Annotated in this window: 46 protein-coding genes, 1 rRNA gene and 1 pseudogene (1 of these 48 only partly in view); 28 read left to right on the top strand and 20 right to left on the bottom strand. The window is 37.6% G+C overall.

Annotated elements, in window-relative coordinates; translation table 11 throughout:
* Nucleotides 1-19 precede the first annotated feature (19 nt).
* From rrf to E0H82_RS11705, 4 genes and pseudogenes are all read left to right on the top strand, one after another.
* Nucleotides 20-134: ribosomal RNA gene (gene rrf / locus E0H82_RS11720) — 5S ribosomal RNA — on the top strand.
* Between the two features lie 133 nt (nt 135-267).
* A complete protein-coding gene (locus E0H82_RS11715; protein WP_228258652.1) occupies nt 268-597 on the top strand; it encodes a cupin domain-containing protein in 330 nt (109 codons plus the stop codon).
* 114 nt (nt 598-711) lie between these two features.
* Nucleotides 712-1,280 (top strand): annotated as a pseudogene (locus E0H82_RS11710) (IS5 family transposase); the annotation flags it as partial.
* A gap of 2,014 nt (nt 1,281-3,294) precedes the next feature.
* A complete protein-coding gene (locus E0H82_RS11705; protein WP_131264963.1) occupies nt 3,295-4,473 on the top strand; it encodes an MFS transporter in 1,179 nt (392 codons plus the stop codon).
* Here the strand turns inward: E0H82_RS11705 and E0H82_RS11700 are convergent.
* Both E0H82_RS11700 and E0H82_RS11695 read right to left on the bottom strand, forming a co-directional pair.
* Nucleotides 4,463-5,953: an amidase gene (locus E0H82_RS11700; protein ID WP_131264962.1), complete on the bottom strand. Its 1,491-nt coding sequence runs from the start codon at nt 5,951-5,953 to the stop codon at nt 4,463-4,465. The two genes, E0H82_RS11705 and E0H82_RS11700, sit on opposite strands and share 11 nt — an antisense overlap.
* 35 nt (nt 5,954-5,988) lie before the next feature.
* Nucleotides 5,989-7,416 (bottom strand): GGDEF domain-containing protein, encoded by a 1,428-nt coding sequence (locus E0H82_RS11695; protein WP_131264970.1) that lies wholly within the window; start codon nt 7,414-7,416, stop codon nt 5,989-5,991.
* Between the two features lie 234 nt (nt 7,417-7,650).
* Here E0H82_RS11695 and E0H82_RS11690 point away from each other — a divergent pair, with 234 nt between their 5' ends.
* Entirely contained in the window at nt 7,651-8,151 is a 501-nt protein-coding gene (locus tag E0H82_RS11690) for a hypothetical protein (RefSeq protein ID WP_171458288.1), read from the top strand.
* An 84-nt stretch (nt 8,152-8,235) separates the two neighbouring features.
* On the opposite strand, the gene accC is transcribed toward E0H82_RS11690, so the two are convergent.
* The 5 genes from accC to E0H82_RS11665 all read right to left on the bottom strand — a co-directional run bounded on the left by accC (nt 8,236) and on the right by E0H82_RS11665 (nt 12,690).
* Complete coding sequence (gene accC / locus E0H82_RS11685) at nt 8,236-9,606, bottom strand: acetyl-CoA carboxylase biotin carboxylase subunit (RefSeq protein ID WP_131264960.1); 1,371 nt, start codon at nt 9,604-9,606, stop codon at nt 8,236-8,238.
* Nucleotides 9,607-9,623: 17 nt separating this feature from the next.
* Nucleotides 9,624-10,046, bottom strand: coding sequence for an acetyl-CoA carboxylase biotin carboxyl carrier protein (gene accB, locus E0H82_RS11680; RefSeq protein WP_131264959.1), 423 nt, complete (start codon nt 10,044-10,046; stop codon nt 9,624-9,626).
* A gap of 22 nt (nt 10,047-10,068) precedes the next feature.
* Nucleotides 10,069-10,518 (bottom strand): type II 3-dehydroquinate dehydratase, encoded by a 450-nt coding sequence (aroQ, locus tag E0H82_RS11675; RefSeq protein ID WP_131264958.1) that lies wholly within the window; start codon nt 10,516-10,518, stop codon nt 10,069-10,071.
* 237 nt (nt 10,519-10,755) lie between these two features.
* Nucleotides 10,756-12,084 (bottom strand): Y-family DNA polymerase, encoded by a 1,329-nt coding sequence (locus tag E0H82_RS11670; protein WP_131264957.1) that lies wholly within the window; start codon nt 12,082-12,084, stop codon nt 10,756-10,758.
* Nucleotides 12,085-12,093: 9 nt separating this feature from the next.
* Nucleotides 12,094-12,690 (bottom strand): LexA family protein, encoded by a 597-nt coding sequence (locus E0H82_RS11665; protein ID WP_131264956.1) that lies wholly within the window; start codon nt 12,688-12,690, stop codon nt 12,094-12,096.
* Between the two features lie 141 nt (nt 12,691-12,831).
* On the opposite strand from E0H82_RS11665, the gene E0H82_RS11660 reads away from it, so the two are divergent.
* Nucleotides 12,832-13,176 (top strand): hypothetical protein, encoded by a 345-nt coding sequence (locus E0H82_RS11660; protein WP_131264955.1) that lies wholly within the window; start codon nt 12,832-12,834, stop codon nt 13,174-13,176.
* Between the two features lie 254 nt (nt 13,177-13,430).
* Complete coding sequence (locus tag E0H82_RS11655) at nt 13,431-13,925, top strand: winged helix-turn-helix transcriptional regulator (RefSeq protein ID WP_131264969.1); 495 nt, start codon at nt 13,431-13,433, stop codon at nt 13,923-13,925.
* A gap of 10 nt (nt 13,926-13,935) precedes the next feature.
* On the opposite strand, the gene E0H82_RS11650 is transcribed toward E0H82_RS11655, so the two are convergent.
* Genes E0H82_RS11650 through tusD form a run of 4 tightly spaced genes read right to left on the bottom strand, consistent with a single transcriptional unit; the run spans nt 13,936 to nt 15,331 of the window.
* A complete protein-coding gene (locus E0H82_RS11650; RefSeq protein WP_116763318.1) occupies nt 13,936-14,247 on the bottom strand; it encodes a TusE/DsrC/DsvC family sulfur relay protein in 312 nt (103 codons plus the stop codon).
* A gap of 19 nt (nt 14,248-14,266) precedes the next feature.
* A complete protein-coding gene (locus tag E0H82_RS11645; RefSeq protein ID WP_131264954.1) occupies nt 14,267-14,551 on the bottom strand; it encodes a DsrH/TusB family sulfur metabolism protein in 285 nt (94 codons plus the stop codon).
* A 16-nt stretch (nt 14,552-14,567) separates the two neighbouring features.
* A complete protein-coding gene (locus E0H82_RS11640) occupies nt 14,568-14,918 on the bottom strand; it encodes a hypothetical protein (protein WP_131264953.1) in 351 nt (116 codons plus the stop codon).
* Between the two features lie 44 nt (nt 14,919-14,962).
* Nucleotides 14,963-15,331 carry a sulfurtransferase complex subunit TusD gene (tusD, locus tag E0H82_RS11635; protein ID WP_131264952.1) on the bottom strand — a complete coding sequence of 123 codons (369 nt, stop codon included), beginning with the start codon at nt 15,329-15,331 and terminating at the stop codon, nt 14,963-14,965.
* Between the two features lie 71 nt (nt 15,332-15,402).
* On the opposite strand from tusD, the gene E0H82_RS11630 reads away from it, so the two are divergent.
* From E0H82_RS11630 to E0H82_RS11615, 4 genes are all read left to right on the top strand, one after another.
* Complete coding sequence (locus E0H82_RS11630; protein ID WP_131264951.1) at nt 15,403-16,407, top strand: NAD-dependent epimerase/dehydratase family protein; 1,005 nt, start codon at nt 15,403-15,405, stop codon at nt 16,405-16,407.
* Between the two features lie 130 nt (nt 16,408-16,537).
* A complete protein-coding gene (gene fumC, locus E0H82_RS11625) occupies nt 16,538-17,932 on the top strand; it encodes a class II fumarate hydratase (protein ID WP_131264950.1) in 1,395 nt (464 codons plus the stop codon).
* 90 nt (nt 17,933-18,022) lie between these two features.
* Complete coding sequence (locus E0H82_RS11620; protein ID WP_116763288.1) at nt 18,023-18,517, top strand: hypothetical protein; 495 nt, start codon at nt 18,023-18,025, stop codon at nt 18,515-18,517.
* 281 nt (nt 18,518-18,798) lie between these two features.
* On the top strand, nt 18,799-19,401 hold the full coding sequence (locus tag E0H82_RS11615; protein WP_131264949.1) for a nitroreductase family protein: 603 nt from the start codon (nt 18,799-18,801) through the stop codon (nt 19,399-19,401).
* 233 nt (nt 19,402-19,634) lie between these two features.
* Here the strand turns inward: E0H82_RS11615 and E0H82_RS11610 are convergent, their stop codons facing one another.
* Nucleotides 19,635-20,552, bottom strand: coding sequence for a LysR family transcriptional regulator (locus E0H82_RS11610; RefSeq protein ID WP_131264948.1), 918 nt, complete (start codon nt 20,550-20,552; stop codon nt 19,635-19,637).
* 92 nt (nt 20,553-20,644) lie between these two features.
* On the opposite strand from E0H82_RS11610, the gene E0H82_RS11605 reads away from it, so the two are divergent.
* From E0H82_RS11605 to E0H82_RS11575, 7 genes are all read left to right on the top strand, one after another.
* On the top strand, nt 20,645-21,883 hold the full coding sequence (locus tag E0H82_RS11605) for an acyl-CoA dehydrogenase family protein (protein WP_131264947.1): 1,239 nt from the start codon (nt 20,645-20,647) through the stop codon (nt 21,881-21,883).
* Nucleotides 21,884-21,938: 55 nt separating this feature from the next.
* On the top strand, nt 21,939-23,060 hold the full coding sequence (locus tag E0H82_RS11600) for a phosphotransferase family protein (RefSeq protein WP_131264946.1): 1,122 nt from the start codon (nt 21,939-21,941) through the stop codon (nt 23,058-23,060).
* A complete protein-coding gene (locus E0H82_RS11595) occupies nt 23,057-23,755 on the top strand; it encodes a histidine phosphatase family protein (protein WP_131264945.1) in 699 nt (232 codons plus the stop codon). The genes E0H82_RS11600 and E0H82_RS11595 overlap by 4 nt, the downstream gene beginning before the upstream one ends.
* Nucleotides 23,756-23,769: 14 nt before the next feature.
* Nucleotides 23,770-24,513, top strand: coding sequence for an SDR family oxidoreductase (locus E0H82_RS11590; protein WP_131264944.1), 744 nt, complete (start codon nt 23,770-23,772; stop codon nt 24,511-24,513).
* A 568-nt stretch (nt 24,514-25,081) separates the two neighbouring features.
* Nucleotides 25,082-25,846, top strand: coding sequence for a hypothetical protein (locus E0H82_RS11585; protein WP_131264943.1), 765 nt, complete (start codon nt 25,082-25,084; stop codon nt 25,844-25,846).
* Nucleotides 25,847-26,159: 313 nt separating this feature from the next.
* Nucleotides 26,160-26,510 carry a DUF3147 family protein gene (locus tag E0H82_RS11580; protein WP_131264942.1) on the top strand — a complete coding sequence of 117 codons (351 nt, stop codon included), beginning with the start codon at nt 26,160-26,162 and terminating at the stop codon, nt 26,508-26,510.
* Between the two features lie 22 nt (nt 26,511-26,532).
* Nucleotides 26,533-27,117 carry a uracil-DNA glycosylase family protein gene (locus E0H82_RS11575; protein ID WP_131264941.1) on the top strand — a complete coding sequence of 195 codons (585 nt, stop codon included), beginning with the start codon at nt 26,533-26,535 and terminating at the stop codon, nt 27,115-27,117.
* Between the two features lie 26 nt (nt 27,118-27,143).
* Here E0H82_RS11575 and E0H82_RS11570 read toward each other — a convergent pair whose 3' ends face one another.
* Nucleotides 27,144-28,007, bottom strand: coding sequence for a DMT family transporter (locus E0H82_RS11570; RefSeq protein ID WP_131264940.1), 864 nt, complete (start codon nt 28,005-28,007; stop codon nt 27,144-27,146).
* Nucleotides 28,008-28,145: 138 nt separating this feature from the next.
* Between E0H82_RS11570 and E0H82_RS11565 the strand changes: the two genes are divergently transcribed.
* Nucleotides 28,146-29,588 (top strand): PLP-dependent aminotransferase family protein, encoded by a 1,443-nt coding sequence (locus E0H82_RS11565; RefSeq protein ID WP_131264939.1) that lies wholly within the window; start codon nt 28,146-28,148, stop codon nt 29,586-29,588.
* Nucleotides 29,589-29,631: 43 nt separating this feature from the next.
* Here the strand turns inward: E0H82_RS11565 and E0H82_RS11560 are convergent, their stop codons facing one another.
* Nucleotides 29,632-31,140: a phospholipase D family protein gene (locus E0H82_RS11560; protein ID WP_213073964.1), complete on the bottom strand. Its 1,509-nt coding sequence runs from the start codon at nt 31,138-31,140 to the stop codon at nt 29,632-29,634.
* Nucleotides 31,141-31,307: 167 nt separating this feature from the next.
* Between E0H82_RS11560 and E0H82_RS11555 the strand changes: the two genes are divergently transcribed.
* From E0H82_RS11555 to E0H82_RS11540, 4 genes are all read left to right on the top strand, one after another.
* Nucleotides 31,308-32,423 (top strand): S-(hydroxymethyl)glutathione dehydrogenase/class III alcohol dehydrogenase, encoded by a 1,116-nt coding sequence (locus tag E0H82_RS11555; protein ID WP_131264937.1) that lies wholly within the window; start codon nt 31,308-31,310, stop codon nt 32,421-32,423.
* Nucleotides 32,424-32,663: 240 nt separating this feature from the next.
* Complete coding sequence (locus E0H82_RS11550; protein WP_131264936.1) at nt 32,664-33,689, top strand: flavin reductase family protein; 1,026 nt, start codon at nt 32,664-32,666, stop codon at nt 33,687-33,689.
* A 24-nt stretch (nt 33,690-33,713) separates the two neighbouring features.
* Nucleotides 33,714-34,856, top strand: coding sequence for a fatty acid desaturase family protein (locus E0H82_RS11545; protein ID WP_131264935.1), 1,143 nt, complete (start codon nt 33,714-33,716; stop codon nt 34,854-34,856).
* A gap of 442 nt (nt 34,857-35,298) precedes the next feature.
* Nucleotides 35,299-36,342: a 3-deoxy-7-phosphoheptulonate synthase gene (locus tag E0H82_RS11540; RefSeq protein ID WP_131264934.1), complete on the top strand. Its 1,044-nt coding sequence runs from the start codon at nt 35,299-35,301 to the stop codon at nt 36,340-36,342.
* 52 nt (nt 36,343-36,394) lie between these two features.
* Here E0H82_RS11540 and E0H82_RS11535 read toward each other — a convergent pair whose 3' ends face one another.
* The 5 genes from E0H82_RS11535 to E0H82_RS11515 form a co-directional block, all read right to left on the bottom strand.
* Complete coding sequence (locus E0H82_RS11535) at nt 36,395-37,570, bottom strand: MFS transporter (RefSeq protein WP_131264933.1); 1,176 nt, start codon at nt 37,568-37,570, stop codon at nt 36,395-36,397.
* Nucleotides 37,571-37,828: 258 nt separating this feature from the next.
* Complete coding sequence (gene gcvH, locus E0H82_RS11530) at nt 37,829-38,203, bottom strand: glycine cleavage system protein GcvH (RefSeq protein WP_131264932.1); 375 nt, start codon at nt 38,201-38,203, stop codon at nt 37,829-37,831.
* Nucleotides 38,204-38,273: 70 nt separating this feature from the next.
* A complete protein-coding gene (locus E0H82_RS11525; RefSeq protein WP_131264931.1) occupies nt 38,274-39,302 on the bottom strand; it encodes a helix-turn-helix domain-containing protein in 1,029 nt (342 codons plus the stop codon).
* A 142-nt stretch (nt 39,303-39,444) separates the two neighbouring features.
* Nucleotides 39,445-39,897, bottom strand: a complete 453-nt coding sequence (locus tag E0H82_RS11520) for a MaoC family dehydratase (protein ID WP_131264929.1) — start codon at nt 39,895-39,897, stop codon at nt 39,445-39,447.
* Nucleotides 39,897-41,750, bottom strand: a complete 1,854-nt coding sequence (locus E0H82_RS11515; protein ID WP_131264927.1) for an ABC transporter ATP-binding protein — start codon at nt 41,748-41,750, stop codon at nt 39,897-39,899. Before E0H82_RS11515 ends, E0H82_RS11520 begins: the two co-directional genes overlap by 1 nt.
* Before the next feature lie 298 nt (nt 41,751-42,048).
* Here E0H82_RS11515 and E0H82_RS11510 point away from each other — a divergent pair, with 298 nt between their 5' ends.
* The 4 genes from E0H82_RS11510 (at nt 42,049) to E0H82_RS11495 (ending at nt 44,012) form a co-directional block, all read left to right on the top strand.
* A complete protein-coding gene (locus tag E0H82_RS11510) occupies nt 42,049-42,276 on the top strand; it encodes a hypothetical protein (protein WP_131264925.1) in 228 nt (75 codons plus the stop codon).
* Nucleotides 42,277-42,489: 213 nt separating this feature from the next.
* Entirely contained in the window at nt 42,490-42,684 is a 195-nt protein-coding gene (locus E0H82_RS11505) for a hypothetical protein (protein ID WP_116761147.1), read from the top strand.
* 278 nt (nt 42,685-42,962) lie between these two features.
* Nucleotides 42,963-43,574 (top strand): LysE family translocator, encoded by a 612-nt coding sequence (locus E0H82_RS11500; RefSeq protein ID WP_131264923.1) that lies wholly within the window; start codon nt 42,963-42,965, stop codon nt 43,572-43,574.
* 117 nt (nt 43,575-43,691) lie between these two features.
* Entirely contained in the window at nt 43,692-44,012 is a 321-nt protein-coding gene (locus E0H82_RS11495; RefSeq protein ID WP_131264921.1) for a hypothetical protein, read from the top strand.
* Nucleotides 44,013-44,110: 98 nt separating this feature from the next.
* Here the strand turns inward: E0H82_RS11495 and E0H82_RS11490 are convergent, their stop codons facing one another.
* On the bottom strand, nt 44,111-45,397 hold the full coding sequence (locus E0H82_RS11490) for a mechanosensitive ion channel family protein (RefSeq protein ID WP_131264919.1): 1,287 nt from the start codon (nt 45,395-45,397) through the stop codon (nt 44,111-44,113).
* A 314-nt stretch (nt 45,398-45,711) separates the two neighbouring features.
* Between E0H82_RS11490 and E0H82_RS11485 the strand changes: the two genes are divergently transcribed.
* Nucleotides 45,712-46,229, top strand: partial view of a TonB-dependent siderophore receptor gene (locus E0H82_RS11485; protein ID WP_228258653.1) — the start only. 1,612 nt of this gene lie beyond the right edge of the window; 518 of the gene's 2,130 nt are visible here — the first part of the coding sequence; it begins with the start codon at nt 45,712-45,714; its stop codon lies off the right edge, out of view.

Genomic DNA, 46,229 nt, shown 5'->3' with positions numbered 1-46,229 from the left:
AATAGTCATAAACAGTTGTGCTGGCGACAATAGCAAGAGTGAACCACCTGATCCCTTCCCGAACTCAGAAGTGAAACCTCTTAGCGCTGATGGTAGTGTGGGGTTACCCATGTGAGAGTAAGTCATCGCCAGCTCATTATTCTAAACACCCCCTAACCAACGTTAGGGGGTGTTTCTTTATTACACATTATAAAATAAGAGTAAATTTATTTGCCCATTCTATAATAAAACTCTCCAATGATAAGAAATATAAGTTGAGGTGAATTTATGGGCATGAATTCAGTCAATATATTTGATTCACTGCCGAAAGATCTAAGTTTAGAAGTATTTGAGAACATTATTCATGCTTCAACAATAAGGATAGAGCGTATTATTTCTAAAGGGCATTGCTCTCCTGATACAGGGTGGTATGATCAGGATGAGAGTGAATGGATCATGCTTGTTGAAGGGGAAGCAACTTTAGAATTTGAGAGCGGTTCAACATGTAAATTGTCCGCGGGCGATTACATTAATATTCCTGCACATCTCAAACATAAGGTAGTTTGGACTGATCCCAATCAAATTACCATCTGGCTTGCGGTGTTTTATACGTCCTAAGTCATTACATGACAAGCTATTTTATTGGTTATTCTTAAACTCAATCATTATTTAAGTTTCAATTGATTAGGATTTTTTACTTTCACTGTGAAAAAAACGAGAAAGTAACATTCAATGCTGACTGATCAACAAGGGTTAAAGCTGAAATCTACTAGCCACAATTTTGGTATCTATCTTAAGCATAAGCTGAGAAATTTTATCGAAGCAATTCTTTATAGAATTAGAGCTGGCTGTCTTTGGCGAGATTTATCAGAATTTTTTAGGTAAATCTAACACGATCTTTAAATAATTCACTCGTTGGTCTAAAGACAATAAGCTACTAAAAATATTTAATTATTATCTCAATATCTTGATATAGAATAAGTATTTATTGATGGCAATCATATTCAAACTCATCAACATACTATAGGGTTGAGGATCAGGACATTTTAAGAAGTAACGGTGGGAATAGTTCTAAAATTCATTTGGCAGTAGATTCGAATGAGAACCTAATTAAATTTTTAACTCATGATGCGAAAGTTGCACCTATATTAGTTGATAAAGTAGATTGAACAGATACTGATGTTCTTTGTGCTGATAAGGGATATAACTCGAAATTATTGAGAGAATAAATAGAAAAATCAGTAATCAGGGCAAATATTCCAAAGAAATCCAATACACGATAGAACAATAATTATATGCCTTAGTCGTTATATAAAATTAGGCACTTAGTTCAGAATACATTTGCACGACTTAAGTAATTTATATACATTATGATAATATAAAATAAAACTTTAAATATTCAGTTACCCTAAATTTTATATTTTTCCTACCGCTATGGGATTTCAATAGATTCTAGTATTAATATTATTAAGTTTTTGATTAATATTTTTTTAAAAATCTTGAAATTTTAATCGTTAATTTTAGTTTATATTTAATTACACAAGGGTAATTTTGACATTTAGATTTAAAAAATTAAATGCATGGTTTTAATTTCAGCGAGGAATCTATTATGGAAATAGTTGAACATTTTTCATTTATTTAGTTTTTTAATAAAATTAAATTAGTCTAGTTAAGTAGTTTTATATTTTAACTAGTTCTCTAATTGGTAGTCTTTATCTTTGCCAGGATTTAGATTTTTTAAAATTTATAGCAATTTATCTGTACTTAATTTTATTATTTAGATTTACAAAAAAATGATTTATTTGTATTTACGGTATTGGTATTTTTAATATAGTTTAAATTTATGAATTTGTTAAGTTAATTTAAATTTTCTAATGTTGTTTGATCATGAACTAATCGTTCAATTAATCTATAATATTTCTCTAGATTTTATATTTTATGATTATTAATATAGAGGAAGTTTTTAATTGTGGTGCTAGGATGCTAATTCGTGTAAATGATGTGATCGTTAATACAGATTTAATTCAGTATATGGAAATTAAGAGTGAACCATCTTTTTTTGTTGTAATTCATTTTAATGTGGGTAGCGTGAAAAGATTGAAATTCATAAACCTGAATGAGCAAGAGAAATTTATTGAGAAAATCAGTTTAGAGCTTCCTAGTTATTAATAGATTAGAAAAACCACCTAAGGTGGCTTTTCTTGATAAATAATTTCTTAATAAATATAAATTTTTTTACTAAAATAACCAAATATTGTGAATTTTTTTAATAGTATAAAATGCATAAAAAACTCTAAAAATTGATTTTTAATGTAGATGTAATGATGAGCAAATGTCATGGCTATTTGAATTCAAACTAAAATTTTTTGAAAAATATGCTTACGATAAAAATGATTAATGAATAAGCATAAATGGAAATTTGACGATTTTGGATCATATTTTGATAAAAATAAAGTTATTATCTATAGATCTATTAAACAACATTAGCTATCTGTAAAAATTAGCGGATTCAATGGTATAGGCTTTATTAGTAATTGAAAAACGAGGTAAAAACTCGATGGATGGGTTCTTTTTCGAAGCTATATTTAATTATGAATTAGCCAGGAGAGATTGCGAGTAAAGATTATCAGAATGGACATATGGTAGATATTAAAATGGCTGAATAATTAGTCGAAAGATTAGATATCAAAAGAAGATGGATATTACCCGAGATAGTGCAATAAAATAGAGACTTTATTTAGCTTACTGAAGAACGTACAATTTAGTTAAAACCAAAGCTCGAAATGTCTCAGATTATTTTGCATGGATTTAAGCATCTTTATGTGCTTATTAGCTTTGTCATCAAAACAATTTAATGATTCAAGTTGGTGAACTCATAACTTAAGAAGGGTTTAGATTTATTAATCATTATAAGTAATGGTGATGTTAAATGATTAAGTTTAATTGTTTCCAATCCTTTGACAATATGGGTTCATATATTTTAATAAATTAAGGTTAGTGTTTAAGTGAAGACTTATGAACAATTCTTATTTTCGACGTTAAAATAATTTATCCTCTTTTACATTACAGTTTACCAGATTTAATTGTTTATTTAATCTAGAAAAGGAGCAGTCCTTTATTCTTATTCTTCGAGCTATGGGTATCTATCATCTAAAGTGATAAAATATGGCATATTTTTTAAAGTATACAAATTTTGAAATAATTTTCTTAAAAAAGATTTGTAGACTGTTCATCTGCAAAACACGCAAACTGTATACAACCCCATGTAACTATATAATTCATTAACTTATTGAAAATACAAAGGAATGCAACTTAATGCAACCTCTTCCAATGACAACTAAACTAGGTGGTTTCTATCTTTTTTACTATTGCATTGTTGGAACATTTATGCCGTATTGGAGTCTTTATTTAGAAGACCAAGGCTTTAATTTTCAGGAAATTGGTGTTTTATCTTCCATAGCAATTATCACTCGTTTTTTTGCACCATTCATATGGGGCTGGGTGGCTGATAAGTCTGGTAAACGGATGTTGTTAGTCAGAATTGCTACTTGGATGGAAGCTTGTATATGGTTTTTAATTTTTCTTATACCAAATAGTTTTCAGTCGATCGCCTTGCTGATGTTGATTTTCAGTTTCTTCCAAAATGCAATTTTAGCGCAATTTGAAGGTGTGACATTATTCTGGTTGGGTGAAAAAAAAGCAGAATTATATGGGAAAGTTCGAAAATGGGGGTCTATAGGCTTTATCACAGGTGTATTTTGTATAGGGGCATTATTAGAAATAATCCCTATTTCTACGCTTCCCATTTTATTGCTTTGTATCTCATTTTTAGCATTTTTATGGTCATTCACCATTCATGAACCTAAAAGTGCACCAAAATCACAAAAACAACTTGAACCGCTATGGCCAATTATAAAAAAACCAGTAGTCGCATCCTTTTTCCTTATTGAATTTATAATGTTGCTATCACATGCTCCTTTTTATAGTTTTTACAGTAATTATCTTAAGCAGGTTGGTTACTCAACAACTGAAATTGGGTTTTTATGGGCGATTGGTGTAATAGCAGAAATTATTATGTTTGCTTTTGCGAATATCTTTCTTAAGACATTCTCATGGCGTTTCTTGGTGAGCATTTGTTTGATACTGACGGGTATTCGATGGTTAATCGTCGGCTTTTTCCCGAATATGTTTTTGATGCAATTATTCGCTCAAACGATTCATGCTTTTAGTTTTGGTCTTTTTCATATGATTGCGATGCGTATTATCTTTGAAAATTTTATGTCTGGACAGCAGGGACGTGGACAGGCACTTTATAGCACAATGTGGGGATTAGGTGTTGCTTCTGGTAGTTTGTTGGCGGGTAAGTACTGGACTGAAATTTCAGGTGAACATGTTTTCATGATTGCAGGACTTTCTGTATTTACTGGCTTAATTTTTGTTGCGGGATTGCCCAATAAAGTACAGAAAGACCGTTTGGCTAAGGTTAAATCTTAATTTCACTATATTTTTTTGCCCAAGGTTGGGCCTGTTCCAATTGTTGTGCCAATTGTAAAAGTCGGTCTTCTCTGCCGAAGGGTGCAACAAATTGTGAGCCTAAAGGAAGTTGATTGTTGTTCCAATAAAGTGGAACGGACATTGCAGGTAAGCCTGTAATGTTGGCTAGTTGGGTAAATGGCACCCATTTCAGATTTTCTTTAATAATTTTTTCAATAAATTTTCCTTCTGCAAGTCGATGTGCTTGTCCTATTTTGAGCAGACCTTTTAACAATTGTTTTTGCCATAAGGGTGTTTTAATTTCACCATTTTTAGGTGCTGTAGTTGCAGTTGATGGAATGAGATACAAATCATATTGTTCAAAAAAATGATTCATCTGCGCTGCATATTGGCCCCAATTATTAAGATTATGAATATATTGTAATGCTGTTGTCGTTTCGCCAAATGCAGCCAAAGCTAATGAATCCAATTCAAAATCATCATTTTGAATATTAAGCTGAGCCCGTGTTTCTTGAATGGTATAAGCGAACTGGCTAAACCAAGTCGTGATAAAGTCTTTGGCTAATGACATGCCATTGATAGGTGGTTGAGCCTCAACCACGATGTGTCCTAAAGATTCGAGTAACTGTGCAGTATGTAAAATCGCTACTTCTGCTTCACTAGAAACCTTGGTTCCTATAGGAGATTTCACACTATAGGCAATTTTGAGTTTTTTAGGTGGGCGTTGAATAATATCTAGATAGCTTTGCTCTGGTGTTTTAATTGAAAAAAGAGAATGTAGTTCGGAGCCATGTGTAGCATCCAGCATGGCTGCACTATCTCGCACTGATTTGGTCAATACATGTTGCATAGCTGCTCCATGCATGGCTTCACTTAAATGTGGTCCCCACGGTGTTCGACCTCGACTGGGCTTTAGGCCGAACAAACCACAATAAGAAGCAGGGATGCGGATAGAACCGCCACCATCGCCTGCACCGGCAAGAGGCACTATACCAGCTGCAACAGCAGAGGCTGATCCGCCTGAAGAACCACCACTATTATGCTTTAAATTCCATGGATTGTGGCAAGTTCCCCATGCTTCTGGCTCAGTAATGCTTTTTATTCCAAATTCAGGTGTATTGGTTCGACCAAACGTCACAATACCCGCCTTTTCCCAGCGATTGACAATTTCAGAATTGGTTTGGGCAATATAATTTGCGCGTTTAAATGCTTTACTACCAAAGGTGCTTGGATAGCCTTTAAACTCTTGAAATAAATCTTTTACAAGAAATGGAACGCCTGCAAACGCACCTTGAAGAGATTGTTGAGAGCATTTTTGTGCATAGTCATGCATTGGAATTGTAATAGCATTGAGCTTAGGATTTACTTCCGCAGCCCTTAGGAGTGCTGTGAGCAGTAACTCATGAGGGTGAACTTCTTTTTTAGCGACCAGTTCAGCTAATCCTAAACCATCATACTGTTGATATTCCGAAAACTTCATTATTGTTTTACTCCAGATCTACTGCCTTATACTCATTAAGTCGAAATAATAATCTGATTTCTCCCTTGTGCTTTTGCACTATAAAGGGCTTGGTCTGCTCGAACAATCAGTTGTTGTAATGTTCCAGATAAAGGTAAGCTTTGATGTGCGATGCCGATGCTAATGGTCATCTGAATTTGAAACTGATTTTCAATATTTAAAACTGCGGTTTCGATGCTATGGTGAATGCGTTCTGCTAATTCAATTGCTTCTTTTAGTGATGTATTCAGCGTTAGCACAGTAAATTCTTCGCCACCAATACGTGCGAATAAATCATTAAAACCAATTTTGTGTTTTACTAATTTTGCGAAATGTTGCAACACCAAATCACCAACATGATGACCATATCGGTCATTCATTTGCTTAAAATGGTCAATATCTATCATTAAAATAGCTACAGATTTATTTTGAAATTCTTGAATAAATAATTGACTTTGTTCCAGAAAATATCGTCGATTTAATGTGTTTGTTAAACTGTCATGATTTGCGTAGTCGAGGACTTGATGATAAAGCTTTTGACGATTTTGGCTGATTGCACACAGAATAAGTGGTGCAATTCCAAGCATACATAACCCAATACGAATAGATATGGTCGTGCTTAAGAAAGCATTGGATGAAGATGATAAGTAAAAGTAGGTTAAGCTATGGTAGGTCACTATGCAGACCACACTATTAATAAAGGCAACAGTGAATAATCTATAGCTAAGTGCTGCCCAAATTAAGGCTGCTAAAGGATAAAGTAGTGAACCTGGGCCAAAAAATATGTGCGTGAAAGCGACGGAAATGATAATAGCGATGAAAGGTAAAATATCACTGGTTTTTAACGGCTCAGTAAAGAGTTCAAAAATCCATTGCCGACTTTCTTTCTTTGCTGGGAAGGTAAGAATTAAGGGGAGAAAAGTCACAAAGTTAAAAACTTCTCCTGTCCACCACATGCCAAATTCAGTCCAAAAACGTTCTGGAGACATAAAACTGTTTGGTACATGTGTGATACTTTGAACTGCAAAAAAAGCGCTTAGCAGACAGCCTCCCAAAGTACACATGGTAAATAAATATAGAAAACTCAAGCCTTTATTATAGTCATGATAATCCAATTTTGTGAGATGAACCAAAATTAAAGGGACGGAGACACTAATTAAATTTGATATAGTTAAATACAGTGTAATTTCAATTGAATTACCTGTAACCAAATCTGCAAGGAGATAGGCGGTAATTGCACCCAACCAACCTCCAAGGATATTGAGTTTTGGAAATCGTAAAAACAACCCCAATAATATAGGATTAGCAGGCCATAATAAGGCTAAAAAAGTGATTGGACGTGTAAATATCCCGATGAGACAGCAAGCAAAAATTACGGTTGCGATTATTAAAAATGCATATGATTGTTGTTGAATGGAAGGAGTTATAAGTTGTCTGATTTGCATTTGCAAATAATCATCCTTAATTTAAGCGTTATGATTTTCTAGCAATTGAAGAAAATAAAAGTAAACTCAATATTAGCTTTGATTTTAAAAGCTGTCGGAAATCATTCTATAGATTTCGAAGAGGAAAGTGCTAGTACCATGATGATGAAAATGCATTTTTTTATACAAATAGATTGTAGTGAAATGGTTATAAGCGGTGGTTTTGCTTAAAAATATGATAACGTATTTGCAGGGATGCAATGGCTGATTAACTATATGAAAAAAGCATATCTTACAGTGATCTTGATGTTATGTTCAGCAATGAGCATGGCAAATGAAAGTTCTACTGCAACACAAGATGCTCAAGATGAGGCAGATCGTGGTGCCAATACGATTCGTATTATGACACGACCTGAAATTGTAGGTTTGTGGGGAATGGAAATTCCAAATAATAAAAAATGTATTGAATACTATAATTTTAAAAGTAATAACGACGTATTCATTAAAAGTGGTCAAGAATGGTCTACAGGAATCTATGATTATCAGGCTTCGAGAGATGTTGCGGCTCAACTTCCTATTTTAATGTTACAGGTGAAATACGATAATAATGAAACAGACTGTTCTGGGTATAAGCAAGACCAGTCCGGTGAAATTTCTCAGTATTTTGTACAATGGAAAAATCCGACGACCATTAACTTTTGTAATAATGAAAAAGCAGGACAATGTTTTGCAACTTTACGCCGGGTCTTACCGTGAGTTTTTTCTGATAAACGACTTTATACGAATCAATAAAAAAGCCAGTCAATTGACTGGCTTTTTTATTGATTCGGGGTTTGCTAATTAAGACGCTGCTTTTTCAGCTTGACCTTCAAGTTGCTTCAACAAATGCTTTTCTAGATAGTGAATATCCATTGCATGTTTGCAGAAGTTTTTGTCTTGTAGAATTAAATCCTTATGCAAAGGAATATTGGTTTTAATTCCAGTCAGGATCATTTCATCTAAGGCTTGACGCATACGAGCAATACAAGTTTCACGATCTTTACCATGTGCAATCAGCTTGGCGATCATTGAGTCGTAGTAAGGCGGAATGCTATAACCCTGATAGATATGAGAGTCTAAGCGAATGCCTGCACCACCTGGTGTATAGAAATGCTCGATTTTACCTGGAGATGGCATAAATGTAGAAGGATCTTCTGCATTGATACGGCATTCCATGGCATGACCTTTACATTCAACATCTTCTTGAGCAATTTCAAGTCCAAGACCTGCGGCAATACGTAATTGCTGCTCAATAATGTCAATGCCTGTAACCATTTCTGTAACAGGATGCTCTACTTGAACACGGGTATTCATCTCAATAAAGAAGAACTCACCATCTTCAAATAAGAACTCGAATGTACCTGCACCACGGTATTGCATAAGCTTACATGCATTCACACATGCTTCTAAAATGTCAGCGCGTGCTTGTTCTGGTAAGTTTGGTGCTGGCGCTTCTTCAAGCACTTTTTGGTGACGACGTTGTAAAGAGCAGTCACGATCAAATAAGTGGATTGCATGACCATTACCATCACCCAAAACTTGGATTTCGACGTGACGTGGTTTTTGCAGGAAGCGTTCCATATATACCGTATCATCACCGAACCACATTTCTGCGTCACGTTGAGCTGCTTGTACAGACTCAAGTAGGGTATCTACCTGTTCTACAATACGCATACCACGACCACCACCGCCTGAAGCTGCTTTCACAATTAGTGGAAAGCCAATTTCTTTTGCTTCAGCAAGAGCGTTTTGTGGTGTTACTGCATTGGCAGAACCAGGTACAGTTGGTACACCTGCTTTACGCATTGCGGTAATTGCAGAAACTTTATTCCCCATCAGGCGAATATGTTCTGGGCGTGGACCAATAAAGATGAAGCCAGAGTTTTCTACAATTTCAGCAAACTCAGCATTCTCAGATAAGAAGCCATAGCCAGGATGGATGGCATCTGCACCTGTAATTTCTGCTGCAGTAATAATTGCAGGAATATTTAAATAGCTCTCGCTACTCGCTCCTGGACCAATGCAGACAGCTTCATCACAAAAACGTAAATGCATTAGGTCTTTGTCAGCATCGGAATAGATACCAACCGTTTTGATTCCTAATGTTTTGCAAGCACGGGTGATACGTAAAGCGATTTCACCCCGGTTTGCAATTAGAACTTTTTGCAACATTGTGAGACCCCGTGGTGTTATGCGCGATAGCGGAATAAAGGTTGACCGAATTGGATCACTTCACCGTTTTTCACAAGAATTTCTTCAATCACACCGCTTTGAGTTGCCTCAATTGGGTTCATGATTTTCATTGCTTCAATAATACCAAGTGTTTCACCGGCAGTTACAGTTTGACCCACTTTAATAAATGTTGCTTCACCTGGGCTTGGTGCTGCATAAAACACACCAACCATTGGTGAAGTTTCTACTGCACCGCGTGGTGAAGATTTTGCTGCCGAAGGAGCTTCTGCTGATGGTGCTGGCATTGCAGGAATTGCTGCAGCAACGACTGGACTACGACGAGTCAATGCAATCGATTGATCACCTTCTTTGACTTCGATCGCTTGTAAGTCAGATTCAATCATCAAATCGATGAGTTTCTTGATTTTACGAATATCCATGAGACAGTATTCCTGATTATGATTACTTAGATGGTTGAATTTTTTCGAGGGCATAATCGAGTGCAGCGGCATAACCCTTAGCACCTAAACCGCAAATTACGCCAACGGCTTTATCGGAAAGATAGGAGTGATGTCGAAATGCTTCACGGGCATGAACATTTGACAAATGCACTTCAATAAAAGGTATTGCTACGCCAAGAAGGGCATCACGTACTGCAACTGAAGTATGTGTCAGTGCTGCAGGATTAATAATGATGAACTGTACACCTTCTTGTTGCGCTTGATGAATTCGGTCGACAATGGCACCTTCCCAATTACTTTGAAAAGTATTGAGCGTTGTTGATGCATTTTGCGCTTGAGAGATGAGTTGCTGATTGATATCCTCTAGGGTCAAGTAACCATATACTTCAGGTTCTCGTTTTCCTAGTAAGTTTAAATTCGGTCCATGAATGACCAAAATGGTCGAACTCATTCAGCACGCTCCAATTTTAAGTTTGCAATATTGCTTTGCAAGATCTCTGCAAAGTTTGCTTATTATGGCATAGTATCCTACAAGTCTTTTGATTTTTATTTGAATTATTGTAGAAAGCATGTACCAGAACTTGGGACATATATTGCGAACTTTGCTAACAATTGGCAATGTTAAAAAATGACAAAATTTACGATATAGCAGTTATTTTCTTTTAAAGTATAAATTGACCAAAACAGCTCATTTACATGTCTTTTGGCTGAATAGAGAATCATCAATTGTTAACATTTCATTCCAACATGTTGTATAACGGGGCGAACGATGCAGTTGTTTCATCTGCCATGTAGTACTGTTGGAATGATAACCAATTTGTATGCAATCTGAACCATAACGATGTTTCATTTTGTACAAAATTTTCATCAGTTCTTCGCGTTGTTGAATCAAGTTGATGGGTTGCCATAAGTCATCAATATGCTGGCTTTTGGGATGTAGAGCAGAAAGCATGACTGCAACCTTCACATACTTTTTATTTTCTTCAAATAAAACATCAATTTGCTGAAGAGAAGCTCTGTTTAAAACTAAAAGATCATCACTTGCATATTCTAAACCTACGGCATGTGAATGGCTTTTTTTATGTGGTGATTGAGGGACTTTTTCATATAAAGAAACATGGATGCAGGCGCAGAGTTGCTGCTGTTGCATGAGGCGTTTATGTACACGATTGACATGAAAAATCAGCGCTTGTTTTATGATCTCTTTTTGTGACAGTGATTTGGCAAAACTACGCGATGAAAGGATGTTTTTTGCTGGTAATGTTGGATCATCTAATGCAATACAGGACTGACCTTTTAGCTCACGGATTGTACGTGCAATGAGCACGGAAAACTCTTTACTGAGGTAATTTTCATTGGCAAAAGTTAAGTCAAAGCTATTATGAATGGCATAATGCTGTAATTTTTTACTGATTTTTCGTCCAATGCCCCAAATTTCTTCTACAGGCGTTTCGAGTAGCAGCCCTTCAAAGCTGCATAAGTCCAATGTGGGTAAAAAACAGACTTGATTAAAACTCTTCCGCTTCTTTGCAAAATGATTGGCAAGTTTTGCCTGAGTTTTGGAATAACCTATTCCGATGCAACAAGGTAAGCCAAGCCATTGCGCGATTTTGTTCACAAGTTCTCGACAATATTCTTCGATATCGAAAAGTTGTGTGTAACCAGTAAGCCTTATAAAACATTCATCAATCGAGTAGGGTTCTAAGTCCTGATCATTAAAGTGCTCACCTAAAATCTCAAAAAAACGACGTGACATATCGGCATAGAGCGGATAATTGCTAGATAAGACGTACACACCTGCTTTTAATGCTTCGCGTTCAATTTCGTGCCAAGGTACAGCCATGGAAATATTCAGAGCTTTGGCTTCATTGCTGCGTGAAATGACACAACCATCGTTATTACTGAGCACGACTACAGGCTTATCATTCAATTTGGGGTTAAATACACGTTCACAGCTGACATAGCAGTTGTTAATGTCAATCAGTGCATAAAGTTCTTGATGATAAAGCTTGTCCATAATCGTTACTTATTTGAGCTTTTTTAAAATACAGATGACAACACCCCAAATTGCAATATTTTCTTCACCGCGAGGGTAGATGTCAGGATAGTCAGGATTCTCTGCTTTTAGCCAAAATCGAAAACCATGCTCCGTATGTTTATCTTGCATAAAGCGTTTAACCGTAAATTCATTGTTGATGAGTGCTAATACAATATCTCCATGTTCGGCATTTAATTTACGGTCAATGAGAATTTGGTCTCCAGCATCAATCCCTGCATTTTTCATAGACAAAGAATCCACGCGTAAAATAAAAGTACTGGTTGGGTTTTTAACCAAATACTTATTTAAATCGATGTAATCTTCTATGTAGTCTTGCGCGGGCGAGGGAAATCCAGCCGCAACAGATTCGAGTGGGGAAGGAATTGATAATTCAGTTTGTAAATGAATTGGATTCAGTTGAATGGTGTTCTGACGGTCATCTTTAGGTACAGGTTTTAGCCATTCTTTAATGGCCATTACTTTAGACTCGGGCACGCGCATAACGACTGTTTTTTCAGTGTAGTGAGATTTACGTCCTGCATTGGCACGTTTGCCGCCGTGAGAGGTTGTATTTGACTCGCTCATAATCCACCTTGATAAAGTTACATAATCAAGATTAGCAGAAAAATAAACCGCGCGACAGTATATTTTGTGTAGGGATGACTTGAGGCAAATTGCACTTGGTTCTAAACTGCGGAACATCAATCATTACATTTGGTATCCACAATGGATATGGATTTAATCACGGAACAAAAACTGGTATGTGAAGAATATGGCTCAAAGTATATTGCAGTGCATGAAAATGATGTAATTGCCGTTGCAGTCGCGTCTTTAAATCAAGAACCAATTGTAGGCATTCGTAACAAGCCAGAAGCAGGGGAAGATGTCACCTGGTTTATTTATGCGGGTGAGCATGATGATAGTGAAGATTTTTTTCAAACGGTTTGTGTGAAGGATTTGCATAAACTTTTACCTGAAGTGCTGCCATTTTTGGCATTGGAACATGGTTATCGTTTTATGATTGATCGGGAAGAATACGAAGATGTATGGAAAGAAGGTGACGAAATTTAAGCGAATGGCTTAACTTTGACAGGAAATGATATAAAAATGACGGGAAATGATACGTTGAATACGATCAAAATAGCTGTGCTGAAAGGGAAAGTCCTTTTTAGCTAGCAACGACTTCCCTAGTTGTTGTTTGTACCGCTTAATAGCCATGTGAATAACGTGGCTTTTTTATTACTGATCTAGATGCAGACAGCAATGTTGTCAAAAACGTCACAATCCGATACTTTTGAAGAAGAACAGTTGAAATGACGAAATCTATGAAATGGGATGAAATTGGCGAACAGCCTTGTTCGATCGCACGAGCTTTGTCGATTATTGGAGATCGATGGACATTATTGGTTTTGCGTAATGCATTTATGGGCATGCGTCGTTTTGACGACTTTCAGCAGCAATTGGGTGTGACTCGACATGTCTTGGCTGACCGTCTAAAGCGTTTGGTTGACCAGCAAATTTTAGAAAAAAAACCGTATATAGAGCGACAGCAACGTTTTGAGTATTGCTTAACTGAAAAAGGTCTAGAACTTTATCCTGTACTGATGAGCATGGTGACTTGGGCAGATAAGTGGATGGATGATGGTACGGGTAAGCCTATGCAACTCATGCATAAACAATGTGGTCAAATTTTTACAGCCATAACAGTGTGTTCAGAATGTAAAGAACCATTAAATGCACGGCAGGTTAAACCAATTTTTCGTCATCATCCATTTCAATTAGACGCTGTTCAGCCTATCGATCAAACCCAACAGGCTTAAGCTTTCGTTTTTATAAACAATTGGCAGGTTTTGGAACACCTGCAAGGCGACTTAAATGTCGGGCAACAAGACCTGTATTAAATTTTTCTTGCAGAACTGCATTGTTAATATCTGGGCTTACGCTTTTCATTAAAAATTTAATGAGAGGACGAGTTGCAGGCGAATGTCCAAATTGCTGATAAAACTGACGTACAGCATGCAAAATACTCAAATGCCAGTCGGTCAATTCAAGTTCAAGGCTATTTGCCAGCTCTTGAGCGACTTCAGGTGTCCAGATGGTGTAATCGACCAAATGACCATCTTGATCAAGTTCTAGATTCATCATGATATTTTTAAACCTATTATTTAATGCTCATACAGTGCGTATGTGCTAAGCAAATGTCAGCAAATTGAGCATAAGAAATGACTTGGATGTGTGTTGGCAATTGTTGAATCAGTAATGCAGCATCTGTATCTAGAACATAGAGTCGTTTGACGTGCTGTAATGTATCATGCTGTGCGTGTAAGACAGCATCTCCCATCAGTACTACACTGTCACTGCTCTGTAATAAGGATTGGAGCTGAACGAGTTTAGTGCTTACGGAAGAATAATCTGATTGAATTAAATAAAGTGTAGCTGTTAGCATAAAAAATATTCATCCGTTACCAATATAAAACGTGGTCGAAGTCTTGTAAAAACTGGGCATTTAGTTCGACAAATTCAATTTCTTGTTGTGCTTGAACCACAAAAGGGTGGTCTTGATTCACACTTTCTACCAAAACTGGGGTTAGGTCGTAAAATTCAAAGCTATCAACCATATTGGATGCCAGTTTAAAGGCGTGTTTAAGGCTATCAAACTGTTGTTCCGCTTGTAATAGACTGAGCGCAGCATTCACGAGTAAAACCTTGACTTCACAGCCGAATGTCGCTAAAACCATAGTCGCAGCAAGGCTTTCATGCACGTGTAAGCTAGTTAGGTTGGCTTGGGTTAATATCACGAGTACAGTTTTCACACAATTTACCTTTTAAATGCAACAAATTCGCCAAAAATAACCACTTAAAATTGAATTAGACGTTCAGTGGATTGTACGGCATCGGCAAGTTCACCCAAACCGACCAATTCAAAGCCATACGCTAAGTTATGTTGGTCAATATTGTGTCTTTTTGCATTTTCTTCATCTGTGATACCCCTTGCCAAAGCTGCACTTACACAAACAGGTAAGCGAATACTGAGTTTCTGCCACTCTGTCGTGAGGTTTCGTTGGTCATCGGGCACCCATTGCAGGGCATTGGCTACGGAAACTCCGTCTTGATAAAAGAAAACACGGAATGCTTCTTGCTGTGTATGTAACGCTTGTGCAAGCCCGAGTGCATGCCAAGCATGAATAGATGTAGGAGCAGAGGTAATTAACAGTAATGTACTCATGGAATTCACTTAAAGGCTGTACCAATCGAAACTTGGAACGTCCAGACTTCATAAGAAAAAGGTAGTATACAATGATTTTAGTAACTGGTGGATTAGGCTTTATAGGCTCGCATGTCGCTCTTAGCTTAATGGCTCAGGGGCAGGAAGTCATTATTGTAGATAATTTGTCCAATGCCAATCTACAGACCTTGGAAAGACTGGAGTACATCTCTGGGATGTATGTTCCATTTGCAAAGCTGGATATTCGCAACACGCCTGCTTTGAATAAGGTCTTTGAGCAATATACAATCAATGCTGTTGTTCATACGGCTGGGTTCAAATCTTTACAAGAGTCGGTGTTAAAGCCACTTGAGTATTACAATGATAATGTCAGTTGTATTATGAGTTTAATGCGTGCCATGCAACGAACGGGTGTACGACATTTGGTGCATTTATCGAGTTTAGCGGTATATGGTGAGTCGGGTCTTGATCTTCAGGAAGATATGCCATTTAACTATGCTTACCCCAATCCGTATATTAAGTCTCAACAAATGATTGAGGAAATTATATGTGACACCTTTAAGACCGATGAAGAATGGAATATTGCTATTCTAAGACTGGGTAATGTGGTGGGTGCATTTGAACATGGTGTTCTCGGTGAGTTTGTACAGCCATTGCCGAAAAATATTGTGCCGTTGGCCATGCAAGTTGCTGCTCGACAACGCGAATATATTGATTTACATAAGCAAGCTAAAACGGCTGATGGTACTGTAGAGCGCGGATTTGTACACGTTTTGGACAGTTGTGATGCAGTAATTGATGCTCTGAAATGGCTGTATACTCAACAGCATACGTGTGAGGCGTTTAATATAGCAGGTGAAAATTATTCGATTCAAAGTTTATTGCAACAGATTGCCCAAGTAACAGGGGTTGAAATCAAAACCATGAATACCAACTACTTGATTAGTCAAGAGCTGGATCAGGTTGGAGCAAATACAGAGAAAGCTGAACAAATTTTAGGCTGGAAAGCAAAACGTAGTTTGACCCAAATGTTGGAAGATGAGTGGCGTTTCTATCAAAATACGTTGCGTACATAAGTGAATTAAAGTCAGAGTAAACGATAATAATTATCGTTTACTCTGACGCCTCATTACATTAAAATAACAACACTATTCAACCTGAATAAGTAAAAAAGACCATAGATAGATAAAGAAGATAGAGGTAAACATGCATACACGTATTGAACATGACACCATGGGTGAAGTTGAAGTTCCCGTAGACGCGATGTGGGGAGCACAGACTCAACGGAGTTTGCAGAACTTTAAAATTGGTGGTGAACGTTTACCTCGACCAATGATCCGAGCAATGGGACTTGTGAAAAAAGCTGCAGCGCTTACCAATGCAGATTTGAAGCAAATTCCACAAGAATTAGCGCACTATATTGTCGATGCAGCAGAAGAAGTGATTCAGGGGCAGTGGGACAGTCAATTTCCGTTGGTGGTGTGGCAAACAGGCTCGGGTACGCAAAGTAACATGAACTGTAATGAAGTCATTGCCAATATCGCCAATCAAAAATTAGGTAATCCTTTAGGTGCACAAAAACCTGTACATCCAAATGATCATGTAAACCGTGCACAATCGACCAATGATTCATTCCCAACCGCAATTCATGTTGCAGCAAGTTTGCAAATTAACGAATTGTTGATCCCTGCCGTAACACAATTACGTAACACTTTAGATGCTAAAGCTCAAGAATTTAATAACATTGTGAAAATTGGGCGTACTCATTTACAAGATGCAACGCCGTTAACTTTGGGGCAAGAGTTTAGTGGTTATGTATCTCAGCTAGATCATGGTTTAAAACGTTTACATCAGGCATTGTCAGGCTTATATGAGCTGCCTTTAGGGGGAACGGCTGTTGGGACAGGGTTAAATGCTCATCCTGATTATGCAGAAAAAGCAGCTGAGCAATTATCTCAGCTTACTGGACTTCCTTTTGTTACAGCACCGAATAAATTTGAAGCTCTTGCTGGACGTGATGCGGCAGTATTTGCCTCAGGCGCGTTAAAAACACTGGCAGCGAGTTTGAATAAAATTGCCAATGATATTCGTTGGTTGGCCAGTGGTCCACGTTGTGGTTTTGGTGAAATTCGTATTCCCGAAAATGAACCAGGTTCAAGTATCATGCCTGGTAAAGTCAATCCAACCCAAAGTGAAGCAATGACTATGGTGGTTGCACAAGTGTTGGGCAATGATACAACCATTAATGTGGCAGGTGCTTCTGGGAATTTTGAGCTGAATGTATTTATGCCAGTGATTGCTTATAACTTATTGCAGTCTATTCAATTGTTGGGTGATGCATGTAATAGCTTTAATGAACATTGTGCGGTCGGAATTGAACCAAACCGAGAGAAAATTGATTATTTCCTACATAACTCATTAATGTTAGTAACGGCATTGAACCCTGTGATTGGCTATGAGAATGCGGCAAAAGTGGCTAAAACTGCTTATAAGGAAGGTAAAACCCTTAAACAGGTAGCAGTTGAGCTGCAATTGGTGACCGAAGAGCAATTTGATGCAGTGGTTCGACCAGAAAATATGGTTTCGCCGAACGTAAAATAAGCTTCTGTAAAACGAAATAAGATCAGCGGTTTTTATCTGTTGCATAAGTGCGTACAATACGCATTAGATTTTTACCGCTGATGATGACCTATGCTAGACATATATTTGACAGATGTTCAGAAACGTATTCAATTTAAGGATTACCCAGGTGAGCATCCTGTTAAATTTATTCTAAATTTTAAAAAGATTTTCCCAAGTGTAATGGAGCTGTTACTTCCAGTATTGCCTGAAAGTGAAAATTTAGAGGAAATGACATGGGAGTCAAACACTGAAGATTTTGAACTATTTAAGTTACTTTTAAGTGGTTGGGGGGTGATTGAACTACGTTTGACAGCCTTGGCAAAATTTAAGGATAAAAAATTTGCGGATGAACTAGTTAAGCGTGCACAACAAAAGCGCAAAACTGATGCCCAAAAACATGCAAAATTAAAAACAGTAGAACTCGATTATCTATTCATGCACGAAATTCATGCTTTGATTGATGCTGAATTGGTTGAGCTAGGAGAAAAGTTCTATTTACCAACATTAAGAGAAATCTGGAAAGCCCATCTTCCAAATAATGTATTGCAAGCCAACCTAGCTTGAGATCTATTTAAACTCCTGATTTAAAAAAGAAACCATTTGGCATCAACGGCTAAATGGTTTTTTTATTCGCTAAATGATTCGATAACCTCATAAATTTTAGTTTTATTCTAAATATCGTATAAATGTCTTATGAGTCTTTTTTTACCAAATATAAAAAATATGAATATGTTTTTACTTAATATTTATAAGTAAGTTGGAATTGATTTTGCATAATATTCAATATTAGCAAAGCACAGGCTAAGAATTAACCTTTTATTAAACTATCATTCAAGGCATGCAACATGGCAAATGAATTCCTGAACTTAATTGAACAACGCCGTACCATTTATGCATTGGCAAAAAATGTAGAACAAACACCTGAATATTTAACGGATCTAATTCAACGAACGATTCGTGAAAGTCCATCTTCATTTAATTCGCAATCTTCACGCGCCGTAATTTTATTTAATGCAGAGCATGAAAAGTTTTGGAACTTCGTGAAACAAGAATTACAGGCTTACGCAACTGACGAGGCAGCGGCAGTTAAAACCGCGGCTAAAATGGATAGTTTTGCAGCAGGATTGGGCACAATTCTATTTTTTGAAGACATGAGTGTAATTGAAGATTTACAAACTCGTTTTGCCTTATATGCAGAAAACTTCCCAATTTGGGCAGAGCATTCTACTGCTATGGCTCAATTTGCAACGTGGACAGCGTTGCATACAGAAGGGCTAGGGGCTTCTTTACAGCATTACAATCCAATTGTAGATCAGCAAGTCCATAAAGAATGGGACATTCCTCAAAATTGGAAACTACGTGCTCAACTGGTATTTGGTTCAATAGAGGCTGAAGCCAAAGCAAAAACTTATATTGAAAATGCCGAACGATTTAAAGTTTTCCAATAAACCTAGATTCGAATGAGGAAATAAGTCTTATGATTTCTTCTTTTAAGTGGTGTCGGTTCTAATCAATAAATTAAATGGATTTGGATAGATGAAAATAGATCTAGATTAAATTATTAAGTGATGAATCTTTCAGTTCAAATGGTTTGCAATGCAAACCATTTTTTTATTTAGTGTCGAACCAATTTTGGAAAGATAAATAGCCTAAGCATTTTCTAAATATATTATAAAATAGCCTAAGCAAAAATAGGCTTAATTTGCTCACGCAAAAAAACATGCCTTAAATTTTCATTTAAATCTTTATGCCAAAACATCCCCATCTTCATATAAGGTAACTCGGCAGGAACAGGAAAAATATTCAAAGATGAGCCGACTTGTAAGTGAGATAGGATTGTCTCTGGTAAGGTTAAAATCGCTTGATCATTCTGTTCTAATATTTGGAGGGCAGTCGAGTAGTTCTGGCAACGTAATAAAATGTTCCGATTCAATTGTTGACGTTGAAAATATATATCTTCTAATAATAACCCTGTACGGCGGGAAGATACGCCAATATGTGGAGAAGAAAAATAACGATTTTCATTCATTTGAGCTTGTTGAGTACAGACAACGAAACGGTCATGTACCAGTGCTTGAAATTGGATTTTTTCTCCAAAATTTTGTTCTAGATCCATCACAAAATCAATTTGCTGGGCAGCCAAATCAGCAACAACCGTTTTACGATCTAATTTAAAACTCGTAAATTGAATCTCTAAATTGAGTTGTTGGAAATGTTGAAAAAGGCGTGGGAAAATAATCGGTTCAATTTCATCATGGACTGCAATTTTAAGTGTTTTAATCATCATGGGTTCAAAGCTTTGTTTCTGAAGTGAAACACTTTGAATAGCATGCAAAGCTTTTTTGATGATGGGATAAGATTGTTCTGCAAATGGCGTAGGTAGCATCTTATGACCAGCGCGAATGAACAAATCATCTTGCAATTGTAGGCGCAAACGTTGTAAAGCGTGGCTAGCAGCAGATTGTGTAATATTGAGTATATGTGCTGATTTTGAAATACTTTTTAGCTCATAAATAGCAATAAAAAGAGGATAAAGATTGATATCGATACGGTAGAACGTTGCTAAATCCATATCTACATTATTATGAATATTGCTCATAGTATTAGATTAAATAAAATCATTTCATTCATACTAATTTTCCAGCTAATGTACTGTAAAGCGAAAATATTCAAAATTCACAGGATAAACCTATGTTTGAACTCTCAGTACGTGCCAAAGACTATATAGAACGCACAAAAACATTTATTACAAATGAAATTGAGCCAATAGAAACTGAGTTTTGGAATGAAGTACATCGCTTGAATCCAAGTGGGGATTGGACTCAGTGGCAATGGCCAGCGCAATTAGAACAGTTAAAAGCTAAAGCTCAAGCAGCAGGTTTATGGAATATGTTCTTACCCGATCCAATCTTGGGTGCAGGGCTTTCAGTGCAAGAATATGCGCATATTGCAGAGTTAACAGGTCGTAGCTTAATTGCACCAACCGTATTTAACTGTAATGCCCCAGACAGTGGCAATATGGAAGTGTTATGGCGCTATGGTAGCGACCAACAAAAACAGCAGTGGTTAACTCCTTTATTGGAAGGAAAAATTCGTTCAGTATTTTGTATGACGGAACCCGCAGTCGCTTCGAGTGATGCAACCAACATGCAGGCAACTGCTGTGGTTGAGGGTGATGAAATTGTCTTAAATGGACGTAAATGGTGGTCATCAGGTTTAGGTGATCCAAACGCCAAAATTATTATCTTTATGGCGCATACGCCTGACGAAACTAAAGATCGTCATCATCAACATTCGATGGTTCTTGTACCGATTGATTCAGCAGGAGTAACCATCGAGCGTATGTTGCCCGTATTTGGGGATTATGATGCACCACATGGTCACGGCGAAATTAGCTTTAGTAATGTGCGTGTTCCTCTGTCTAATTTTGTCGGTGGTGCAGGTCAGGGCTTTGAGATTGCACAGGGTCGTCTTGGGCCAGGTCGGATTCATCATTGTATGCGTTGTATTGGAGCGGCAGAAAAATCATTAGAGCTGATGATTGACCGTGGGATGAGTCGAACTGCATTTGGAAAAGAAATTCTGAAACTAGGTGGCAACTTAGAGCGTGTTGCAGAAGCACGTATTGCGATTGATCAGGCACGTTTATTGACTTTATATGCTGCCTACAAAATGGATACTTTGGGCAATATGGCAGCCTTAACCGAAATTTCTGCCATTAAAGTGGTTGCACCAAGTGTATTGGAAAAAGTGGTGGATATGGCGATACAAATGCATGGTGGTGCAGGTGTTTCTCGTGATACACCATTAACTGCATTCTTTGCTCAAGCACGTAGTTTACGTTTGGCCGATGGCCCTGATGAAGTGCATAAAGGGATGATTGCAAAACTTGAACTGAAAAAACGTGGATACGGCGCGCGTAAAAAATAAAGCTGTGGTAAAACTAAGTAAAGCATTCATATTCTAAAAACCAGGGATAACAAGTATGTCGGTAATTGATGTAGGTGGCAGTGTACATGAAGGTGAAGAACTGGATGTACAAGCTGTAGAAGATTGGCTTAAGTCACAAGGCGTCGTGTTAGAAGGACAAGTTGAAGTCACACAATATTCTGGTGGGGCTTCAAATTGGACGTATCGCCTAAAATATGACAATACTGATCTCATTCTGCGTCGCCCACCCAAAGGGACTAAAGCAAAATCTGCACATGATATGGCACGTGAATATAAAGTGCAGAAAAACTTGGCACCTTTTTATCCTGTATTACCTGAAATGATTGGGCTTTGTCAGGATGAGTCAATATTGGGTTGTGACTTTTATGTCATGAAACGGATTGCGGGTATTATTCCTCGTGCCAAACTTCCACCCGAGTTGCATTTCTCTGAGCGACAAGTCCATCAGTTATGTGTGAATGTGATTGATAAACTGATTGAATTACATCAAGTGCCCTATCAAGGCACAGAACTGGAAAAACTAGGCAAAGGTGAAGGCTATTGTCGCAGACAGGTTGAAGGTTGGGATCAGCGCTTTGAGAAAGCACATACGCTCAATGTGCCGACTTTTAAATTTGTACGTAAATGGCTGATCGATAATATCCCTGAAGATTCGGCAACCTGTTTAATTCATAACGATTGGCGTTTTGATAATGTGATTTTAGATCCTGAAGATCCAACGCAAGTGATTGGCGTTTTGGATTGGGAGATGGCGACAGTTGGTGATCCACTGATGGATTTGGGTTCAGCATTAGCTTATTGGGTTGAAGAAAAGGATAGTAAAATTTTTAAAGCAACGCGGCGCCAACCCACCAATATGCAAGGGATGTTTACCCGTAAGCAAGTTGTGGAATATTACTTGGAAAAGACAGGATTACAGCTTGAAAACTGGACCTTTTACGAAGTGTTTGGCATTTTCCGTTTAGCGGTTATCGCGCAGCAAATTTACTATCGTTATTTTCATAAACAAACCAATAATCCTGCATTTAAAGATTTTTGGGTCATTATTCATGCTTTACATATTCGTGCATTGAAATTGATTGGTATGCAAAAACTAGAAGCTAATGAAATTGCACATAAATATATGGAAAAATTTAAGGACATCTTAGAGAAATGACCACCATTTATTTGATTCGTCATGGACAAGCGTCTTTTGGTGCTGAAAGTTATGACAAACTTTCGGAGAAAGGAGAATTACAAGCGCAACGATTGGGGCAATATTTCAAACAGATTTTAAAAGAATCACCGTATGTGGTCGCTGGTTCCATGCAACGACATCAGCAAACAGCGCAACTGGCTTTGGCGGAATGCTTCCCACATAGCCCAGTCGCGACAGATTCGCAGTGGAACGAGTTCAATCATCAGCAAGTTTTTGCTCAGTATGAGCCAAGATTCAACGAACCGCATTTATTAAAATCTGATGTCGCGCAGCATGTAAATCCGCGTGCCTATCTGGCAAAAATATTTGAAGGGGCAATAGAGCGTTGGACAGGCGGTGAGTATCATCATGAATATGAAGAGTCATGGCCAATCTTTAAAGATCGCGTCGAAACAGCATTACAAGAATTGTGTAATGAGTTAGCTCAAACCAAACCACGCTATGCAGTTGTATTTACTTCTGGTGGTGTAATTTCTGTAGCAGCAGGGAAGATTCTAGAACTGAATCCTAGTCGCACATTTGCATTGAACTGGGCGATTACTAATACCAGTATGACCACTTTGCGTTTAGTTGGAAATGAACCGCAATTACTCAGTTTAAATGAGCATCATTTTATTAAAGCCGATGACTCAGAACTTTTAACATGGATATAACAAGGATTTCACCCATGGCAAAAACCATTTTAATTACAGGGGCAAGTTCAGGTTTGGGCGCAGGTATGGCGCGTGAATTTGCTCAAAAGGGTTACAATCTTGCGATTTGTGCACGTCGTATGGAGCGCTTAGAGGCACTTAAACAAGAGCTTGAAAGTCAGTATGGTGTTCAAGTCATTGCAAAAACCTTAGATGTCACCAATTATGATCAAGTGTTCGAAGTATTTAAGGCATTCCAACAAGATTTTGGCAAACTAGACCGTATTATTGTGAATGCAGGTGTGGGTCAGGGGCGTCGTATTGGTAAAGGTAATTTTGAGATTAACCGCGTAACTGCCGAAACTAACTTTATTTCAGCATTGGCACAATGTGAAGCAGCGGTTGAAATTTTTCGTGCTCAAAATTCTGGGCATTTGGTGGTTATTTCTTCTATGAGTGCGATGCGTGGTTTACCAAAGCATTTATCGACTTATGCAGCTAGCAAAGCTGCGGTTGCACATTTAGCAGAAGGGATTCGCGCAGAACTCATTGATACACCAATTAAAGTTTCGACTATTTTCCCTGGTTATATTCGCACTGAATTGAATGATGGCGCAAAAAAATTACCTTTTGAAGTCGATGAAAAGACAGGTTCGCATTTACTCGCAGAAGCAATTGAGAAAGCGCCTGTCAAAGCATATGTTCCAAAGTGGCCGTGGCTACCGATGGGTTTAGCAATGAAAGTGTTGCCTTTACGGATTGTAAATAAATTGGGTTAAGCCAATAAACCATTCAAGCCTTGGCTTTTATGGTTTATTTTTGAATATTGATTCATCTTTATCATTTAATAATTTTCAGAAATTTATCAGTAGATGTTGTTACGGCCAATCACGTTAATATTAGCCTCGTTATTCGTTTTACAAGAAAAAAGTCAAGAAACCGACACTTTGCTGATCTTAACTAAGTAACTAGCTTGGCTCCTGAATGAAATGGTCGGCTGATTAATCACATGTTCGGGCTGGACGTAGAGTCATGATTACATTGATGAGTAGACCTCTTTCATAAATCAACAAATAATCATCAATTGGCAGTGAAATTAATATTGAAAGTTCCTTCTCCCTTTGGGAGAAGGTTAGGATGAGGGGATTTTTTTAATAAAATCCTCACCCTAGCCCTCTCCTTAAAAAGAAGAGGGAATATTCATTGTGAATTTATTATTGTTTAAAAAATGACTTATGAAAGAGGTCTAATGATATTCCGTTTAATAATTAGAAAAACACTAACTTTAAGTTTCGATTCATTTGTTTGCCATAGAATTATTATGAATAAAAAAGCTGGGTAAATACCATGGCAACTCGTAAAACCTTCGATGAAGCATTGAGTAAAGTACCTGAAGTTACCTTACTATTTTGGGTGATTAAAATTGCTGCTACAACACTAGGAGAAACAGCGGGTGACGCTTTATCAATGTCATTAAATCTAGGGTATGCAGTTAGTACGGGAATTTTTTCGATTATTTTTGCACTCTTTGTTGCGGCACAGATTAAGTCAAAACAATATAGTCCATTTTTCTATTGGGCAACAATCATAGCGACAACAACACTAGGAACAACAATAGCAGATTATGTTGATCGAACTTTAGGCATTGGTTATCTGGGTGGAAGCCTCATCCTTTTAGGATTATTGTTCACGTCTTTATTTATTTGGTACCGTAACAGTGGGTCAATCTCAGTAAATAATATTCAATCTGCTAAAAGCGAAGCATTTTATTGGTTAACGATTATGTTTTCCCAAACACTTGGTACAGCATTAGGAGACTGGACTGCTGATACTCAAGGTTTAGGGTATACAGGTGCAGCATTGATTTTTAGTGGGCTGTTATTGTTATTCACCTTTTTATATGTGTGGACAAAGGTATCAAAAACTTTCTTATTTTGGGCAGCATTTGTTTTAACTAGACCATTAGGTGCAGTTTTAGGAGATTTCTTGGATAAGCCTGTTAGTCATGGTGGACTAGATCTCAGCAGATTTGGGGCTTCATTGATCTTACTAGCATTCATCATCATGTGCTTGGTTATCTTTAAGTCGAAAGCCGCAAAATTAGCCCATTGAAATTCAGGCATAATACAAAGGCATCTTTTTATAAAAGTAAGGCTCGTTTTCCATATTTACTCTATGTAAAAGTGAAGCCCTTCATGAGATAAAGGATTTACAGTTTTATTAATCAAAATACAGGCTGATTTACTTCATTAAATGAAATGATGGTATGTATTAAATAGTTGAAATTAAAATAAGAGTTTAATTGGATGTGTTTCTAGATTTCTCAGATTATGTCTCTTATTTCGAGTAAAGAGTTTCATAAGTCGCTATAAAATTTAAACTAATTGAACTATTCTTGCTTAGATCATTTTACATGGAGAAGTGAATGCTTCCTCTGATTGTTAAATACGCAATAACAGCAGGTATGGTTATACTTATTTCCGAAGTAGCAAAGCGTAGTGACCGTTTAGGCGGGTTAATTGCAGCATTACCGCTAGTAACGGTTCTTGTTCTGATCTGGATGAAATTAGAGGGACAGGAACCTCAAAAAATTGCCAATCATGCTTGGTATACTTTTTGGTATGTCATACCGACTTTACCCATGTTTTTAGCATTTCCTCCATTGTATCAACGGTATGGTTTTTGGATTGCTTTAGGTACTTGTTGTATTATAACGATAATTATATTTTTGCTTTGGGCAAAGCTTTTACAACATTTTGGTATTCATCTCATTTAAATATAAGTGTTAATTTTAAGAAATGTCAGTTATAGAAACCCATCCACTTGAACCATTTTTACCAGTAAATGCAAAATTACTGATGCTAGGCAGTTTTCCACCGCCGAAAACACGCTGGAAAATGGATTTTTATTATCCGAATTATCAAAACGACATGTGGCGAATCTTTGGGCTGATCTTTTTCCAAGACAAAGCGTATTTTCTAGACCTTCTCAATAAGAATTTTTATGAGCAGAAAATCCGTGATTTCTTAACTGAAAAAGGGATTGCGATTTTTGATACGGCGTATCAAGTCGTGCGTTTAAAAGACAATGCCTCTGATAAATTTTTACATATAGAAACGCCGACCGATTTAACGGCTTTATTAGCCAAAATTCCTTTTTGTCAAAATATTGTCACTACAGGGGATAAGGCGACAGACACGCTCATGCTATCGATGCCTGAAAGCACGGAAAAACCAGTAATCGGGACAAGTTCACAGACTTTTTTTGCAGAGCGTGAGTTAACTTTATCTCGAATGCCATCATCTTCGCGCGCTTACCCATTAGCATTAGAGAAAAAAGCTGAAGCCTATCAACAGCTTTTTCAAAAAATCGGTTTAATTTAAGTCGATGTATCTTTCAAGTTAGAGCCTTAGGCATGCTTTTTGGCATAGAAGACACACATAATGACGGCAAAACACACGATAATCATGGCAAAATCGATAGATTCATGAAGTACTAAGGTGCAAAGTATGAGTCCCAAAAAGGGTTGTAAAAGTTGAATTTGCCCAACACGTGCAACGCCGCCTAATGCCAAACCTTTGTACCAAAATACAAAACCAATCAGCATACTAAAAAGGGAAACATAGAACAATCCTGCATATGCTGTAAGAGGAATAGATGCCCAATTGTCAGGATAATAAATTCCAAATAACAGCAACATTAAAGGCAAAGCAATAATCAATGCCCAGCAAATGACTTGCCAACCACCGAGCTGCTTTGAGAGTTGTCCACCTTCGGCATAACCTAAACCACAAACCAATACAGCAATCAGCATATATAGATCACTACTCAGATGAAAACTTTGCTGATCTTGAAACCACATAAATATGGCAACAAAGCTGCTGCCTATGATTGCAGAAAGCCAAAATTTACTCGAAGGTCTTTCGCCTGCACGTAATACCGCAAAAATGGCGGTAGCTAAAGGGAGTAATGCCAAAAAAACAAGGGCACGTGCCGCAGTCATGTTTTCTAAGGCAAGAGCTGTAAAAAATGGAAACCCGAACACAACGCCAAATGCAATCACAATTAAAGATCTAATTTGTTTAAGGTTCGGAAAGGGTTGTTTAAACAAAAGAAGGCATAACATTGCAAGCCCAGCAGCAATCACAGCACGAGCGCCTGTGAGAAATTCTGGACTGAATCCCACCACAGCAAGACGTGTAGCAGGCATAGAACCCGCGAAAATGACCATACCTAGAAAGCCATGTATCCAACCCATATTACTTTGCTTCATGCTTAAATCTCATTTTTGTATGATTCAATTACATGCCAAATCAGAAGCTCTAAACAGATACAATCCAGTACAATTTTAAATAACTGTATTGGTATACAATTTGTATTGTCAGAGATCTATTAACTTGAATACTCAGCCATGTATACGCAAAGCAAAATTGATATTGTGATTGAACAAATCAAATCACAAATTGCAAACCAACGTTTTGTTGCTGGAGCACGTTTACCTTCGGTAAGGCGTTTAGCGCAAGATTTGAATTTTTCTATTTCGACCGTGGTAGAGGCTTATGCACGCTTAGTTACAGAGGGTGTACTCGAGGCAAGAGCGGGTTCTGGGTTTTATGTTAAAGGACAGATGCAAACCAAGAAAATAACAGAACATCATGTTCAATATGATCGGGAAATTAATCCTTTATGGATTTCGCGACAATCTTTGGATGCGAATGATGAAGCGCTTAAACCAGGTTGTGGTTGGTTGCCTCCAGAGTGGATGCCTGAAAGCAGCTTGCGTAAAGCTTTAAAACATGCTGCTAAATCGTCTTTAAAGATGTTGGTAGAATATCCTGTACCGCATGGTCATATGGGCTTAAGGCAATGGATTGCCCGTAAAAATAATCAATATGAAATACAAGTTGAACCCTCACAAATCTTAATTACAGATTCTGGGACTCAGTCCATCGACTTAATTTTTCGTGTACATTTAAACGCTGGGGACGTCATTTTAGTCGATGATCCATGCTATTTTAACTTCCAAGCCCTGATTCAAGCCCATCACTTACAAGCAATTGCTATTCCATTTACAGCCCAAGGTCCTGATATTGAAAGTTTCGAACAAGCCTTACAATATCAACCTAAACTCTATTTAACCAATTCTGGAATTCATAATCCGACAGGGGCAACCTTATCTGTTCAAAGAGCATATCAAGTTGCCAAACTGGCTGAACAAGCCAATCTGCTAATTGTAGAAGATGATATTTTTTCAGAATTTGAATATGTTCCAGCGCCACGTTATTCCACACTTATGGGTTTAGGGCAAGTAATTCAAATAGGCAGCTTTTCTAAAACTTTAACCGCTTCACTTCGCTGTGGTTATATTGTTTCTAGTCAACAAGATATTGAAAAATATATTGATTTGAAAATAGCAACTAATTTTAGTAGTGGGCATTTGAACGCAGAAATTGTATTTGCGGCACTTATGGACAGTCAATATTTAAAACATATCGAGTCACTTAAAAAGAAACTCAACACGAGTATGGGATTGTGTATTCAACGATTAAGGCAACTGCGTATTGAACCTGTACTTATTCCCAAAGCTGGAATTTTCTTATGGTGTAAACTGCCTTCAGAGATTGATGCAGCAGAATTATCTCGACGCTGTTTAAAACGTGGATTAATTCTTGCTCCAGGACACGCATTTAGCCAATCAGAAGCTGCAAAATATCTCATGCGTTTTAATGTGGCGCAGTGTATGAATCCCCAAATATTTGAGATCATTGCACAAGTGATGGATAGCTTTAGTTTTGATCATGAAAAACCTAATTCCGAAATGCTGACCAACAACAATGAAACACAATCGAATTAAGCTTCTTAAATGAGAAAATAAATAGGATGTAATGATTATGTCATTACATCATCCATTCAATTGGTAAGTAAGACAAACTTTTAAAAGTAAATCGCTGAAACTTTGTGGTGTGTGGATCAACATTATATTCAGTCACTTGTCCATTTTCATGATGTTCGAGCCAAATGATTTCCCCTTGAGGGTTGAGTTTTAATTCATAGGCAATTTGGGGTAAATAGCGATCCGTCGCATGTGTAACACGGTTTTGTAAATGATCCGATTCGACCACCAAGCCCACTTCAGTATTTAAGTTCACAGAGCGTGGGTCAAAATTAAATGAACCAATAAAAACTTTGCCATCTACATCAAAAAATTTGGCATGTAATCTTGACGAACTTTTTCCTTTGGCAGGAATTGCATTACCTGTTAATACTTCATACCAAGTACGCTGTTTTCTTTGAATGTCTGGTTTAAACTCATAAAGTTGAATGCCATTTTTAAGCAGCTCTTTCCGATATTTTTGATAGAAAGCATGGACCAAAGCTACATCATTGGCTAAAAAAGAATTGGTTAAAACACGAACTTTAATATTTTGATGCGAAAGATTTTCAAGAAAAGCAGCTCCATCTTTAGTGGGTACAAAATAAGCCGATACCAATTCTAAATGTTCTTTAGGAATACCCATTGCATGTTTTAGTTGAGAATATAGCAATTTATCGTGTGCAATGTTGCCCAGCGTTTTTTCTGGATAATCAGCCAAAAATTGGGCTTTAACCCATTCAACCTGACGTTCCTGTAATTGCATCATGATTTGTTTTTGTGCAAAATCTAGTCGGTTAATAAACTGTTCTCTTTCTAGATCATTCATAGCATGACTTTTACGAAGTTGATCTAGTTCATCTGCGGATCCAATCCCAATCAATTGCTGTACTGAATAACTCAGGTCACTATTCCAGAAGTTAATAAAAATTTGATTGGCAGATTTTACGGCATTACCAAAGAACAAGATGTCCATATCGGTAAATTGAAAATCATCGCCTGCATCAAAATACTCACGACTTATATTACGTCCTCCCGTTACTGCAATGGCACCATCGGCAATAATTAGCTTGTTATGCATACGATGATTAATTTGTTTTAAGCGGAAAGCATAATCAATGACCCTAAAATTACGGTATTTGTAGGGGTTATAGAGTTTGATTTCGAAATTTGGATGTGCAACCAATTTTTCAAGTAGTGGATCTAATTTGGTGCCATTTTGATCATCAATCATGAGGCGGACTTTAACGCCACGGTCTGCTGCTTTTAATAGTTCAGTCAGCATCATATGACCTAAGGAGTCATCTTCCCAAATATAATATTGCAAATCGAGTGTGTATTTCGCCTCTCGTATTAAATGAATACGGGATGCAATGCTCATGAAGGCATCATCCAATGCTAAGTAGGCAGTTAGTCCTTGCTGAAGTTTAGCATCGGCATTCTGACGCTGTACCCAATGTTCGGTATGATAATTGGAAGCAGATTCTTTCTTTGCCTGATTTGGTGGAAGGCTACAGGCCGTAAGTGAACTCATACTTGCGCATAATAATAAGGAGAAATATCTGGTATTTTTTTGCATCTTGTTCTAATTCATTATTACCAATATAAATACATATTATCATGCTGTTATGGTTGAATTAAGGCTTAAAAAGCGGTTACTGTAGTCCATCTGTTAAATATCGATATAAGGATGAACATGGCATGAAATCACGTGCAGCCGTAGCCTTTGCGCCAGGACAGCCACTTCAAATTGTAGAAATTGATGTTGCACCACCCAAAAAAGGGGAAGTATTGGTTAAAATTACCCATACGGGTGTATGCCATACCGATGCGTTTACCCTATCAGGTGATGATCCAGAAGGCGTTTTTCCTGCTGTATTGGGGCATGAAGGTGCAGGTATTGTCGTAGAGGTTGGTGAAGGCGTAACCAGTGTTCAACCTGGCGATCATGTTATTCCACTCTATACCGCAGAATGCGGTGAATGCCTATTCTGTAAATCAGGTAAAACCAATCTTTGTGTTGCGGTTCGCGCAACTCAGGGCAAAGGTGTAATGCCAGATGGTACGACGCGTTTTTCTTATAACGGCGAACCAATTTATCACTATATGGGCTGTTCTACGTTCAGTGAATACACCGTTGTTGCTGAAGTATCATTAGCTAAAATTAATCCTGAAGCTAACCCTGAGCAAGTCTGCTTGTTAGGTTGTGGCGTAACAACAGGGATTGGCGCGGTACATAACACAGCCAAAGTACAAGAAGGTGATACAGTTGCAGTATTTGGTCTGGGTGGTATTGGTTTAGCAGTAGTACAAGGCGCGAAGCAGGCTAAAGCAGGTCGTATTATTGTCGTAGATATGAATCCTGACAAATTTGAGTTAGCCAAACAGTTTGGTGCGACAGACTTTTTAAATCCCAAAGACTATGAACAACCAATTCAGCAAGTGATTGTTGAAATGACTGGTTGGGGTGTTGATCATTCATTTGAATGTATTGGTAACACCAACGTCATGCGTTCAGCATTGGAATGTGCACACCGAGGTTGGGGACAATCAGTAATTATTGGTGTAGCTGGTGCGGGTCAGGAAATCTCTACACGTCCATTCCAATTGGTTACAGGGCGTAAATGGATGGGTACAGCTTTTGGTGGCGTAAAAGGACGTACACAGCTGCCGGGCATGGTTGAAGATGCGATGAAAGGCGATATTCAACTGGCACCTTTTGTGACCCATACCATGGGCTTAGACAAAATTAATGAAGCATTTGATTTAATGCACGAAGGAAAATCCATCCGTTCAGTCGTTCATTTTTCCGAATAAGTGAGTCTAGTCACTACAAAAGACCGAGCTTTTGCTCGGTCTTTTTTTATCTATATCTAAAATTTTTATGGAAGTAGATTGGCAAAAAGTAACTTTTGTTAGACAAAAAATGATAATAAATGCCAAATGATATGTTTTGTCCTGATCTGACATAGAGCACTACAACAGTTAAATTTATTGTAAACTCAGCAATAAAAGACAGTTGTATAAAAATATAGATTGATTCAGATGGGTACAATTATGGGAAATCATGTGCAATATAAGCCAGAGTGGATACGCGAAGACTTTGTCGATTTTATCGCAGAAAAAATTCATCCAATTTGGGCGTGGAAAAAAATTAAGGCTCAACTCATTGCGCGTAAAGCATTGAGTGATGATTTTATTCAGTTACAGTTACGACCAAATCAGAACTTTAGACCTGAGATAGCTCAGGCAGGGCAAAGCCTGCTGCTCACGGTTGTGATAGCAGGCGTTCGACAACAGCGAAGTTATTCTATAGTCGACATCCTCGACAATGGTGATGTGCTGATTGCCATAAAACAACAGGGATCTGTTTCAAGAGCTGTCACCAACTTAGCTTTAGGTGCAGTCATTGAAATCTCTCAAGCTCAAGGCGAATTTGTATTTAAACCACAATCGAGCCAAGCAAGCTTATTCCTTGCCTCAGGAAGTGGAATTACCGCCATTTATGCTTTAGTCAAACAGGCGCTGAAAAGCACAGAGCATCCTATCGATTTGATATATTTTACCCGTGATAATGCCTACCATGCAGAACTAGAAGTCTTGGCAGCACAATATCCGCAGTTTAAATATCATTCATTTAATACATTGAAAAATAAGCAACATGTTAGTGAATCGCTGCTTCAGCAACTCGTACCAGACTATCAACAACGCGAGTGTTATGCCTGTGGTGCGAATAACATGATGAAGCATGTGCAGCAGCTTTATGCCGATCAAAGCATCTCGCATTTGCTCAAGACAGAATATTTTAAAATCCAGATTGATCAAACACTCGAAGCGCAACCCGTGACTTTCCTCCGTGCACAACAAGAGTTTTTAGCCACAGATAATTTGTTGGAAAGTGCAGAAAAAGCAGGGCTTAAACCCGCACATGGCTGCCGTATGGGAATTTGCAATACTTGTTCTTGCACCAAAGTACAGGGGGTAGTTCGAAATGTGCTCACAGGCGAAATTGATGAGCAGTGTAATACTCAGATCAAACTGTGCATTTCACAGGCGATTAGCCCAGTTGTGATTAATTTATAAAAGTTTAATGTAGGGACAAATAAAATGAATAAACCCGTTAATTTCCAAAGCAATAGCAAATCTCAGTATCTAACAGATGAAGAAATTCAGTCATTTGGAGAAAAGATCGAAGCCATTCGCCGTGAAACGATGCAAAGTTTGGGCGAACAAGATGCAGCTTATATCTATAAAATCCGAAATTTTGTCCGCTATAGTGAAATTGCCTCCCGCGGTATGTTGATGTTCGCTGGCTGGCTACCACCTGTTTGGTTATTGGGTACAGGGCTGTTGGGAATTTCTAAAATTGTTGAAAATATGGAGTTGGGGCATAACGTGATGCATGGTCAGTTTGACTGGCTGAATGACCCAAGCCTAAATGGTGCAAATTATGATTGGGATACCATCGCAACAGGCGATGATTGGAAATATACCCATAACTATGTGCATCATACATATACCAATATTGTTGGAAAAGACCACGACGTTGGCTATGGCCTAATTCGAGTAAGTGAAAGCCAAGCTTGGGAGCCAAGATTTTTATTCAACATTCCGTTGGCTATTCAGCTCATGGTTTTTTTTGAATGGTATGTGGGCGTACAGAATTTACATTTGGAAGATGTACTGGCATATAAAACCAAAACATGGCGTGAAGTTTGGCAAGATTCAGGCAAATTACGCAAGAAAGTAACGCGCCAAGTGCTTAAAGACTATGTCTTTTTTCCATTGATTGCAGGACCAAATGCTATTCCAGTATTTGCAGGCAATGCCGTAGCTAATGTGATCCGTAGTTTATGGGCATCAGCAGTGATTTTTAATGGACATTTTACCGAAGATGCTGAAACCTTTGAGTTAGACAATACTGAAAATGAAACTCGGGCAGAGTGGTATTTACGCCAAATTCGGGGTTCGAGTAATTTTTCGGGTACGCAAGGGCTACATATTTTAAGTGGTAATTTAAGTCATCAAATTGAGCACCATCTATTTCCAGACATGCCTGCCAATCGGTATGCAGAAGTAGCGCCAAAAATTAAAGCCTTGTGCGCTGAGTATGGAATTTATTACAACGAAGCCAGTTTCACCAAACAGTTCGCAAGCGTTTGGATTCGACTTGCCAAAAGTTCATTACCCAATGACTGGAAGGAACAGTTGAAACTGAGCATGCAAAAGAAATTGAAGCGATGGGTTTAAAATATCGATCATTCAATGGATTGATAAGTAAAAGTTACTCTAGACATAACTATTATTCCTAAAATAAAGGTTGTCAAAGGCAGTAATAAGGCGTATTTTTAATTTCAGATACTTTTTTTGATGAAACAAAGATGTTAAAGCAACCTTTAATCGCAAACGCTTATTTTTATTTCTGGCAGTTTAGCTAATTGCCTGAACGCGTTTGGGCAAAATAAGGTTGCCCACCAGTTGATACCTGATCGGCAACCCCGGTCAGGTTTTTTTATGCTTTGTTTTTTATAAATTTTTTTAGGAGATTCACATGTACACATTTAACACTTCATATTTTAGCAACGGTTATTGGTTTTACTTTAGTCAGTTTATGACTCAACCCTTATCATCCCATAGATCCAAAACGCACAAATAAAAGATCGGACTGAACAACAGTCCAAAGGAAAGACCAATGAATGCTTTAAATACTGCACTACAACATCAAACGATTACACAAGAAGCTCTATTGAGTTTGCCTCAGCAACTCAAAGCACAACTTCCTCTTTCTGCACTACTTGCGGCTCAGATTGCCGAACATCGTCAAATTATTCAAAATATTTTATCTGGTGAAGATTCACGACTATTGGTGATTACAGGACCATGCTCCCTTCATGACCCCGTCGCAGCTTTGGAATACGCGCAAAAACTTCAACAACTACAAGCGCAAGTTTCTGATCAAATTTTTTTAGTAATGCGTGCTTATATTGAAAAACCACGTACTACAGTGGGCTGGAAAGGCTTTATGTATGATCCTGACTTAGATGGTTCATCGAATTTACAATCAGGTTTGGAACAGTCTCGTCAGTTATATTTACACATTCTTGAAATGGGCTTGCCAATTGCGAGCGAAATTTTAAGCCCAATGGCGACAGCTTATTTTGATGATTTATTGGCATGGGGAGCGATTGGTGCTCGCACCAGTGAATCACAAATTCATCGTGAAATTTCGAGCCAAATGCCATACAGCATTGGTTTCAAAAATGGTACGGATGGTTCAATTCAAATTGCGTTAGATGCCATTCAATCGGCTTCAAATGTACATCAATTCTTGGGAATGAGTCAGTCAGGTTTGCCTTGTATGCTTCAATCTCATGGTAATCCACTTGCACATTTAATTTTACGTGGCTCAAATACAGGTCCGAACTATCAGGCAGAAGAAATCAACAAAATTAAGGCCAAAACCAAAGGGGTTTTACCTGCTTTAGTGATCGATTGCAGCCATGGTAATAGCAATAAGAAGCCTCAATTGCAGTCAGAGGTGCTCCGTCAAATTGTGAGTGAGCGTGAGCAAACAAATGTTCGTGGGGTTATGCTAGAGAGTCATTTGGTCGAAGGGAATCAAAAGATTTCATGCGATATGATTTATGGTCAGTCTGTAACAGATGGTTGTATTGGTTGGGAACAAACTGAACATCTATTGTTAGAAGCTGCACAACAATTAAGAAAACTACAATAATAAAATATTGATTGTAAAAAGCCCCTGAAAATCAGGGGCTTAATTTTGTATGCTATTTTGTTGTAGTGACCACACAAAATTTATAAAACAATAAGCTCAGTAATACGATGACCGCACATAAGATATAGGACATGCTATAACCTTGTGCTGTGATTAAAATACCTAAAAGTATTGAACCTAGTGCAATGCCTAAATCGTAAAAAGTGAAAAAGGTGGATGTTGCATGACCAATTCGTTGAGGTGCTGCACGTTGAATAGCCAGCGTTTGCAGGCAGGGTTGTACTGAGCCAAACCCCATCCCAATAAAAATGGCTGCAAGTATAAATCCCATTAAACTATTGATTTGGCTGAGTACAATAAGACCCACTGAAAACAAAGTTAAAGCTGGGTAAATGACATAGCTTGGCCCCTTACGGTCATAAATTTTTCCAGTGAAAGGGCGCAGGCTCATCATCGAAATTGCGAAAACAATAAAAAATAGGCTGGCATAAGCAAGTAAGTTTTTCGATGCGGAATAGGTCGAGATAAATGACATAATGCTTGCATAAGCAAATGAAACCATCATCGCCATAATAGAAACAGGCAGCGCTTTTTTCTCAATAAAATCATGAATCGAGAGTTGTCTTTTCTGTGGAGCTAGCGTGTTCGAAGTCGTTGTATGAATGGGGATTAAAAAACAAAAGATAAAACCGAGACATACAATTGCAGCGAGAATACTTGCAACAACAGTATAAGATAATGGTTGAATAAGCGATAAACCAATGAGTGGACCTAAGACAATGCCCAAGTTGACCGACATGACAAAGTAACCCATACCTTCACCACGGCGTGAATCTGGAATGAATTCATTGGCAATAGGCACAGTGACTGTGGTTAAAATACTAAACCAAATGCCATGTAAAAAACGTAGCCAGAGTAAAACCTCTAGATTATCTGCAAAGATGTAGGCAACGGAAAATAAACAGAACAGAAGCTCAGAGATAAAAAGTGTTTTTTTCCGACCAAACTTTTCAATGATTAATCCACTAAAAGGGCGTACCGCAATAGACGATGCCATGAATAAAGTCATGGCTAATCCAGCTTGAGCAAGGCTGCCATGTAAGTCTTGTAAAATATAGATGGGCAGAATTGTGGTTTGCGCAAAATAAAAGATAAATAAAAATAAGTTATTGGCTAGACACAGTATAAAAGACTTATTCCAAAGCTGAATTGTAGATGAATGTGACATAATTGACCCAGAAGTAGAAAGGGAATCACGACAATGTGGCTATTACTATTTTTATGTATTCCCTGAGCATACCAAGGTCATGAAGATGAGGTTTAATCATAACCAAGTAAAGAAGAAAAATAAAGTAAATTGATATTTTGATGTATTTTTTTATATTAATGTTTTTTATATTTAATAAAATTATCGTTATTTGATTATTGACGGATTTTAGGTATAAAAAATCAGCCCGAAAGCTGATTTTTAAGAAACAAGGATAACTTAGAGTCCTGCTTCATAGTCCGTACTAGACAATAATGTGTTTACATCATCGATGTTATTTGGCTTGATTTTATAAATCCAACCTTTGCCATAGGGTGCATCATTTACAAAGTCAGGATCATCTTCCAGTGCTGTATTTACTTCAACTACAACCCCAGAAATAGGCGCATGAATGTCAGAAGCTGTTTTCACAGATTCAACAACACCCGCTTGTTCACCAGCAGTCACTTGTTGTCCCACTTCTGGCATTTCGACATAAACTAAATCGCCTAAGGCATCCTGCGCATGGTCTGAAATCCCAGTTACAACAAGATCACCTTCAATTTTCACCCATTCGTGCGTGCTCGCATATTTCAAATCTGAAGGATGATTCATGATGACTCCTCAAAAGTATTCATTTATTTTTGTCATGCTTTATACATGTTTTTACATAAAAACAAAAGGCTTATAGGTATGGATCTTTACGCCAATTACTTGGGCTACGACCACTCCAACGTTTAAAGGCCCGACTGAAATTGGCAACATCACTATAGCCCAGTTCATCTGCAATTTGTTCAAGAGTATAATCCGTTCGGGAGAGTAGTGACGTTGCATGTCGGTAGCGTACTTCATCAACAATTGTTGAAAACGAGGTTCCTTCGGTTGCTAACTGTCGCTTCAAGGTTCTATCAGACATATGTAAGCGATAGGCCACATTTTCAATACTTAAATAATGCTGTTCTGAATGCGTCAAAATGTCGCGAACCGCCATAGAGAGCCGTCTGCGCTCACCTAAAGCCGAAAGTTCAGCTTCACATTGGTTAATAGCAATTTGACTCGCAATCGGGTCAGCATTCATCATTTTCAATGCGAGGTATTTTTTGTCAAAGCTCATCAATAAATGAGGTTGATCAAAACGAAATTGATGATTTGGGAACTTCGTAATATAGCGTTCAAAACCTTCGGGTTGGGGAAAATCAAAATCAATCTCACCGCCCAAATCTGTTACCCCTGTAATGGCTTTGGCCATAGAAATGATGCCAATGGTTAATGCAATACAAATTTCTGAACGTAAGGGTTCTATACAGACATCACTTCTGAGTTGCAAAGTTGCTTTTTCAGCAAAAGTAGAAAAATAGATTTGCAAGAAGGGCAATCTTAATTGCACAAAGCGGTTGGCGAGGACAAGGGCATCGGTAATATCATTTGCAGTCATAATGGCATAACCAATAAAACCATGAATAGAAATACGCATTTGCGTACCTAAATGATAACCAAGTGTTGATTCACCTGTCAGAGTCAAGGCATGTTGAAGTAATGCATTGGCGACTGAAGTCGAGATTCGAAAATCTGGCTCCGCTAATTTTTCACTATTGAGCTGGAATGGAGCAAATAAAGTGTCTGCATTATAGCCCCAGCGTGACACGACATCTAAAAGTAGCAGACCATAGACTCCAGGAATTCCTTGATCTTGTCTAGACGAAATAGTATTCATGCGCGATCCATTGCACGTTTAATGTTGTTATATCAGTTCGTTTTTATATTGGCATGAAACATAAGTACACGCCTTATAAATTGTTCGACAAATTAGATAAAGCGGATTCTAAAACCACGAATGATTTTAGAATCATCATCTTTTAAAGATCAGGTTGATAGTTTTTACTAAACACTAAAATTTTGGTATTTCCCAGTAATACCGCTTCACCATTTTGATTGAGTGTTTCGGTGGTATAACTCACAATAGCTCGGTCAGGTTTGGATTTTGACGGTTTAATTTCGGTAATTTCCACCTCAACATGAATCTGGTCACCTGCGCGAGTCGGTCTTGGCCAACGTACTTGGGCTTCGGAACCAATTAAGCCATACGCTACAGGAAAACATTCTGTCCACAATCGCATCGTTACCGCAGAAGTATGCCAACCACTCGCAGCTAATCCTTTGAAAATAGGATGGTTAGCTGCCTCTATCTCGTTGGTGTGAAACGGTTGCGGATCAAATTGATGTGCAAAATGCTTAATTTCATCGACAGTCATTTCATAAGCACGGCTTTTAAAGCGATCACCGACGTGTAGATCTTCCAAATACAACATCAAGCACTATCCTTATTTTTCAGTTCATGTTGTTCAATTAAAAAACCGCCAGTTTGGCGTTGCCATAATTGTGCATAAATACCATTCAAGGCAACCAATTCATCATGCGTACCTTGTTCTGCAATTCGGCCCTGATCAAGTACAATTAAACGATCCATTTGTGCAATGGTAGAAAGACGATGTGCAATTGCAATGACTGTTTTATCTTGCATTAGATCATCCAAACTGGACTGAATTGCAGCTTCGACTTCAGAGTCTAATGCACTGGTGGCTTCATCAAGAATCAGAATAGGGGCATCTTTTAAGAATACTCGTGCAATTGCAATACGCTGACGTTGTCCACCCGAAAGTTTTACTCCGCGTTCGCCGACATAAGCGTCATAACCTTTTTGACCACGAAGGTCGGTCAGTTGCGGAATAAAATCTTCTGCTTTGGCTTTGCGAACTGCATCATACATGTCTGCATCACTGGCATCTGGGCGTCCGTATTTGATATTTTCTGCAACGGTACGATGCAATAGCGATGTATCTTGCGTGACCAAAGCAATACTTTTACGCAGACTGTCTTGGCTTACGTCCTCTATGTTTTGCCCATCAATTAAAATACGACCTTGGTTAATGGTATAGAAGTGTAATAACAATTGAATCAGCGTAGATTTACCAGCACCAGAACGCCCGACAATACCAATTTTTTCACCTGGACGTATGGTTAAATTAAAGTGATCAATAACATTTTTTTCATTATAGGCAAAACAGACATCTTCAAACTTAATTTCGCCGTGTTTCACCTCAAGCGTAGTAGCATTTGGTTTATCCTGAATGCTAATAGGACGGCCTAATGTTTTCATACCATCTTGAATAGTGCCGACATTTTCAAATAAAGCAGATGTTTGCCACATCATAAATTCGGCAATACTGTTTAATTTTAAAATCATTGCTGTGGTTGCAGCAATAATGCCGAGCTCTGCACGACCTTCCATCCACAACCATAAAGCTGTTCCAAGTACACCTGCATAAAGCACAATGCTGAGCGAGTTAATGCTTATTTCATAACCTGAACCCAATCGCATTTGCTTATACACTGTCCGCATAAACTCTTGCATGGATGCCTTGGCGTACTGACTTTCACGACCAGCATGGGCAAATAGTTTTACCGTTTGAATATTGGTGTAGGCATCGGTTACACGCCCCGTCATGACCGCACGAGCATCGGCTTGCTCATTGGAAATTTTGCTCAGTCGTGGAATGAAATACCATGCTGCAAGCAGGAATAAAGCCAACCAGACCAATAGCGGAATAATCAGAAATGGTGATATGGACCCAAGTACAATACTGACTGTAAAGAAGTAGATCAGTACATAAGCAAGCATATCGCCTAAAATCATCCAGAATTCACGCACCGCAAGGGCTGTTTGCATGACTTTGGCAGAAAGTCGCCCTGCAAAATCATTATGAAAGAAATCAAGACTTTGCTGTAATAGTAAATTATGAAACTTCCACCGCAGACGCATTGGAAAGCTGCTAAATAGAATTTGGTGTTTAATAATGGATTGGAAGTTAGCAAAAAAGATATTACCGAGTAATATCATGCTCAGTAACATTAAGTTTTGGCGATGTTGTGCCAAAAACGTATCGGGTTGACTTTTACTGAGCCAATTGACTAAGTCGCCAATTTTGGCATACAACAAAGCTTCAAAACTTGCAGCGCCTGCGGTACAAAGCACTAAAATAAGCAGGTAAGGACGTATGCCTTTGGATGCACTCCAGACAAATGCAAAGAAAGTTGTAGGCAGTGGATCTTTTAAACCTTGACTAGGATAGGGATCTACACGCTTTTCGAACCATCTAAGCATTAATATTAACCTCTTGGTAAAATTGCATAATTTAGAAATAACAATAAGATAAATAAAATTTTCACAAGAAAAAAGTCGGGATTGTATTTTCAAAGATAACGGATTAGGAAGATGAAAACGTTCATTTGTCCTAAATTCATATGTAAAAGTACAACCGAAATTTGTTTGAATTCATTGTAATCCATATCAATCTAACGCACCATCATAAAGTCGGCTAACACAGAAGGTGCTCATGTTCACATTTTTGTCATGTTTTTCAATTATAAAAAAGTAAGCCTAATCCGAAACTTTAAAAAACATGAATGATTTATCTGTAAAGAAAATAAACAAGCAAATTGACGAATTTACACAAACTGGAAAAGTACCAAGCGAGTTAGTTTTTGGCTATAAAACTTATGCGGTACTCATGCAAGATGATAAATTCGCAGATCAAATCATGAAAGGAAATGAGGATCCAATCCTTAGATTTTATAAAAAACTCAGAATTACTTTGGTTACGGATAAACACTATTTTCAAGTGAAATAACTGGGAATTGAATTGAAAAATAATGATCGGTTATTTCTATAGAAATATATTTTAATATGGAATACGCTGTCGATAATTATTAGAAAAATGTGAAAAAAGTCGTATTTTTTCTGGAAAATAATGATAAAATTTTTATCGACACAGGCTTATTGATAACTTTAATACCCTGTAATTGTTAACTTAAATAATTGAATCAATAATAAAGGTGACAATATGAGAGGATGTGTAGAACGATACGATTCCCAAACACAATTGGGCATGATTCGTGATGAGTGTGGTGAATGGTTCTATTTTGCGGTGGAGCAATGGAACGATCCTAATAATTTACCTATTGATGGTTTAATTGTTGATTTTGTCATAGACGGTGCTGACGTAACTTCTGTTTGGGAAGTAACAAATACGCATTAATTTTATTTTCAGCTTTATCCACTCTTCAAAAAACATCGAATAAGGTCTACTTAGGTAGACCTTATTCATTAAATATAAATATCTGACTAACAAATTGATGATTAGATTGCGTAAGATTGATCTAAATGCTGTAACTGCATTTAATTTTTTTAAAATACTTTAAGTGATTATCTCGACTTTATGTTAATACTCATTTTTATAGGGTTTACTCATTAATCTTGTTAATGCGTACGAACCCACTACGTATTGAGTCAGTTTGAAAAAGAAGTGAGTCAGATATGCTTGAAATACTTATCCCTTATATAATCGCAATTGTTATTTTGACCATTACCCCAGGTTTAGATACCACGTTAATTATTCGTACCGCCACACTTGAAACCTGTCAAAAGGCTTTTCAAACTGCATTAGGCATTAACTTCGGGTGCATGGTATGGGGAATAGTTGTTGCATGTGGGTTGGGTGCATTATTGGCAACCTCTGAACTTGCTTTTAATGTTTTAAAATGGATTGGAGCCGCTTATTTGGCTTGGTTAGGATTACAATTATTGGTCAAGCCGCGTAGTAGTCTAGAAAATAACATGGACATACAAAGAACAACTAATTGGTTCTTAAAAGGATTTTTTTGCAATATTCTTAATCCCAAGGTTGGGCTTTTTTATATCACTTTTTTACCGCAGTTCATTCCAAAAGATGTCACCCCATTTATTTGGATTATGGGACTGGTTGCCATACATGTTGTGTTAGGGTTCCTGTGGTCAAGCATACTTATTGTTATGATGCAGCCAATTTCTAGGTTTCTTAAACAGCCAAAGATTGTGCGATGCTTAGATCAAATTACAGGAACTATTTTCTTGTTATTTGCCCTAAAGCTTGTAATGAGCAAGCGTTAGTTAAAGTTGTGAAACAAAATAAGAAGGCAAGACTTTAATTTTGCTCCAACAAGAAATTACAGCAGCTTCACATTCCGCTTGTTAAAATGGAACTAAAGCACATAAAACAGGTGCATTATGAAAAAAATAATAATGTGTTGCTGCTGTTTGTATTCTGGAGCGTTATTTGCATCTGTTCAAGATAACATTAGCTTTTGCCAAGCAATTGCGATTGTTGCAGGGAATGTGATGCAAGAAAGACAAGATGAAGTTCCGCTCAGCCTCCAGAAAAGTATTGCACTTGAATATGAAGACGGGGCAAGGGAGTTGTATGAGGCAATTGTAGAAGATGCCTATGATCTCCCCATATTTCCAAATGAAACCCAAAAGCAGCAAGCGGTAGAAAGTTTTAAATTAGAATATTTTGATTATTGTGAACATGCTGAAGTCAGTGAATAGTTTTCGGGTAGAATAACTTAAATCAAGTATTTTTATTGTTTCTTTGAATAGTACATTTGAGTTAAAAATCCCCTCACAAAAAGTAAGGGGATACATGATTAAATATGGGATTTAGTGCGGTCTAGCAGATAGTCATTCGGTGCATGTACTGAATGTTGTGCTAAAACTTTCATGTCTGAACCTGAAGGCGCTTGGTAAATTCTTAAACCGAACTCAGGTAAAATTGCAATTAAATGATCGAAAATATCGGCTTGAATGGCTTCATAGTCTTTCCACACCGTAGTGTTGGCAAAGCTATAAATTTCCAGAGGTAGACCTTCGCTGGTTGGTTGTAATTGACGCACCATAATGGTCTGATTTTGTGCAATACCAGGATGTTGTTTTAAGTAAAACTCGACATAGGCACGAAATGTACCCAAATTGGTCAGACGACGTTGGTTATAAACTGCCTGATTTGAGAGTTGCAAATTAAACTCTTCTATTTCTTCTTGTTTGGTATTTAAATACTGATCTAGAAGTAAGAACTCCTTCAATTTCTGTTGTTCTTCATTATTCATAAAGTGCACACTACTTTGATCGATAAAGATCGAGCGTTTTATACGACGTACGCCCGCTTGTGCCATACCACGCCAATTTCTAAAGGTATCTGTCACAAGTTTATTGGTGGGAATAGTTGTAAAAGTCTTGTCAAAGTTCTGAACGGTGACTGTATGTAATGACATATCAATGACATCGCCATCCGCATTTAACGAAGGCATTTCAATCCAATCCCCAATGCGAACCATATCGTAAGATGAAATTTGTACAGAAGCGACCAAGGATAAGATGGTATTTTGGAACACCAACATCAATACGGCTGCCATGGCACCAAAACCAGCAAGTAGTGTAAAGACATCTTTTTTCAAGAATGTGCCAATAATCATTAAACCGCAGACCACAAAAATGACCAATTTCACCAACTGCAAATAGCCTTTAATAGGCTTGTTTCTGGATTTGGGATTGCGTTGATAAATCGCATTAAAGATATTTAAGCTTTCACCGATGGCAAGTGCGAAGGTGAAAAAAATAAAAGCTTGTGTCGCCATTTGTACCAAGCTAATAATTTTCACGGATAAATGAGGGATTGTCACAATACCGTTCATGATGACTAAGGCAGGAACAATATTGGCAATTCTACGAATGACATTATGTTGAGTAACGATATCATGATTGGTAAATTTTAGTTTGGAGATGACTTTACGAATACCACGAACAACAATTTTTTTCGCAATAAAATTGGTTAAAATCGCAAGTAATATCAATAGGCTTAAAGATAAAGACATATCTAACCAAGCATATTGATTTGACCACGCTGTAATACGTTCAATAAAAGTAAAATGCTCCAAAGTTTTCCTCAATACAAATTTTTAATCGATTTATATTTTATAAATTAACAGCTTCGGAATGAAGTTGAATAACATTTCTTAAACATACCATGATTGTTTCAAGAGTCCATAAAGGCTAAAAAACAGCTTGAACCCCTCTATTTTGATTAAAATAATTAAACAAATATGAAAATTTATTTAAAATATTTAAATAAGATAAATAATAAGTATTCTCATTAGTGTTGGCTGGCGCTAGAATACGCACAAAATTTAAAACATCCCTCCCAAATCGAGTTTACAACCTAGTGAAATCATTACATCCACTAAGCCTAAGCATAAAATTTTTTTTAGGATTGACCACTACATTCAGCCCAATATGGGTTTATGCAGCCGAAATACAGACATCTGAATTGTTAGAAACGATTCATTTAACCGCAAAACAAGCAGAACATAAGAAAATAGGGCAGCAAACTGCAAGTACCTTAAAGGGAAAACAAAAGAATTTAGAAACACCACAAACTGTTAATTTAGTTTCAAATCAATATATTGAAGATTTTAAGCCTGCAACTTTAGATGCGGCATTGACTCAAGTCAGTGGGATTACGCAAGGTAACACGTTGGCGGGAACTCAAGACACGGTAATGAAACGGGGCTTTGGTGATAACCGCGATGGTTCTATCATGATTAACGGTATGCCAATTGTACAAGGTCGTGCAATGAATGCCGCAGTTGAGCAGGTTGAGGTACTGAAAGGGCCAGCATCACTTTTATATGGCATTATGGACCCTGGTGGTGTGGTCAATGTGGTGACCAAAAAACCGCAACGTGAACAAGCATCTGAAGTTTCTATTTA

The sequence above is a fragment of the Acinetobacter sp. ANC 4910 genome (assembly GCF_004331035.1).
GTDB lineage: Bacteria > Pseudomonadota > Gammaproteobacteria > Pseudomonadales > Moraxellaceae > Acinetobacter.
This window is presented reverse-complemented; position numbering and strand designations above follow the sequence as displayed.

Bases quoted from the DNA above. Each gene is read 5' to 3' on its own strand.
- E0H82_RS11715 (WP_228258652.1), top strand. From the start codon at position 268: ATGGGCATGAATTCAGTCAATATATTTGATTCACTGCCGAAAGATCTA.
- E0H82_RS11705 (WP_131264963.1), top strand. From the start codon at position 3,295: ATGCAACCTCTTCCAATGACAACTAAACTAGGTGGTTTCTATCTTTTT.
- E0H82_RS11700 (WP_131264962.1), bottom strand. From the start codon at position 5,953: ATGAAGTTTTCGGAATATCAACAGTATGATGGTTTAGGATTAGCTGAA.
- E0H82_RS11695 (WP_131264970.1), bottom strand. From the start codon at position 7,416: ATGCAAATCAGACAACTTATAACTCCTTCCATTCAACAACAATCATAT.
- E0H82_RS11690 (WP_171458288.1), top strand. From the start codon at position 7,651: ATGCAATGGCTGATTAACTATATGAAAAAAGCATATCTTACAGTGATC.
- accC (WP_131264960.1), bottom strand. From the start codon at position 9,606: ATGTTGCAAAAAGTTCTAATTGCAAACCGGGGTGAAATCGCTTTACGT.
- accB (WP_131264959.1), bottom strand. From the start codon at position 10,046: ATGGATATTCGTAAAATCAAGAAACTCATCGATTTGATGATTGAATCT.
- aroQ (WP_131264958.1), bottom strand. From the start codon at position 10,518: ATGAGTTCGACCATTTTGGTCATTCATGGACCGAATTTAAACTTACTA.
- E0H82_RS11670 (WP_131264957.1), bottom strand. From the start codon at position 12,084: ATGGACAAGCTTTATCATCAAGAACTTTATGCACTGATTGACATTAAC.
- E0H82_RS11665 (WP_131264956.1), bottom strand. From the start codon at position 12,690: ATGAGCGAGTCAAATACAACCTCTCACGGCGGCAAACGTGCCAATGCA.
- E0H82_RS11660 (WP_131264955.1), top strand. From the start codon at position 12,832: ATGGATATGGATTTAATCACGGAACAAAAACTGGTATGTGAAGAATAT.
- E0H82_RS11655 (WP_131264969.1), top strand. From the start codon at position 13,431: ATGAAATGGGATGAAATTGGCGAACAGCCTTGTTCGATCGCACGAGCT.
- E0H82_RS11650 (WP_116763318.1), bottom strand. From the start codon at position 14,247: ATGAATCTAGAACTTGATCAAGATGGTCATTTGGTCGATTACACCATC.
- E0H82_RS11645 (WP_131264954.1), bottom strand. From the start codon at position 14,551: ATGCTAACAGCTACACTTTATTTAATTCAATCAGATTATTCTTCCGTA.
- tusD (WP_131264952.1), bottom strand. From the start codon at position 15,331: ATGAGTACATTACTGTTAATTACCTCTGCTCCTACATCTATTCATGCT.
- E0H82_RS11630 (WP_131264951.1), top strand. From the start codon at position 15,403: ATGATTTTAGTAACTGGTGGATTAGGCTTTATAGGCTCGCATGTCGCT.
- fumC (WP_131264950.1), top strand. From the start codon at position 16,538: ATGCATACACGTATTGAACATGACACCATGGGTGAAGTTGAAGTTCCC.
- E0H82_RS11620 (WP_116763288.1), top strand. From the start codon at position 18,023: ATGCTAGACATATATTTGACAGATGTTCAGAAACGTATTCAATTTAAG.
- E0H82_RS11615 (WP_131264949.1), top strand. From the start codon at position 18,799: ATGGCAAATGAATTCCTGAACTTAATTGAACAACGCCGTACCATTTAT.
- E0H82_RS11610 (WP_131264948.1), bottom strand. From the start codon at position 20,552: ATGAGCAATATTCATAATAATGTAGATATGGATTTAGCAACGTTCTAC.
- E0H82_RS11605 (WP_131264947.1), top strand. From the start codon at position 20,645: ATGTTTGAACTCTCAGTACGTGCCAAAGACTATATAGAACGCACAAAA.
- E0H82_RS11600 (WP_131264946.1), top strand. From the start codon at position 21,939: ATGTCGGTAATTGATGTAGGTGGCAGTGTACATGAAGGTGAAGAACTG.
- E0H82_RS11595 (WP_131264945.1), top strand. From the start codon at position 23,057: ATGACCACCATTTATTTGATTCGTCATGGACAAGCGTCTTTTGGTGCT.
- E0H82_RS11590 (WP_131264944.1), top strand. From the start codon at position 23,770: ATGGCAAAAACCATTTTAATTACAGGGGCAAGTTCAGGTTTGGGCGCA.
- E0H82_RS11585 (WP_131264943.1), top strand. From the start codon at position 25,082: ATGGCAACTCGTAAAACCTTCGATGAAGCATTGAGTAAAGTACCTGAA.
- E0H82_RS11580 (WP_131264942.1), top strand. From the start codon at position 26,160: ATGCTTCCTCTGATTGTTAAATACGCAATAACAGCAGGTATGGTTATA.
- E0H82_RS11575 (WP_131264941.1), top strand. From the start codon at position 26,533: ATGTCAGTTATAGAAACCCATCCACTTGAACCATTTTTACCAGTAAAT.
- E0H82_RS11570 (WP_131264940.1), bottom strand. From the start codon at position 28,007: ATGAAGCAAAGTAATATGGGTTGGATACATGGCTTTCTAGGTATGGTC.
- E0H82_RS11565 (WP_131264939.1), top strand. From the start codon at position 28,146: ATGTATACGCAAAGCAAAATTGATATTGTGATTGAACAAATCAAATCA.
- E0H82_RS11560 (WP_213073964.1), bottom strand. From the start codon at position 31,140: ATGAGTTCACTTACGGCCTGTAGCCTTCCACCAAATCAGGCAAAGAAA.
- E0H82_RS11555 (WP_131264937.1), top strand. From the start codon at position 31,308: ATGAAATCACGTGCAGCCGTAGCCTTTGCGCCAGGACAGCCACTTCAA.
- E0H82_RS11550 (WP_131264936.1), top strand. From the start codon at position 32,664: ATGGGAAATCATGTGCAATATAAGCCAGAGTGGATACGCGAAGACTTT.
- E0H82_RS11545 (WP_131264935.1), top strand. From the start codon at position 33,714: ATGAATAAACCCGTTAATTTCCAAAGCAATAGCAAATCTCAGTATCTA.
- E0H82_RS11540 (WP_131264934.1), top strand. From the start codon at position 35,299: ATGAATGCTTTAAATACTGCACTACAACATCAAACGATTACACAAGAA.
- E0H82_RS11535 (WP_131264933.1), bottom strand. From the start codon at position 37,570: ATGTCACATTCATCTACAATTCAGCTTTGGAATAAGTCTTTTATACTG.
- gcvH (WP_131264932.1), bottom strand. From the start codon at position 38,203: ATGAATCATCCTTCAGATTTGAAATATGCGAGCACGCACGAATGGGTG.
- E0H82_RS11525 (WP_131264931.1), bottom strand. From the start codon at position 39,302: ATGAATACTATTTCGTCTAGACAAGATCAAGGAATTCCTGGAGTCTAT.
- E0H82_RS11520 (WP_131264929.1), bottom strand. From the start codon at position 39,897: ATGTTGTATTTGGAAGATCTACACGTCGGTGATCGCTTTAAAAGCCGT.
- E0H82_RS11515 (WP_131264927.1), bottom strand. From the start codon at position 41,750: ATGCTTAGATGGTTCGAAAAGCGTGTAGATCCCTATCCTAGTCAAGGT.
- E0H82_RS11510 (WP_131264925.1), top strand. From the start codon at position 42,049: ATGAATGATTTATCTGTAAAGAAAATAAACAAGCAAATTGACGAATTT.
- E0H82_RS11505 (WP_116761147.1), top strand. From the start codon at position 42,490: ATGAGAGGATGTGTAGAACGATACGATTCCCAAACACAATTGGGCATG.
- E0H82_RS11500 (WP_131264923.1), top strand. From the start codon at position 42,963: ATGCTTGAAATACTTATCCCTTATATAATCGCAATTGTTATTTTGACC.
- E0H82_RS11495 (WP_131264921.1), top strand. From the start codon at position 43,692: ATGAAAAAAATAATAATGTGTTGCTGCTGTTTGTATTCTGGAGCGTTA.